The sequence below is a fragment of the Pseudomonas sp. SDO5591_S426 genome (genome assembly GCF_054070755.1).
This window is the reverse complement of sequence record NZ_JBSVXD010000027.1, coordinates 1-45,705: the sequence shown is the minus strand read 5'-3', so window position 1 is coordinate 45,705 and position 45,705 is coordinate 1. Positions and strand designations below refer to the sequence as shown.

Here is a 45,705-nt window from a genome sequence, read left to right as displayed (position 1 = left end):
CCCTGCGAAAGCGTAGCCCTCGCAGGGTGTGGGGGTGACCATCTCATTAGCCCACGCCGCGAAAAGTCGCGGCGCGGTAGTTGTCTCTCCAAGCCATGGGGAGCTCCGGTTATGGGGCCATCATTGAATACCCGATATCGGTGTCGAAGGTCGCGCCCTGGCTGCCCTCGGTCTTCACCTTGGAGCCAGCCGGCACGTTGTTCAGGTCGACCTGAACCCTGACCGCTTGCGGCGGTTGGGCCATTTGCTGAACAGCGTTTTGACCGATCTGCGCGGCCCGGCGACCCAGATCTGTATCGGCCGCACCAGTGGCAGCCGCGGGCGCGCCACCCTCAACGCCACCGCCGACACTTGCACCATCAATACCCAGAAGGTTCTTGGCCCAGTCAGGCAAGCCATTCTTGATGGCGGCAACTGCTTCGGAGATTTTTGCACCCAGGATTGCGCCAAGGTCCCAGCCCGTCAGGTATTTGATCAGGCCATTGAAGCTCTCCATCATGAGCGTGACGGGGTTGAATTCCTTCCACAGCTTCCAGATGCCGTTGATGATGCCGTCACTGAAAGCGGCTTTCACGCCAGCCCATTTCTCTTCGAAGAACGCGACGATGGTGTCCCAGTTCTTGTAGATGATGAATGCCGCCGCGCCAATGGCAGCGATCGCAGCCAGGAACCATCCGACCGGCGTCGTAAGAATGGCGACACCGACGCCCTTCAGTGCGACGGCGAGACTGTACAGACTCACCACAAGCCCTCCCCCGATGTAAGTGCCAACGGCGGCAAGCACCACGTTGGCGCCACCAAAGGTGTCCGACAGCATCCCGAAAACACGAATGACCGGCTGCACGCCGTCGTAGAGATCACCCAGGAAGCCGGTCACCCGCTCAATGTTGCCAGGCAGGTTCGCCGCAAACGCAGTGGCGAACGCCTCGATCTGCGGCCGGTACTTCACGATGGTCTCGATCAGTTGGGTACCAAGCTTGTTCAACTGCGGAACCAGCGCACTGCCGATGGTGTTGCCCACGCCACTCAGTGCAGCATGCAAGGTGTCCAGGGTATCGCCGAAGGTCTCGCCCTCACGAACCGCGCTATCGGAGATCACCAAACCCAGGCGACGAGCCTCGTCTGCCATTTCCTTGATGCCCGCACCGCCGCCACGGATCAGCGGCAGCAGCTCGGTTGCACTTTTGCCGAAGATCTTCACGGCGGCTTGGGCCTGGAGCGATGGGTCTTTGATCTTCGAGATGCGATCGACGAAGGTATCGAACAGTGCATCCGAACTCTTCAGCTTGCCGGATGCATCCTTGATGTTGATCCCCAGGCCTTTGAACATCTCCTTGAGTTCTTTCGAGCCTGCCGTCGCGGCGCCGACGTTGATTTGCATTTTCTGCAAAGCGCCGCCGAGAGTTTCTGCGGATGACCCTGTCAACTTCGCCGCAAAACTCAGCTCCTGGAACCGCTCGCGGCTGATGCCGGTCCGCTCGGCTGTATCGCCAATCGCGCCAGTAGCATCGGCAAAACCTTGAAAGAACAGGTTCAGTGCTGCGCCGGTAATGCCGAGTGTCGCCCCGAGTCCAAGCAATCTCTTGGTGCTTGACGCGACCGCGTTGCCGACCCCGCCGATGGCACCTCCAACATTTTTCAGGCTGTTGGTGAAGACCGGCAGACCAACCCGATCGAGCGCCCCGGTAATTCCGGCGCTGGCCGCCTTGACCTTGCCGAAGATCCCGCGCAATGGAGCGGTGACTCGGTCGACGGCCTTGATGATTAAGCTTAGGGAGTAGCCTTTGTCTGCCATTCAACCCATTCCTCGGTGCGCTCAAGCCACCAGTTCAGCTCGTCGAAATCCATCTCCATGACTTCCGACGGCTGAACACTCATGACCTTGACGACGACAGTCACTCCTGACTGCCACCCCCGAGGTGCTTCAGCAAAAAATCGCGTGCCTCCTGAATCACGGCGGCCTGGTCGTCCTCGCTCAGCTCCTCGATCAGCGCAGGCGGATGACCGACCATCTTGGCGCCGAGGTCGATCAGCGTGGCGAAGTCGATATCGACACCGCCGCTGCCCTTGCCGTCGGAGGTGACGCGCAGCGCGTGGCCACGCAGGTACTTCAGCTTGCGGGTGACGGTCAGTTCGCTAAATGTTTCTTTGCCGAAGGTGACCTGCTCGACCAATTGAATCGTTTTTTCCTTTGCCATTACGAGACTTCCTCGGCAGACATGCCTTCAAAACGGCAAGCAATGTTGCCTTCTTCGGTGTTGCCGGTGCCCTCGCCCGCGTACCAGGCTTCACTCAGGGTGATGACCTTGCCGTTGGCGAGTTCCAGCGTGATGGTGGCGTCGTCGAGCGTGACCAGCTCTTCTAGGCTGAGCTCGTTGCGATCGGTGATTTCACCCTCAATGAACGGCATCTGCGGCGTTTCTTTGTAGCCGTGGACGACGTCAGAACCAACAATGCCTTCTTTCTTCGGCTTGCCGATGTTGTAGGTGAAGTTGCCCTTGGCGAAGTAGATATCGCCATTAATTTTCAACGCGATAGTCCCGCCGACGCGGTTTTTGCCTGCCATGGTTTATCTCCTGGCGATTCGCCGTTACAGGCGGAACTGAATTTTGTTGGCGACGATGCGCAACTGATTGACCAGGTCCGGCGGCAACAGCACGTCCATACGGTTCGGGTCGCTTTCGTTCCGCTCGACGATCAGGTTTGCTTTGAAGTCCGCCATGTTCTCGACGAGCCCCAGGCGTTCCCACTCGCGGAACTTCGAGATGGCCTCAGCCTTCATTACCACCGGCGTGACAACAGGCTGGCCAACGCCGTAGCGGGTGCCGTCGTTGGCCAGCTTGGGCCGCGGGTACTTGCGCAGGATGTAGTCGCGCCAGTCGTGGCGGATGTACATCAGGGTGAACAGGGTTTCGCTGTCCAGGTAACTGATGTCAGCGCCGCCGGCGGTGTTGGTTTTGTAGGTAGTGATCAGCCGCTCAACGACCATCGTGCCGTCGTTGTTGACCTTGCTGGTGGCGATACCATCGAACAGCAGCAGGTTGCGTTCTTGATTGGTGAACTTGTCGGCAGCCGCCGGCGCCAGGCACCACGCGTATTGCAGGTTCTGAATCGGGCGTGCCGGGTCAATCGCAGCATAGAGAGCGGCAATGGCCATGGTTTCGGCCGCCTTCTCATACGCAGGCATGGGCTCATCGTTGGCCATCATGATGACCAGATGCTGATTGTTGTGGCTGTCGCCCAGCGTGCCGAGCGAACCTTGCGTACCGCGCGCGGCAGTGAAGGCATGCGCCTCGATCTCGCGATCCCAGGCGAAGCGGCTGTTGAGCTCGGTCTTCACCGTGGCCAGCGTTGCTGCGTCGGAATATGGCAGTCCCCAGACCTGGAACCATTCATCACCCAAGGCGGCTAGCGCGGCGCCCAGATCCGGATTACCGGCACCGCTAGCGAAGGCACTGATGGTAACCGCCACACCTGCTGGCAAAGCTTGACCGGTGTAGTAGTTCACCCGGGCGTTGAGAGTATTTCCCGCCTCGCCTTTGTGGCGACTGGTCAGCGTGACGGTACCAGTTGTGGCAGTTGCGGTGACGGGCATGTCATCAGCGGCAGTGGCCGCCGCGACCACGGCAGCGCCAATGGCCGTCGCAGTATCCCCACTGATCACGCCCACGGACACACGGCGGCCAGCAACCATCAGTTCGATGGTGCCCGAGGCAGTCGCGGTACCAGTGAATGCGAGGGTGGCTGTAGCGGCCACACCCGCAGCATTGTCGATCACCGGCAGCACTTGCAGCTCGGTATAGGTGTCGATGGCCATCGCGGCGCGGACCATGCCGGCCAGCATTGATCCCTTACCGAATTGAGTGTCGGCTTGGGCTGGGCTGGTGATGCGAATCAGGGTGTTGGCAGCGGCCGGCGCGGCGGCGAGCTTTTGACCAATCAGCAATCGACGATAGCTGACAGGTTGAGGCCCGCGCACCGCCTTGCTGTTGTCGATTTCGCTGTACACGCCAGGCTTGCGGAGTGTGCCTGCGCCAGGAATCGTATCCATTCCAATGGTCATTGTTTTTCACCCTTGGTTTCGGCCTGTACTACAGCCTTTTCGATAACGACGTCACCGGCCTTTTCCTTGCGGATCCAGTAACTGTTCAGTTCCACAGGCAAACCTTCCGGCTTGATCTGTTCATAGGTGTCGGGATGTCGCACCAGGCGGCCCTCGGCCGGCTTCACGAGCACACGCGTGGTCATGGGTTCAGGTCCTCGATGATGGTTTTGGCGCGGTCAGCCGGATCCGGCTGCGCGTTGTCCAGGCTGTACTCGGTCGTAACCGTGTTCAGGCCCGGCAGGCTTTCGTTGAATAGGTCGTCGGGGTGGCGGTCGAAGTACTCAGCCTCGAAGATGAGGCGACAGGCACCGGTCAACTGCTCCGACTGATCGAGCAGCACCATGCGCGAACGCACGTATTGCAGGTCATTGACGGTGTCGCCAAGGGTGTCATCCATGAGCAGCAGGCGTTCGACTTGTCGAGCCAGCGTATCGAGGGTGTCGTCCAGCGCTACGTTGCCTTCAGCATGGATCTCCACCACCAACTCAACTCGGCGCCGGTACTCCCGGGGAGCTTGGTTAAAGATTTCGGCCGACTCGTCCATCGTGTAAACGATGATGGCAGGGAGTTCGTTCTGCCAGCCGTTTGAAATCAGAGGCGCTACGCGGCTGGCATATACACTGGCCCCGGCATTGGTGGCGCCCAGCAAGACCGCAACGGCCTGCTTGCGGATCAGTTCTCGTGGGTGAGCCATGTTTAAACCTTACGGAGGAAGAGCGTCACACCTGCTACACCATCGGCCTGTACGTCGTTGATGGTGTACAAAACGCCGCGAGCCTGGACGCGGTCACGGCTCGTTGGTTTGTTGGGAAGATCTACCAGGCGAACGCCGAGGATAGGGTTGCTGCTCGATACCGGCGCCCCTGTCTCTGGATCAACTGAGACGTGAGCGGTATCGAAAACGGCTTGGGCCAGAGGCACACCGGGCTCTACCCCATCGGTCAGCCAGTACACAGCGCCCTCAGGATCGAGGGTCGCTGATGGCTCGCTGAAGGTGCGGATCGAAACGCCAAGCATGCGCTGGGCCATTGAGGCCCAGCCCATTACACCGGTGCCGGAGCGGAGACGCCGTTGAGACGGCAGGCACCGGTCGCGCTCGGGTTGGCCGCGATCTCGGTGGCCACGCCGACCAGAACCAAGCCGGTAGCAGAAACGTTGGTGAGCGCCCGGCTGGTGGTGTTCATGTAGATGAGATCGCCCTGGGCCCAGGCCTGCGCACTGATTTTGGTCAGGCCGAACACACCGCAGAGCTTCAATACCACCGGCGCGCCAGCTGCTTCAGTGGTAGCCGCAACGCCGATGAACGCGCCGACTTTGTAGAGCTCGCCCGATACGGTGCCGCCGGCAGGAGCGATGACAGTGATGCAGTCACCGTGCTGGATGAAAGTCTTCATGCAAGGTCCCCTTCAGAGACTGGAACTGGATAACAAAAAGGGCGCCACGCGGCGCCCTTTGGGGTTCAGGTCGAACAGGCGAGTTACGCGCCTGGGTTTTTGTACGCCCCGCGGTAATCGATCCAGCCGGCGCCGAACACCAGACGGGCTTTGATTTCCATCCCGTCGACTTCGAAACCTTCGCGGGTCTCCGTGAATACGCCCTGCTCGCCTTCGAGGTATGCGTATTCGAAGGTGTCGACAGCACCAGGAGCTGCGTACAGGTACCACTGGTTACCGGTGATGCGAGCATCCACGATCACGGTCAGCGAGGCGTTACGGACATCGTTGATGTCGGCGTTCTTCGCTGGCACGTAGTTGGAGCTGGTGAACTGGTACGCCTCGAGCTCTTTGTCAGGGCCGACAACCAAGAACTCTGGGGCCAGGTTGAGGAACTCGCCCGCCTTGCTCTTCTGCTTGCGCATCGCTGCGCGAGCTGCAGCCAGGGTGGTGGTATTGATGGCACCGCCGCTCCCTGCAACGTTGCCGTGGGCCGCGTCGAAGAACGGAGTACCGTCAGTGAAGTTTGGGTTACCGAGCAGAAGTGCCCAGACCACATTGGACTCGGTTGCAGCAGCGGCATTGCCCAGGGCTGCCGGGATACGAGTGAGCGCGCCCAGGTCATCGTTCACGATGGTTTCCCAGGTGATGGCGATGATCTTACCGAACTTGGCGACCTTGATCGGGGCCCCGTCCTCGGACAGCGTGCCGTACTTGTACTCGCCGTGTTCCTTGACCTGCTCCAGCGCAGCAATGTCGCCCAGCGCAGCGCGAGTCACGGCACGGAAGTCCGGCACAGTGGTCTGACGGCCGAGCGGACGCCAGGTCTGCGGTGCATTGGTGTAGGCATCGCGCAAGGTGCGATTGACGGTGCTGCCCAGCAGCAGTGGGAAATCGCTGGTGGAGTGCATGCCGGCCGCGCGCACGGCCTGACGGTCACAGCCAAGGGCGGCGCGAGCCAGTTCTTGCGGAGTCATGCCGCGCGCATTTCCGCCGGCCATCTCGACGAACTCGCGAGCCATGTCGACCAGGCGCATTCCGCGGAACTCTCGGCCGGTTTCTTCCAGCTTGACGCTGGAGTCGCAACGATGCAGCAGGGCGTTCTGCATGGCAGAGCGCTTGGCGTTGAGTACCGACACGTCCAAACCGCCGGTGACCACAGTTGGCTGACTGTTGCGGGTTTCCGGCTGATCCTTGTTTTGACGCTCGGCCAGCTTGTCGATCAGAGCTGAACTCGCCTCCGCTACCGGAACACCGCGAGCAATCAGGTCTTCGACGAAAACATCGTCATCGATCTGCGTTTTGCGCGCCATGGTGCGGATGGTGAGGCTGCGCAGGCGCTCGGCCTCAGCGGCTTCACGGCGAAGCTTGTCCTCGGCCGCGCGCTTCTCTTCTTCGGTCATTGCATCTTCCTCTTGGATAGTAGGCACGGCGGCCGGTTCTACGGTCGGCTCAACAGCTGACCGAACTTCAAAAATGGTGTTGAATCGCTGGCCTTCGTACTCGGCCGGGGTTTTGGCGCTGCGAACCTTTGCCCCATCGTCGAAGCCGATCGGGACCAAGGAGAGTTCCAGTGGCTCCCAATCGACAGCGCGGTACGTGGGTAGCTTGTCGTCTTCCGCCTCGACAACTTCGTAACGGTGAACGGCGTAGCCGACACTGATGTTCCGAAGGATGCCGTCGACAACGTCCTTGAAGACCACGTCTGCATCTTCACGCTTGCTGAACCGGACAAGAGCGTGACCCTCGCCACCCTCCAGCCAGGCCCGCTCTACAACAGCCAGAACTGCACTCAGCTGGTACTGGTTATGGGTATCGAGCAGCGGCGCCCCGTTGTTGAGCCGATCAAGACGGACTGCGCCGTCGCTAACGTCCAGCTCTTCCATGTAACTGCCGACGTCCCAAGACCAGCGCCGACCTTTAGCGCCGGTCGTCCAAGTCAGTTCGACAGTTCGCGCGTCGATATCGACTGAGCCAGGCCGTACGGCCGCACGAAGGCTGAACGCCGGCGTCTCATGTGTCTTTCGCGTCATCACCTGATTCGGAGTCGGCATCGTCTGGTTTCTCTTCTGTGGTTTGTGGCTGGCTCGGGGAACCGGCGGCCGCAACTCGGCGCGGGTCGCAATCCAGCACCAACCCGAACTCGTCGATCATTTCGTTTGCTTTTTTGATTTGCTCGGCGTGGCGTTTTGGGTCCGTGATACCGAGCTCGCGCAAGGCATCTGGCCAAGTGGTGAGGCCATTGCGAACGCGGGTGATGACGTTTTCTGTTTCTGCTTTCGGGTCGACCATGTCGCGCCGAGGCGGAACCCAATAGGCCTTGACGTCATCGGTCACGCCGCCAGGCAGCAGGATCTGTGCTTCCATGAACCACCGCCAAACCTGATCGCATAGCTGGGGGATCAGCATCCGCCATTGCCACACGTCCACACGCCGGGCGAAGTTCAGCCAGCCCATTCGCCCGCTGGAAAAGTTGACGCCCTTTAGGTCACCCGTGAGCAGTTCATAAGGAACGCCCAGGCCAACAGCCATGGCATGCAGTTGCTGCCATGAATACGCGGTGTAGCCATTGAAAGTAGGAGGTGTGCCGAAGGTGACGCTTTCACCAAATCCAAGCTCCTGCACCATCGCGGGCTCGACGCGGTCAATCAGCGGCGGTTTTTTGCCGGCACCCGACCCGCTGTTTTCATCCTTCGTGACGAACGCGGCGAAGCAGGAGGCAATCTTCGCCTGTTCCATCACGGCGTCTTCCATCTCGTCGAAGTTACGCATGCGCTGAATGACCGGGGCCAGCCAGCTGTAACCGCGCGCCTGGCCCGGGCGTTTGCGCAAGAAGACGTGAATCACATCCTCGGCCGGCACCCGGCGCGATTGCAGGGAGCCCCAAACTGCGTTGGCACCAGGGTGCTCATCGAACAACCAGTACGCGACACGACGGCCAAGAGCATCAAACTCGACACCCTGGATGATGCGGTTCAAGCCGATGATGTCCGCCTTCGACTCGTCGAGGAAGTCGGCCTCCAAGACTTGAAGCTGTACGGGGACAGGGAGTCCGTCAGAGCTGAAGCGGCGGCGCCGGCGAACCAAGCACTCTCCACTCTCAGCGACAGCCTCCATGAGCATGTGCTGCAGGCCATAGAAATTATCCAAGCCGTCAGCATCACAATCGGTTGTCTCAGCCCAAGCCTTCCAAAGGTCCATCAACCGCAAGCCGTCACGATCGCGCTTCGCCAATGGCAGCGGAACAATCCCAGCCCCGACAGCGTTGTCGGCAATACCGGTAATTCCGCGTTCACCGAAAGGATTGTTGCGGCGCTGGTCCCGTGCCCGGTTTCGAAGCTTGGCCAGAGCCGGAGCATTCTCAACGTTGGCATCGGCACCCGTTGCGCGCCACCCGTCATTACGGCGACCACCAGCAGCGCCCTCAAACCGGCGCTCAATCATCTTGAGCGCCATGTCCGTCCGAGCTTTCTTCAACCGGCTTTCCGAACGTTTGGCCGCGAACCCGGGGAACAGATCATCAATCATCCCCATGTCAGTACCCCTTCGAGAACGAAGCGTACCGGCGGCCGCCATCGTTGCAGGCGTTCAGTCCAAGCTCGGTGGCCATCAGCTTGAGGATCCGCATCATCTCGTCGAGTGATCGGTAGGTGACGCTCTTGTCGGCATAGCGGACCGACAACGCCCCTTCGGCGATGGCCGCCTGCAGGGCGCTGTATTGCTCGATCGTGTAGGCCATCAGTTTTTATTCCAGTGAGAGGATTTCTTCCGCGGCCGTTCTTCAGCGTCCGGTTCGTTGCCACCAGGTACAGCAGCGACCAACAGATCGAGATCGAGCCCGAACCGCTGCTGGCAGATGCGCAGCGCGGCGAGCGCGTACACGAAGCAGTCGAGAGCCTCATTTCGACGGCCGCCGCTGTCCCAGCGCATCACACGCTTGCCTTTGGATATGGCTGCTTTTTTCTTTTCTGAGGTGAGTTGCTTCACCTCCGATTCGTCGCAGATCGCGTCGTTGGCAGGAAGGTGAACCACCCCTGGCTGAGACACGCCGGCCTGGGATGCAGCCGTATCGACGGGGAGCCCCATCCGGCTGTAGAGCAACTCTTTGGCGTTGTCGGTACCGACCTCAGTGAGGAAGACCTTGTGCACCTTGTTCTTGGTGCGCGGAAAGTTCGCGATCGGCTTGCCGTAGATGGTCGCGCCGCGGATTGGAACAACCCAGTGCACGCCGTGCTTGCGGCTCTCGGCATAAACCTCGTCCGCGTAGTGGCCGCCGGCGTCCCACGTCCAGCGCTCCACCTTCATGAGGGTGCCGTCCACTCGGGTGAACTGCCGGTGCAGCTCGAGGCCAACCTTGCGACGCAGCTCTTCGCTGGCCGGATCGCCCATCAGGATGAAGCGGTGAACAAGCCAGGCTTCCTCACCTGGACCGAAGGCCCAGACACGACCCTCGAAACGGTCGTCCTGTGTATCGATCCCGCCGACCAGGACCAGGCCAAGGGCCGGGACCTGCGGAAAAACTTCGCGGCGACCGTACAGGACTTCCGAGTCGAGTTTCTCTCCCTGGTCGTCGTCCCAAGTTTCGCCGCGCGTGGTGTTGATGAAAGTGATCAGCTTCGAGACGTCGCCTTTTACCTTCAGCCATTCTTCAGCCAGGCTGAGCCACGTACTCCAGGTGCTGTAGATCGCCCAGATACTGAAGCTGACCGAGCGCGGGGTACGGATGATTTCGTCATCGACACCAAACCAGTCCATGCCGTCGCGGGTCCAGATACCGGTGTGTTCGCAGATCCAGCGGCCGGACTTTGAGGCCTCAACCATTTCGTTGTGCCAGATGATGCAGGCGGCGTGCTCGCACACGTACCAAGCTTTCTCGGCTTCACCGAGTGCGTTCTTTTCCCACTTCAGGCCGAACTCACAATCCTTGCCGCCCCACTTCAGCGTCTGCTCCTGCCGGCAGTGCGGGCAGTTGATGTGAAACTTGAGCAGGTACGGCGACTCTTCAACGGCCTTGGTGATCTGGCAGGAGCCGACTCGTTTCGGCGTAGAGCCGCGAATTGACTTCGGGTAGATCGCGCCATTGAGTCGCTTGTCGCCCAGGGTGATCGGCGCGCCCTCGCCTTCAACGCTTTCGTCAAAGTTTGAGAGCTCGTCGTAGATCACCTCGTCGGCAGATTTCTCACGGTAGTTGCGCGAGGCCTTACCGCCTCGGATCCAGAGCGTGCGCCGGTTGGCGAATATCTTCTGGTCGAGGGTGTTGTCGCTGTGCTTGCGCCCGAACCACGGAGCCAAGTCGCCCAGCACCGGCACGTCACGGATCATGCCGTTGACGTGGCTCTTGCTGATGTCCTCGGCGTCCGGGTCAGTCGGGCTCCACATCATGACGTTGCGGCGCTTGTGCTGGATCTTGTAGCCGATATTGGCCATCAACAGCTTGGTGTAACCGATCCGCGCCGACTTGATGAAGTTGACGACGTTGATCAGGTCGTTGCCCATGCTGTTCAGGATCGCAACCTGAAACGGCTCTGTCGTCCATTTGCCCTCGTTGTAGGAGGACTCGGCGGACATGTAGAAATTTGCATCCGCCCATTCGACGGCGGTTTGCGGTGGTTCTTTGTAGAGCGCCTGGAGTCCTAGCTTGATCGACTTGCGCAGATCATTCAGCCATGGACTCAACGTACTCATCTAATAATTCCGGAAGTTGCTCACCAAAGCTGGCGGCAATGTTTCGAGCAAGCGCGATCTCCCGCTCCACCGACTCGATGATTCGAGGGTCAACCTCTGGGTGACGACGGGTGACGGTCTTGCCGACGGTGTCCAGTTTCGAGCCGATCTGTGCGGCGATTTTGGCAAGGGCAAATGTGGCGAACGGGACCGGGACCAGCTGCTTGTCCAGGACCAGGTTCTTCTTCTCCTGGGCGATGCGTTGAGCGGCGGTGAGACCGCGACGTTCTTCGAGCAGCTTGTACTCGATCATCGGATCGACACCTTCGGCTCCCTCACCCGCCGGTTGTTGTTTCCGCTGCGAGTGTTCAACGCGGTTATCGACCACGTTCTGCACGGTGTAGAACGCCTCGCGACCGATGCGTGCGACAGGCGCAACTCCCCATTTGTCAAAGGCTTGCGGGGAAATCCCGAGGCTCGACGCCATCTCGGATTTGTTCAACCACCCGCGCTGTTTGGTTGTTTCGTTTTTGGCCATGATTAAACAACAACCAACCTCTGAAAAAAGGTCATACATGTTTGATGGGCGGGGCCCGAATTACCCGCATGGGGCTGGGGGCCTGGGAAGGACCCAAAAGGGGGGGGGTGGCCCCTGCCCTGCACGTCAGCCCCGGGCTGACGACAGCGCCTGATCCATCGCGCTGGCGAACTCTCGCTCTCGGTTCGCCTTCACGATGTTGTCTGCGATCTTGTAGAACGGAAGGATCACTCGGTACCCAGGCTCGCTGTCACTGAAGACAAAGACAGGTCGAACGGCATCACCGAACGCGGTCTTCCTCTTCTCCCAGATACCCTGTGTGCCATCGACATCGCCGGCGAAATACTTGTCGGCGTTGCCCTTGCGCTTGCTGCGCTTGCTGCCTGTGGCATTGGCCTGCACACCACTGACCGTCTCGGCAGCACCAAGGCCTGACAGGATCTTCATGATCGTGCCGCGTGGTACGTTGCCGAATTGGTTAAGTGCTGACGGTGCAGGGATTGCGTACTGCCCGGGCTTCATGAGGCCTTTAGCGATCAGCGCTTTCTCGAAGCGCTTATGTGGGCGGCGACCGCCCTTTACTGCCTGCTGAAGGTAGGTGTCAGCGGGAACGCCAGAAGTCCACGCATCCTTGAAGAAAGTTCGCGCTTCAGGCTTTTCCTTTTTGGCGACCTGCACATATAGGCTGTTCATGGTGGTGTTGGTCGGCTGGTCCAGGCGCTGCCGCATGACGGATAGCTCGCCTTTCTTCACCAACACGGCCAACCGGGTGGTCATTAGCGCAAATGCGAAGGGCAACTGCTTGGCACCCAATGTACGCAAGGCTTTCGACAACTCTTCCACATTGGTGGTGGCATCGATCTTGACCATGCCTGACCTCGTCGATTTAGTGCTTTCTGCGATCTATCTTGTCCGGGCCGTACTGCCTGTCACAGCCAATGCAGTGCTCGCAATTGAGTGTTCGACACAGCCAGGCCTTTACCTTCTGCCACCAGGTAACCATGAACACGTGCCGAACTCCTGCCAATGCCAGAGCCACATGCAGCGTCACGCCAGCAGTGGTCGGACCGATGAAAACGTTCTGAGTGCGGGTCATCACCACGAAGCCGCTGATGGCAACCGTTGAGTAAATCAGCTTCCCAAGGATGCCGTCCCGTACCTTGCCACTCAACACGCACCAAGTTGCCCACAGCGCTATCAGCCCGCAGGCGATGGAGCTGATCAGTTCGTAGTTCATGGCGGGTTGCCTCCCCCAAACCGCTGGCGGATGAACGCCCAGAGGTCAGCGGCTTTAATTGCGCGGGTGATTGCAGCGATTAATGATCCGCCAAACGTACCGAGTAGAAACCCGACACCCGCGACACTGCGAGGCTCGACCACACCGAAGTAGGAGCTGATCAAGCCGGTTAGGTAATGCGCACAGACTGCGCCAGAGAAAATGAAAATTGCCCAAGCCTTGCGGTCGACCAGGTCATCCCGGTGCCAGAAGCTGGCAGCGATGGCACCCAACAGTCCGGCAAATGCCCAGTCGAGCTTTTCGAACAGGCGCTGTAGAAACTCCATGCGCTCGACTCCGTGGGGCATGTCTTGAAAAAATCGGCTCCAACAGCACTCCCAGCTTGGAGCAATGGGTGTGGTGGAGCCGAAAATGAAAAAGCCCCGGCAAATGCCGAGGCTCAGAGAACTGTAGAAAGCAAAAAGCCCAACTCGATGGTTGGGCTTTGCTCGCGGAAAAACCGCAAAGTAACGTGAAAACTATAGATTCAAATCGATGCTGTCAAGCATCCTTCGAAGTAGTTACTTCGACATCTCGCAGTCTTCAAACATAGGCGTTTTGACAACATCCCCCTTACCGGTGCAGATCACCTTCACTGTTGCGCCCTTTTTCAGGGTCGCCATGACAGACATGTCTGATTTATCAAATTTAAACTGAGGCCCCATGAACTGATTTGTACCGGCCAATACGAGATAAGGCTTACCCATGAAATCAGTGTTGATATCAGTGATCCGGCCAGACACCTGCACTCTCTTTCCTTTGAACTGCATATCGGCTGCGACAGTATTCTCTTCATAGCTCGATGCTACTTGGGAGGCGGTGTAAGCCTTAATAGGCTCAGCGGGAGCGGCGGCAGCTGGGGAAGAGACGGCCGCCTGGGAAGCTACCGAATTACTGTTATGGCTCGAGGTTGAAGATGGCGTTCCAGCCATAGCAAGCACACCGAGAATAAGCCAACCAAAACCGAGAATCCGGGCCAGCAGAGAGTGTCCGTTTCTTAGAAGAAACCAGGCGAATACAAACGGGAGAAACAAAATGCCAATCCCGAGAAGAAAGCTGACATTGCGTTTTGTTGGGGCGGTCACAGTATTCATATCGCTCTCCGTGGCGATCGGTGGGGATCGCATTTTGAACGTGGAAGAGGCAAATTGCTACTAGACCGCCAACTCTGAAATTAAGCCGCCTGACGGCGTAGGTCGAGAGCCCCATCGATCCAGGCAACTCCCGCCTTCCAAAGGCCTTGGGTTTTTCCATAGCCAAACCCTAATCTCTTACCGACGGTCATCAAGTCGATATCACGGGACGTGTAGTACTTGATGATCACGTTCCCTGCTTCCGGGTAGCGATTGCGCAGCCGACCAATAAGTCCATCCATCATGAGCGCATCGTCATCAGTGATCATCGGGGTATGTAGGGTGTTCTCACGGGATGCGCAGCAGGATACTCCAGACCCCAACACCACCCAGCGGCCCCAATGCTCCAGCAGGTCTTCCGATGTGCGCTCGGTGAAGTTCTTCGTTCTGGCCATTGGTCAATCCCCCTTGTAAGACGAGCGGCCGGCGCCGCGACTGTTCTGTTGCTGGTACTGCTCGACGGTGTCGTTCGCCGCCGGAGCCAGGGTTGCGAGGTGACGCTCCCGACGCAGCAACATACCCAACTGCACCACCAGATCTTCAACCAGCAACGGCTCCAGGGTGACGGCGTGCACCAGGCCGGAAGCGTGGCAACCAATGCAGTCGAGCTGATGAAACACACCCTGAATGATCCCCTTCCCAGCGCAGGATGGGCAGTCGGTGAGCGGTATCAGGCAACGCACAAAGGCAGGGCCGTGGGTCTTTTTATCCATTTTTAAACCTCGCCTATGGTTGATTCTTGAAAGGCCTCGCAGGCCTTGTGTTCCGTGGCTTCCAGAGCAATACCAGAATCTCCCGTTCTAAAGCCGGTCAATCCGTGAATCAGGGCAAAGCCACGCTGGTCTAGATGCGCATGCCACTTCTCCAGAGCATCGCGCTTGCGACTCATCACGTCGGACTGGATGTACACCTTCACGTTGTGGCCCATGGCGTGGTTAATCAGCAGCTCACCGATCAGGTGGTCGATGCCGATATCTGCCCAGCCGGTACGGGCCACCTTGCGCAGGTCGTGACTGGTCCACTCGCCCTGCCCCAATCGGGTGAACACGGCACTGGCCTGGCCTTCGCTCAGCGCCTTGCCGTTGCGTGCCGGGAACAGGTACTGCCCGTCGTAGCCGTTCGCCCACTGGTGGTCGCGGTAATTGATCAGCAGTTGGCGTGCCTGGTCGGTCAGTGGCAGGTGATGCTCGACGCCGGTCTTGGTGTTCGCGGCCGGGATGAACCACTCGCGCTCGGCCAAGCTGATGTGTGACCACTGTGCCTGCCGGGATTCACCGATCCGGGTGCCGTGGCAGAGCATCATCAAGGCGAGCATGGCATCCGCCGGCGCGCTGGCCTTGGCCGCCAGCAACAGGGCGATCAGGTCCTGCAACTGGGTGACGCGCAGCCGGGACGGCTTCACACCGACCTTGGCCTTTGAGAAGTCACTGAATTTGACGTCCTTCATCGGATTGACCGCGATCAATCGCAGCTTGAAGGCCTGGCGGAAGGCCAGGGCCAGCAACTGGAACGCCGAGCGCACGTAATCGATGCCGATGGATTCCTGCGCCGGCCACATGAATTTGTCGTCGAGCGTGGCCTTGTTGATGGATGCCAGCGGCACGTCGCCCAACAGCGGCTTCAGGTGGCACTTGATCAGCGAGGCGCCAGTCTTCTTGCGCTTGCTCGACAGGCTGCGGTCCCGGGCCATCCGGTCGGCGTACCAGTCGAGCAGCTCAACGGTCAGCACCCACTTCGACAGGTTGGAGCCCTCACCCGCGTCCAGGCGCAGGCGAATACCCGGCAAGGCCGCGACCACCTGCTTGGTGTTGAGGTCAGGGAAGTTGCCCACGAGGTTCCACTTCCCCTTCAGCACCAGGTACCACGACGCCCGAGCGCGGTCGCGGGTGAATCGCAGGTAAAGCCCGCGGTTCTCGACGTCGCGCAGGTCCCGCACATCGCCGGTGGCCTGCCGCTTGATTTCGGTATCGGTGATCTTCACGGCAGCGGTGGTCATATCCACACCGCCTTGGACTTTTGCTCCGTAGGAGCGAAGTCACCGCGGAGTGGCATCAGGTGCTCAGGACGAAAGAATCCCGAGCCATCCACGTCATCGCGATAAACCACCCAGCCATCGAATTTTGGAGTGAACAAGCGACCATCTGGTTCTTGAGCGGTCTGCCCCTTGCGCAGGAAAACATCGAGCTTCACCGTGGTCATCGCGGCGAATCCAAAGCCCGAGGTGAGTGTCAGAGCCAGATCGCCCGAATTGAATTGATGGCTCATGCAGCCACCACGGTCGGCGCGAGACGCAGGTAGGCGCGGATCTGCTCCATCGTGTCGAAGTGTCCTCGGCACACTACCGCCAGATAGCCATGGGCATTGAGCTTGCGAATGCGCTCGTGCTGACTGTCAGAGATCGCGGCGTCGTTCGGCGGCGTGGCCTTGAATTCGATGTACAGGCCGAAGAACCCGCCGCGAGCCATTGGCAGGACCAGATCGGGAATTCCGGCCTTCACGCCCTGGGCCTTCAACTTCGCAGCAACCGCCTTCACCCGATGCCCGCCATTCGGGACGTGAAAGATCAGGTCGGCGACTTCAGGCATGCGGATGCGCAACTCGGTCAGCAGCGCGGCCTGCTCCTGGCCTTCGCGGTCGATGATCTTCTTGCGCACCGGCTTCAGCGCGAAAGGTTTTATGGTCAAGGCCTTCAATTGCGCTCCCCCCGTGTGATGCGCTCCCGGCGACACAGGCGGCGAATGCCCTCGACGCAACCACCGAAAGTGATCAGCAGGAAGGAAAACCACAGGTGGATCAGAATGTCGTTCATGCAGCCCCCTTTACGGTCAGGATTCCGGCCCCGATCAGGGCCTCATGTGTTTCAGCGATCGCGCGCGGCATGTCCGACCAATCCACGTCGCCGGCGGCGCGGCCATCGATGACGTCATGGCAGGCACTGCATGCGTAAACCGCCACGGTGTCGAAGCCCTTCATGCCCATGCCCTTCTGCCCACACGGCAGATGCGCAAGCACGGTGGTGGCCGGATTGAAGTTGCAGATGCTTGGCAGGCGGACGGTGCAGTCCTGGCCGTTGGCCGAGGCGCGGAGTTTCTTCGAGGTCACGCGCATACCCGTTCCCCCGTGGTGCGATCGATTACTTCGTAGGTGGACGGCCACATCACCTGGCCGAACTTCAAGGCCGCCGACGAATGCTCGAACAACGCCACGGCACGGTCTGGCTTGTCGGTGAGCTCCCACTTGTAGCTGCAGCAGTGCACGGCGAAACGGTAATCAGCCGGATCCGTGGTCACGAGATGAGGATTAGGCACGGGCGCCACCTCGCGAACGCATGGCCCTCAACTCGGCCAGCGCCTGATTGCCAACTTCTGGCGTGCGCGTCGAGGGCGCGGCGAGCTCGGCAACGGGTACCGGGCCCAAGTTCTCACCCATCCAGACTTTGCGGACCTGTTCCAGGTAACGTTTCTCGAAGCTGATCAGGCCCAGCTCACGACTGAGCAGCGGCAGGCTGTTGAACCCAGCAGCGGCCGTGGCGTGGTAAACGGCCGGGTGATACCACTTTGCAACGCCGTGCATAGTCGGGTGGCAGTTGCGCAGTGCTTGTTTGTAGGCTGCTTCCACACGCGGCAGGGGCGGATTGAGCATCTCTGGCGCAGGCACGCAGCCTTGGATGAACTTGCCCACACTTGGGATGAAGTCGGAAGGTTCGGCACGGCACCGGATCAGGCCAATATCGATTTGCTCCTGGGTGCATATCCCGTTTTCGATGAACGCCTTCAACCACGTGGCTTTCGACTCCATGTAGGACTTCTTGTCCGGCCATGCTTGGCGCCATGCGGTGCGGATAGACCGCAACTGGCGAAACAGTTGGTTGATAACTTTGCCCGTTTCACGCTCTTGGTCCTGCTGGACCTTGACCGCAACTTCACTTTTCGCCTCGACGAACTCGCCGTGGTGTACCTGTGTCATCGCCCGGGCAGCAACGCTGGAGACCGATCTCATTTCGAAGCTCCTTTCATCCACTGGGTGTCGTCGTCATCGAACTCGTCCGAGTCGACGGTTGATGCAGATCCAGCAGCCTTCACGCGGTCGCGTTTGATCCAGTTGGCCAATCGGAAACACCAGCCAGCAGCGGTATCTACCATCGAAGACTTGGCTACGAAGAAGCCCTTGAAGCCAGCGAGCAGTTCGTCAGTGATCGAGTCAGTCGGGAGTCCGGCGATCTTGAGCTGGGTGGTCATGTACACCTCAGGAAGTTCCCACTCGGCGAACATGGCGAAGCGTTGACGGTGATCCAGTTCCTCGATGGCGGCCTGATCCTGCTCGACAACCACATCGGCAATCACGCGCTGCTGCTGCTCTTCGGTTCCTTGATGGTTAATTGATGTATTGGGTGCAGCCGCTGCACCCCGTTCTGTTCCAGGCTGCACCCCGTTCTGTTGTGAGTTGCACCCCGTTGCGTCATCTGCACCTCGTTTTGTACGGGGTGCAGGATTTGCACCCCGCGATAGTTGAAGGTCGTAAACCACTGGACGGCGGTCATGGCGGTCAATGTGCACAGCGGCGATGGCTTGATTGCCCTTTTGGATCAGCCCTACCTTCTCCAGATCATCCAGCTTGTAACGCACGGTGCGCTCGGAAAGGCCGGTGTCCTGAGCAAGGGTCGAGGCAGACGGAAAGGCGCCAGCTCCATTCGAGCCGGCATAGTTGGCCAGGCACAACAGCACGTGACGCGCGCTGGAGTCCTTCAGAGATTCGGTGGGCAGAGAGAGCGCCCAGGACATTGCTTGGACACTCACAGCGAGGCTCCGATATTGATTTCAGCCAAACGGGCAAGGCCTTTCGGCGTGACCAATGGATCGAAGGCTGCGCGCTCGGCGCCGGTTTCAGGATCAGCCTTCAGGGAAGTGACTTTGTGGATCATGTGGCCGGCGGTAATGCGCGGCTGGTATGCGGTCCAACGGCCAGAACCTTGGCGACGGAAAATCCAGCGATGCTGCTCCATCCATGCGAAGAGTTTCGAAGGCTGGACCTGCAGATGCTTGGCCGCGTCGGTGATACAGATCGCGCCACCAGCCGCAGCTAGGCGCTTGATTGCAGCAACTTTCGGCGCCTGGTCGAGGATGACTAGACGTAGAGATTGATTGTCCTTGGCTTGATCGGCGGCGGCCTGCAATGCCTCGGCGTAAGTTGCCGGGATTTGGAACTGACCGACCTGCGCTTCCAGCTCCTGCCAGCGATCAATGATCCGTGCACGCAACTCGACGCTGTACCCAGAGACGACCACCAGAGTGTCACGCTGAGACAGCAGAAATTCCTGATAGACCTGCCCGTTCTGCGGATGCACATAGGGGGTGTCGTTTGAAGAAACGACACCCCTCGCAACGTAGGCGCGGATGGTTTTCAGAACGTTGTCATGCGTACTGCCGGTGAGTTCGGCGATTTCGCGCGACGACATGGTGTGACACGACACGCTATGCGAACTACCCAAAAGTGTCGCGACATGGTGGGTATTGCCGGGGGTGATCTGGTTATGCATAATCATCTCCACAAAGTTTTGCCGCTGTTGAAAAAGCCGACCTCGTACGTCGGTTTTTTTGTGCCTGCAATTCAGGCGGTGTAGGTGTCCGGCGCATCCGTGGTAGCTTTTTGCTTCCCAACGAAAAGGCCTAGGAGGCCGGACATGACAAACAAGCGAATTCCAGTTGTTACACGCGAATTTTTGCTGGCTAAGTTGCAAGCGCTCCCCGAAGGCACGGAAGTAAGCTTCTCGGGTCTTGAGTTCATTGATTTTGATGTGACGTGTCGGGAGCCCTTTCGAGTCCAGGCGGTGTTTGATCCACACGTGTACCGAACGGCGGAAGGCGACGTGGTGGTTCAAAACCCTGAATGACGTGGTAGGTGAGCTGGCAGGCAGCCTCAGCATCTTTCGGCGCATATATCGAGTGAATCTGCCCACCGACTCTCACCGTGGCGGACACCTGATCATCGGAATCAACCTCAAGCAGAACCGAGATTTTGTGAATCCCTCGAAGCTGTTCAGCTCGGTCCCATAGAGACCGAGCTTCTTTGCTCAGCCTCTCGGCCATCGCCTCATTTGTTGCCTTTTCCCCCAAAGAAACCGGCGTCAAAAGCAACACGCAGGTGTCTTGCACATCGATACCACCGACCACTACCTTCCCTTCGCTCTGCTGGCCCATCGCTCACCTCTCAAGTACTGGTTAAATTCACAGCTAATCCGGTGTTCTGCTTTTATGGTTGATGGCCCTGGATAATCCATCTCGCAGACAGCACTCATTACGCGGCGGTGTTCTGCGAGGGGAAGGGCCGTATTTCTTCAGCGGTATAAGTGCCATCGTCGTGCTCAATGACTTGGATATCTCGTTCATTGCGAAGCGCTTTCGAGATCGCTGGCGAGCTGACCCCAAGCGCCTTTGCGACGGCGGTCTGGCCAATCCTCTCTACCAATTCAGGCAATGGCGTCTTCTTCATTTCTTGGCCTAAGAACCATGATGTGTGGTCGAGATATTAACCGGCGGTTAGCTTCCAAGCAATACCGCCGGTTGACGCAATTAAGTTAACCAACGGTTAAATTCTGCGAATGACGAAAAAGAAAGAGCTGTCTCCGGAGCTAAAGGCTGAGTGCGATGCCGCTAAAGCTCTGTACGTATCGAAGAAAAATGCTCTTGGGATAACCCAGGCAAGCCTTGCTGCGGCTGCTGACATTTCATCGGCCGCGGTCGCGATGTATCTGAATGGCACGAATCCACTAAATGCGAAATTCGCCTCGGTGCTATCTCAGCAACTGGGTGTGCCGGTCGAAAAATTCAGCAAGCGACTGGCCAAGGAAATTAATCGTATGACCAGCGCCCCAGAGATGGCTGTAGGTTTTGGAAGTTCGGCAGCTGACATCGTCCGAAACATGCTTGCCCATCAGGGTAAAGGACTGAATGAGGATGCCCGCAGGCGGCTACTGGCAGTTGCTGAGGCGGAGGAAGGCGGCGCCATTGAGATCGACTACTACCGGCCCGGTGTAATGGGTGATGAGGTGTGGATCGCGCATTACGACGTCCGCGCCGCGATGGGTGGCGGGCAGATTCCTCACGACTATCCCGAGATGTTTCAGGACGTGCGAGTCAGCCCCCAGCATTTGCGCGAGATGGGCGTCGAGTTCAAAGAGCACTTTCACCTGAAGATGGTGACGGGCTGGGGCCAGTCGATGGCTCCGACGATTAAGCACCGTGATCCCCTCTTGGTTGACGTGAGCGTTCGTGAATTTACGGGCGATGGGATCTACATGTTTTCTTGGGAGGGGCACCTGTACATCAAGCGCCTCCAGTGGCTGGGCGATGATCAGATCAAGATGATTTCCGATAACGACAGGCATCAGCCGCAGACGATCAGGGCCGATGAGACTTTCATTCAGGCACGGGTGCTGCTGGTCTGGAATGCTCATTTGGTCTAGTTCTTGAATTTTATGAGAACGTCAAATGTCCAACTTAGGGATTGAAATGTAATTTACGATCTCCATTATGTGATCAATGTTGATAGTCACCGTCTACAGTAGTTACGAATTCTGCGGAACCTGCTTCGCGGCAGCTTCGCACTACATTAATGGCTAAGGAGATTTTATGACCGTCTACCTGGTGGTCCCTACCAAACGGAAAGATGCGCTAGTCAAAGCTGCCCATGAGGCAGAGCTACCTGTATTTTCTGATCTTTTCACCGAGGGGGGATTTCTCGTAAGCTTTGCCGGCACAGCGTCTGAGTTAGGTAAAAAGCTTGGAATGGATAAAGACGCGAACCAGGGCACCGGTATCGTCCAGCCCTTGACGGGCTATTACGGTTACGCCAACCAAGCGATCTGGGACTGGGTCAACATTCACAAGGATGCATGAGAATGCCGCCGGTGCAATTATCGGTCGTCAAAGACGACTATGTACCAAAGATTACCCCTGGTGAAACTGAATCCCCACCGGGCGAAGACGAACCAGCCACATCAGATCTTTCTTCATCACTTCGTGAAATTCGTGACTCGAGCAACGACCTGCGATCGGCTTTGCTGGAAGTGATCTCTCTAGCTAAAGCTCCTAAATCCAACGATACTCTTAGCATGACCAATATCACTGAAGACCAGCTGAGTGATGTTCTCGAGAAGCTAGAGAAGCGCTTTGAGAAGCATGTCAAACAGGCCGGCAAAAAAAACAGAAAGGAATTGAACTCCTACCGAACTGAGCTCGCATTGCGTGACGAACAAATTCGGAGAGAGCTAGACCTTCGGCATGAATCGTTCCGCCACGAGCAGGTGACCCGGGATAAATCCTTGGATGATCGATTCGATGGGTTTCTGAATGCCCAGAAAGAACGGGATGGAGCCCTTTCTGAAAAGTTTCAGGCTATCAACGACAAGCTTGCGAACGTTTCCAGCGAAATGGCCGAACTGAGGTCTTCCTCTAAAAGCTGGGGAATGTGGGTGATTGGCACCGTTTTAGCGACAGCACTAGCTGTGTGGCTGGGCGTAACGCAATTCAACTCATCCATCGCTTCCAACGTTCTGTCGGGATTCACAATAGGCAGCGATTCAGCAAAAAAACAGGCGGAGATGAGCACCGAAATTGATGCGCTCAAGCGTACTCAAGCCGAGAGCAAGAAAAAGTAAGCACGATTTGCCTAGATTCACTGCTCACTGTCCACCCTCAAAAGCCCGCATTGCGGGCTTTTTTGCGCCTATCAGAAAGGTGCAGACTCTTCGACTGGCTCGTAACCCTCAACCAGCCGATCCTCAACCGTGCTCGTTTCCCACCTCAGCGTCACCGACTCATCGTCGTTGAACGTCATGTCTATGCCGTCTGTCTCGGATAGCAAACCCATCACCTCTTCCCATTCCCGATCGCCATCGGTGTCAAGGCGGTGAATCGTTACCCAGCGCTGAATCTGTGCCACTGGATGGTTGATCATTTCAGAGACACGCAACCCCAAGCGCTCTATTCCGCTGACAACATTCTTCGTGGACTGATTATTTTTGTTCGGTTTACTCATCGCGGCCTCCTAGTTGCTGTACATGCATACAGTATTTTACTCGAGCATAACCTACAGTCACAAAAAATAAATTAACCGCCGGTATTGACGATATATAAACCGCCGGTTAATTTAACTCCATCGCCGGATAACAACCGGCCAGATGGAAGGCAGCGATGAACCGGCCTCAACGGTTCAGAGGGTTGGCAACTGACCCGGGTGTGCAGCGTAAAGCACCGCAAACAGTTATCCGGCGGACTGAGTCGCGGTCGGAGCAACAACTTGAGCAAGAGCCAGTGACCGACGCCAGTAGCGGGTCACTGCGGAAAGTTTCACTGATGCACCTGGTTACCCGGGTGCATTGGGAAAACAACCGGGAGTCAACGCGATGGAATCAGAAATCGTAAATGGCGCATGGAAGGGTCACCTGGGTCGCGGTCTTGCACCGCGAGAACTTCAGTTCCTTCTGTGGGTAGCTCTTGGCCTGACCGCCAAGGAGATCGCCCGGGAAGCAGGCATATCCCCTGCCACCGTGGCGAAGCGCCTCACCAACGCAATGTTCAAGCTCGGCGTCACCCGCCGCGCAGCTCTGGTAGCCGAAGCCATGCGCCGCCAGATCATCTCCCCGATGTGCTTCGTCCTGGCCACGCTGATGACCATGAACGCCGTCAGCAACATCCAGTCAGTTGAGCCCGCCCGCCGCGACCGCCGGCCGCCGTCAGTTCGGATCGCCCAGATACGTATCACTCGCCGCGCCGAAACGCTGGAGCGCGCCGCCTAACTCACCTAAAGGAAAAATCATGATCGAGCTCGGACAGAAAGCGGAGGACACGATTACCGGCTTTTACGGCGTCATCACCGCGCGTGCCCAGCAGCTTAATGGGCCAGATCAATACCGCCTGCAGCCACCTTGCGCGCAGAAAAACAACGTGCTGCTTCAACCCGAGTGGTTCGACGAAGACCGCGTTCGCATCCTGAAAGACCGCACTCGCGGGTAACGGACAGCATCACTTCTGCACCTTGGCGACAGGGTGCAGCGGGATGACAACCGAGGATCAACCATGAACGTAGAACCCGCTCAAGAAGCACTATCCATCGGCATTGAAGGCGATCATCTGGTGATCCGAATCGGTGTCGACTACCTCTGCAACATCACGGAGATGGCAGACACTTGGCCAGCCAAGAACGAAGACGGCGAACCCTGCAAGATTCTCGACCGGGCGCAGTTCCTCAAGGAACTCGTGGGAGAACTTGAACGGGACGACGAGCAAGGCGCCACATCGATCCATCTCGCATTTGACCAGGCTGCGCTCGGCGTAATGGAGAGCGGTAGCGAAGCCGTTGAATTGCCTTACGACTGAACAACCAGCGCCACGTCAGCCTGACGAAAACTGCCCTAGCACCTGGTACTCCCCAGCACCAGGCCGCATCGGAGAGTGATCGAAGCGTGCCCAAGCGGGCTGCAGCGCTAGGATCGCAAAGCCCCGTAAATCTCCTGAGCCGGATCTGCCGGCCAATACCAGAAACGCGGCGGGAAACAAGCATGGGTAGCGCCATGGTGTTTCGATCACTCTCCGATGCGGATGATTCTGCACCGCGCAATGCGGCCCCCCGCAGGCAACACCAGAGATCGGCGAGCGCCCGCCAAGATGCCAACGGCGCACATCAGAGGATGACCATCATGAAATAGACCATAGCCAAATGATCACTGCATCTGTGAAAGGCCCGAACGTCCAACGGGCCTTTCTTTTGCCCCGCCTTTATCCGTCAGCACTCTCGCCTGCGCCCAACGGCAACCAGCAGGCGGACCGAGTGCTGACGAATACACGCAACCCACACCGAGGGATCAGCCATGCACCCATCAATGCAACAACGCAATGCCGGACTTGCCGCCCTCCGTGTGCGCGCAAGCATCGCCACCACTGAGCTCTACGCCATGATCGGCAAGGATCAGCCCGTGCCCGAGATTCGCTATCAGGTTCAATCGAAGGGCAACGCCTTCCACATCGTCGAGCGCTCCACCGGCAAGGTGAAGGGCTTCCGTTGGACGTGGAAAGACGCCATCAACTTCGCCCAGGTACTGGAAGCGCGCGCCGACGGCATCAAGCTCTCACTGTCAGGTGAACTGAAATGATCGGCGTACCAATGCCCAACCCACGCGACTCGCTCATCAATGACTTGAACCGGAAGCTGGACAAGTTCTTCGGCGCTGGCCGGGCGGTCCAGCAAATCCCCTCCGGCGTCACCGGCGAGAAGGAAGCCATGTTCGGCACCTCCCACAGCAACAAGCTACGCATCGAGCGGAACAAGCAGGCGCCGCGCCTCAAGGAACTGGCCGACGCCGGGCACACCGTCATCGAAGCGGCCAAAGTCATGGGCATGGAAACCAAGCGCGCCAGGCTCATCGCCCGCGAGAACAACATCAAGTTCCCGGGGCCACCGTGAAACGCATCAACAACCAGGTGCGCCAGCGCAGACGACAGACATGGCTGGATATACCGGCCCACGGAATTGAAGAGGTTGATCATGGCCAAATCGCCTGCGCAACGCCAACAGGAGAAGCGGGATCGGGACAAGCAGTCCGAAACCGAGCGCCTCGCTCACCTCCTATCCCGCCGCATATCGCTGGATCTGTACCACAACGATGACACCCGACTGAAGAGCCTCATGTCACGGTTATCAATCACTGAAGAGCAGGACGTCGTGTCTCGGCTCATCTGGGCTGCGGATCGAATGTCTGACGAAACGCTGAAAGAGCATATTTGTACTCCGTGACGGTTTGGCGTGACGCCACGGAGGGAGAACTACCTTTTGCGACTCACTCTACCTTAGACTCATCATCCCATTGAAAGCCAATTCTGTAGGGCTTGACGCCGATCTTCTTAAGCGAGATCAGCAAAAAGCTGAGCTGAGAAATGTGTTGGATAAGTTGAACTTTATCGCCTACTTCAGTAGTACCGCTGAATGTAATCAAGGATGGGGCGGTGTAACCGATGCGCTGTACGCGTATCTGAATGGCGCTGCCGAAATTTACTAGCCTGGCACCAATTTCGTGCTCTTCATCCATGTCAGCCTCAAAGGCTTTCACGTATTCGCCGAGAGATTCGTACACGGCAACGACCGGATTATCCCGAGAAAACTCTTTGTTAGCCTTCAACTGAGCGACCTCAATGATGCTGTTGAATGCATCCTGCGAATCGTTAAGCATGTAGTACACCTTCCCTATTTGAGTGCTGGCGATCTGCCGACCTCAACACAAATACCCCACTTCAACGAATCACGCCAGCCGGTAAGGACCGCGCCCACCCACTGAGCCTAAAGCGAGTTTCCGAAGAGCACGTCCAGCGCACTCTTGATGGCTTCGGCGATTTCCTCATCGTTAAGCACTACGCCGCACGCGGCACATTTGCATCCCGCAAGTTGGCGATCACGCTCTAGCGCCTCCGGCCGTTCAATAACCAGAGGTTTTTCGCACTTCGGACAGTTCAAAATCATCGCGAGTCTCCCCGATCCCTCCTCATATCGGGCCGAAAAATACCCCACCTTAATAAATCACGCCAGCCGGCGAGGCGGGCGTCTGCCTGGAGATCACCATGGGAATCCCCGCGAACGCATTAAAGGAAGATGAGCTTTTCCATTACGCCTCTCTGGAACCTGGTGCCGCCGACGAGCTGGCGCGCCGAATTGCCGCGGGCGACATAGACCCGAACGCCGGCCTGGAAGATCTTCGAGAAGACATTCGCATGCTCGAAAGCCAAGCGGATGACGCCGAGGACGAGGCGAACCTGCTTCGCACCTACATGTCCGACGCCTGCGAATTCATACGGCGTGCGATGAACCCAGAAGAAAAACAATTTTCAGTAACCGAGCTTCTTCAAAAAGCTCTCGATCGCCTGGAGTGAGCCATGAGCACCTTTGCCGTATTCGGAATGAGTGAAAACTGGGCTCGCGAAGAGGCCAAGGAAACTACCAGCACCCACAAAATGGAAGGTGGCAAGCTGGTGGAGCGAACCATCGCTGAATGGGAAGAGGCGGTTGCGGCCGAGGTCGCAAGGATCATGGCCAGCAAGAAATGCGTGCGCCTCTCGCCAATGTTTGATGCTCCCCAGTACGCCCAGCAGTTCATGGAGATGGCCAGGGCAAGCATTGTTTGCCGCGACCTGAAGATCCGAACGAAGGCAATGCTGGTCGACGCCAAGAGCAAGCCGATCATAAATACCAAAACAGGCGCGCCAAAGGTCGGTTTCGCCGACTGGCACCCGTCTCCAGCTCACGCAGCCTGATCATCATCCAGCGGCCGGTAATCGCCGGCGAGTATCCATTATGACAACAGCAATTGATTTGTTCGCCGGACTCGGCGGATGGAGTACCGGTGCGCGCGACGCGGGTGTAGATGTGCTTTGGGCGGCCAACCACTGGCCGGCCGCGGTTGAGTGGCACAGCGCCAATCATCCGAGCACCCAGCATATCTGCCAAGACCTGCACCAAGCTGATTGGGCCAGCGTACCGAGCCACGACATCCTGCTTGCCTCACCATGCTGCCAAGGCCACTCGAAGGCCCGCGGCAAATCTTCGGGCAACCCGCAGCACGACTCCAGCAGGTCCACGGCTTGGGCTGTCGTATCGGCTCTGGAGTTTCATCGGCCGGAAGCCGCAATTGTCGAGAACGTACCCGAGTTCATGGATTGGGCGTTATATCCGGCGTGGGAATCGGCGATGCGATCTCTTGGCTATCAGATCGCTCCGCACATCGTCGACTGTGCAGACTTGGGCGTCCCTCAAAACAGGGTTCGGATGTTTCTGGTTTGCACTCGAAGCGCCGCGCCCCTGAAGCTCGACCTAAGAGTCGAGCGACACACACCTGCGAGCTCGTTCATCGATATTGATGCTGGTCGATGGGCCGATATCGAGCGACCCGGCCGTGCTGCCGCAACGCTTGAACGCGTGAAGGCTGGTCGAGCCGCATATGGCGATCAATTTTTGTTCAGTTACTACGGCAACACCCGTAGCGGCCGCGCCCTAACCAGGCCAATCGGCACCATCACAACGCGGGACCGCTGGGCCATTGTCAACGGTAACAAAATGCGGATGCTCACCGCCAACGAAAATCTACTGGCCATGTCATTTCCTGCTAGCACCAAGCGACCTGAAAATCACCGCCTGACGGTGCATATGGCTGGAAACGCAGTACCGCCGCTGGCAGGGCAACGCATTATCGAAGCGCTAATGGAGGCAGCATGATCAACCTCTTCTGGCGCCTGGCCGCCAAGCTGCTCGCCCGCCCGGCGGTTGCCGACTGGCTCATCGCCCGCGCCCAGCGCACCCCCTACCTGCACATCATGTCCGCCGACGGCTCCGAGATGTACATGGGCCGCTGGTGGCTGTTCAACCCCTACTCCCGTACCACGCACAAGCCGGCGCTCTGGTGGTGCCCGTGGTCGTTCCGCATCCACCACATCATGCGGCCGGATGAAGACCGGGATCTGCATGACCACCCGTGGAATGCCCGGACGATCATCCTGCGCGGCTGGTACACGGAGCAGCGTCGCCACTTCTGGTCACTCGGTGGCCACACCGATCTGGAATACAAGCGAACCACCGGCGACACCGCGCGCCTCAACCACGGCGAATACCACCGCATCGACCAGGTATCCCCCGGCGGCGTCATCACCCTCTTCATCACCAGCAAGTGGCGCGGTGACTGGGGCTTTCTGGTCAACGGCGTCAAGGTCCCTTGGCGCACCTACACGGGTACGGACAATTGAGGGGGTTCAAAGTGAGAGAGCCAAAAATTACTTACCTCGGCCCGGCGGGCGAGGCGGATACTGGGGATCACAGAATGAGCGAAGTGATGCGTTGGAAATTAAAGGGCTTCATCCCTGGCGTAGAGGGTGAGAGCAAGGCGGTTTTTCAACCCGTCGTGGTCCTCGCTGAAGACTACGACAAGGCGACCCGCCTTTTTCTGGATGCTGCTGAGAGATGCCTCGCCGCCGAACGCCGTGAGCAAGCATTGCAGCTGCGCCTGAACGCAGCGGATCAGCGGATTGATGAGCTGACCGTACCCGCCGGCTACTGCCTCATGCCCACGAGGCTGACCGCTGAGAACGGCGCCAAGGCTCTGCTTCTTGGTGAGTTTAAGCTGGGAGTCACGACCGAATGCCCTGAATGCCGTGAACTTGAAGAGCCTTTGGAAGGGTGTGAGGTCTGCGACGGCGAGGGAAAATATGGGCAGCAGCACATGATCTCGTGGGATCAAACCAAACTCATCTACAGCGAGGCTGTAGCCGGCCTATCTATCAAGGCGCCTCTCCAGCATCCAGCGCCGACAAGCACCCACCCAACTCTGGCCTAGCATTCCGTGCTTGGTAAAGAGCCAGAGTCAGGCGGGTGATCAGATCCTAGCAAATTGGATCCAAAAGAGCATTTAGACTTTTACTTAATTCGTTACCACCCATTCCCTCCCCCTTCAAAGTCAGCCGCTATAGCGGCAAGGACGAGTGCGCCCATGGAAAAGAAAAAGCTCGGCCCGGACCATTATCGCTACGTCGACGAACTGGACCCAAAAGGCCTGGAAGTCATTTGCAGAAAGTACGTGGTTATCGGTGAAACCGAGCAGTGCTGGTACATCGTGGATGAATTCGACAACAACCTCTTCGGCGGTTCGCAGCGTGAATACCTGCTGAAGAAGTACCGCAAGCGGGTCCTGAAGGATGGAGGCGAGCACGGTCGGCGATTCGCCTACACCGATAAGGCTTTGGCGCTGCGATCGTTCAAACACCGCAAGTCCTGGCAGATGCGCCATGCCCAACTATCGCTCGAGCGCGCCCAGGCTGCCATTGCATATTTCGGCGACGCCAAGACCGAAAGCACGGTGCCAACCGACAGGCTGGTGATTCCATGCGAATACATCCAAGCCATGAACTGGAGCGAGTGCTGATGATCCTGAAAGCAATGGCGGTAAGCGCCTGCATCTGGGGCCCCATCATCCTCTCTGTCGCAGCGGTGGCCGCATGAGCGCAATTACTGATCACGATGTTGAGTTTGCGCAGGCCGTAGTCGCCTTAGCGCGCGAGCACGGCATGACCGGAATAACGATGGAGTTCCGGCAGAACTTCGACCTGCCCCAACGAACAGGATGCTACTGCGGTAAACGGATTACCTGGACCGAGGGCCGCCATGGAGCTGGAGCGGACATCAAGTTCCGCACCGAGGCAGAGGCATCCTTTCCTGAAGCATCGAAGGTGGCGCCATGATCGCAGCCCCGCTCTACATGCTCTGGCTCATCTACAAGGGGCCGTGGCGATAGTGCCCGCCTCACCAATCGCTTCAGGGACGAGCTGATTGAGCAGCAACTGGTGAGGCGAACGATTAAACGTTAGCTGACCTTATCCGCTTTGCATGTCGCCTTTCATCTGATCATCACAACTTACCTACCAGCCTGCCGGTGAACGGCGGGCGAGGAATCCCTATGGCCGAATTAATCGTTGCACGGCTGATGGCCTTTCGCGTTGAAAGCGAGGACTGCATCGCCGACGAAGCTGTTCTGCTCGAGGTCGTGGACTTTTCGAAGACAGGCGAAATTGAAATCGCCCTCACCGCCACGAAGCTGATCGGCAAGCCCCGCATCTATCTGACCGTATCTCTGCCCGACCTTCTCGCCAAAGGCATGGCCATGGTCGGCACGAACAAACCCTAACCACCTTCTGCCGCCACGCGCGGCATGGAGCATCATCATGGCAAAAGTCATTGCCCAGATTACGGTAAAGCTCCCGCGCCTGATGGAGGTGAGCGAGTACAGGAAGTTGCGTTACGCCGGCGGCAAGCCGAGTGTGCAGCAGTTGAAAAAATGGATTGAGGAAGGCGAAGTGATTGGAGAGGTAAAGGGCGGGATGTACTTCGTGGACCTACAGGCGGCCGTGATTGGATCGAACGATCCGTTGCTCGCCAAGATGTTGGAGGTGGGTTGATGGCTCCCCCGCGCGCCAGGACAGTGAAGAACCGGGACCTGCCAGCGAATCTGTACCCGAACGGGAAATACTGGCAGTACAAAAACCCGATCACAGGCAAGAAGACCAGCATCAATAAGCCAATGGCCGAGGCCATCAAACTGGCGAACGCCGCCAACGCCAAGTTGCTCCCGCTGCTGGCCGACGACGGCTCGTTGCTGGCGATGATCACCGGTGACGCCGCGCCGAAGTTCAGCGGCTGCCTGGAGCGCTTCGAAAAAGAATGGCTGACCACCAAGACCTACGCCGCGAGCACTCTGAAGGAAATCAAATTCAAGTTATCCCGGTACCGCGAGGACCTGGGCGATTTGATGATGGGGCAACTGGATGTGCTGACTGTCGCGGAGTATCTGGATGGTTTCGAGAACAACGCCTACACGAAGCACCGTGGGCTGCTGGTCCAGGTGTTCACATTCGCGGTGGCCAAGGGCCTGTGCGAGCGCAACTCCGCCGAGCTGACCCTGGTCAAAAAGGAGGCCGAGAAGAAGCGCCAGCGCCATACCGTTGAGGGGCTGAACACGATTCTGGAATACGTGGGAACGCCGATCTGGCTGAAACGCGCCATTCGGCTGGGGTTGCTGAGTCTTCAGCGGCGGGAGGATATCGTGGTGTGGCCGAAATCGGCCGTTGACCTCGAGCAGAACACCATCAGGGTATCGCCCGGGAAGACGCAGAACTACGGAAAGCCCGTGCACCTTGAGATCGTCATGGGACAGGCGTTGCGGGAGGTGGTGCTGGAGTGCATGAAGTCGCCGGTCGTCTGCCCGTACCTGATCCACTACTCGCCGAAGGCGCGCAAGCGGAGCCAACTCGACGCCAAGCTTCACTGGAATGCGGTGACAGCGGATTACCTGACCAAGTCATTCGCCCAGGCGCGGGACGATTCACACGCCTACGACAACATACCGGCCGGCGAGCGCCCCACCTTTCACGAGATCCGCGCTCTCGGCGCCTGGCTGTACGAGCAGCAGGGCTTCGAGCAGGAATATATCCAAGGCTTGATGGGGCACGCTGACGTGAAGATGACCGAGCACTACCAGGCAGGGCACGGTGAAGACGCGGTGGTTTATATGAAGGTGAAAGCCGACCTGAAGGTGTAACGCGGTGGTCGTTTGCCCAAAATATTCCCAAAGTTTGCCCAAAGGCAGAAAGCAAAAAGGGGTCACCGTTTCCGGTGACCCCTCTAGACCGCCCAGCAGAGCGGATTTTGTTTGGTAGGCGCGATTGGACTCGAACCAACGACCCCCACCATGTCAAGGTGGTGCTCTAACCAACTGAGCTACGTGCCTGCTGTGAGGCGGCATTCTACGGAATTCCGGAGGGGTGTCAACACCTTTTTTCGAGCTAACCCTATGAATATGCAAAATATTTAATTTCGTCGCTGCAAAGAAGATTTTCCCGTGGCTGGCGGTGGTTTTTTAACTCGGGTAGGATCGATGCACTCGTAAAATATATTAAACAGAGGCTGCAGGATGGCGAACACCCCCTACCCAGAGTCCTACTACGCCGCATCGGCCAATGCGGTTCCGCCGCGCCCGGCTTTGCAGGATGACGTGGAGACTGATGTCTGTGTAATCGGCGCCGGTTACACCGGCCTGTCCTCTGCCCTGTTTCTGCTGGAGAACGGTTTTAAGGTCACCGTGCTGGAAGCTGCCAAAGTCGGTTTCGGTGCGTCGGGGCGGAATGGCGGCCAGATCGTCAACAGTTACAGCCGTGATATCGATGTGATCGAACGCAGTGTCGGCCCCAAGCAGGCGCAGTTGCTGGGGCAGATGGCGTTCGAGGGTGGGCGGATCATTCGCGAGCGGGTCGCCAAGTATAATATCCAGTGCGACTTGAAGGACGGTGGCGTGTTCGCCGCCATCACTGCCAAGCAGATGGGCCACCTGGAGTCGCAGAAGCGTCTATGGGAACGCTTCGGTCACACGCAGCTCGAGTTGCTGGATGAGCGGCGCATCCGTGAAGTGGTGGCCTGCGATCAATACGTCGGCGGCATGCTCGACATGAGCGGCGGGCACATTCATCCGCTTAATCTGGCGCTGGGCGAAGCGGCGGCTGTGGAGTCGCTGGGCGGTGTGATCTATGAACAGTCGCCAGCGGTGCGCATCGAACGCGGCGCGAATCCGGTGGTGCACACGCCACAGGGTAAGGTCCGGGCAAAATTCATCATCGTGGCGGGCAACGCGTACCTGGGCAATCTGGTGCCGGAGTTGGCGGCGAAGTCGATGCCTTGCGGCACTCAGGTGATCACCACCGAGCCCTTGGGCGACGAGCTGGCGAAAAGCCTGCTGCCTCAGGATTACTGCGTCGAAGACTGCAACTACCTGCTCGACTACTACCGTCTGACGGGCGACAAACGCCTGATTTTCGGCGGTGGCGTAGTGTATGGCGCGCGGGATCCGGCGAACATAGAGGCGATCATCCGCCCGAAAATGCTCAAGGCTTTCCCGCAACTCAAGGACGTGAGGATCGACTACGCCTGGACCGGCAACTTCCTGCTGACCCTGTCGCGTCTGCCGCAAGTCGGTCGACTGGGCGACAACATCTACTACTCCCAGGGTTGCAGCGGCCACGGCGTGACTTACACGCATCTGGCGGGCAAGGTCCTGGCCGAAGCATTGCGTGGCCAGGCCGAGCGTTTCGACGCGTTTGCCGACTTGCCGCACTATCCGTTTCCCGGCGGGCAATTGCTGCGTACACCGTTTGCGGCGCTGGGTGCGTGGTATTACGGGTTGCGGGATAAATTCGGGTACTGACCGTTAAAACAAAAGATCGCAGCCTTCGGCAGCTCCTACAGAAATGCGCAATCAATGTAGGGGCTGCCGAAGGCTGCGATCTTTTGATCTTAAAGTCGATCCCGTGGAATACCGCTTCGAATCCGCAAGATATCAGCCAGCACCGCCAAGGCAATCTCCGCCGGTGTCTTGCTGCCCAGGTTCAAACCGATCGGCGCATGAATCCGCGCCAGTTCGGCATCGCCCAGCCCACCGATACGCCGCAACCGCTCGAAGCGCTTTTGCGAAGTTTGCATCGAGCCCATCACACCGATGTAAAACGCGTCGGTGCGCACGGCTTCCATCATTGCCAGGTCATCAATGCGCGGATCGTGGGTCAGCGCCACCACCGCCGTGTCGCTGTGACAGCCGCCATCGGCGATGAACACCGATGGCAGTTGACGACGGATCTCCACGTTGTCCAGCACCACACCTTCGAGCACTTCGTCCCGTGGATCGCAGAGAATCACTTCGAATCCCAAGCCCACCGCAAACTCCGCACACGCCTGCGCCACACTGGAATACCCGGCCAACAACAGGCGCTGGGCCGCACCGATGCGCAGGCGAACCCGGTCGATTTCGCGCTCGACGCGCACACCCTGCTCGCGATCATCGAACAGGCTGCGCGCACCGCTGACCAGATCGACTTCACGGATCAACCGACGTCGGCCCAACAGCGCCGCCTCCAGTTCCCGCAGATGCGCCTGAACGTCGCAATCTGAATCCAGCTTCTCCACCAACACATCGAGCACGCCGCCACAGGGCAGGCTGACCCGCGAGCGCGGGTCTTCGCCTTCGCCGTAGCGCACGACGTTGACGGCTTCCTCAAACGCGCCTTCGGCGACGCGCTCAAGGAAGTCTTCTTCGACGCAACCTCCCGACAGCGAACCGATCCACTGGCCGGCGGCGTTCACCGCAAGCAACGAACCCGGTGCGCGAGGCGCCGAGCCGTAAGTGGCGAGGACCGTGCACAGCCACACCCGCCGACCGCCCACCGACCACTCCAGTGCCCGGCGCACCACTTGCAGATCGAGATGCTGCATGTCAGTGGGCCTTGTGCTCAAGCGGCGGCGCATCGGCGCGCAACTTCTGCACAGCGTTCACAGCCAGGTCACCCGGCTGACCGCCCCAACCTTGACGCAGGTAGTTCAGCAGATCGGTCAGTTGCTCATCGCTGAGTTTCTCGACGAATCCCGGCATCGGCTGCATGTGCTCAAACCCGGAGAACTTCTGTTCGCCGATACCATCGTCGATCACCCGCACCAGGTTGCGCGGATCTTCCAGGCGCAGCGTGGTGTTGCCACGCATGGCCACGGCAATATGCGGCTTACCTTCGCCGCCTGGCGCATGGCAACCGGCGCAGACGTTCAGGTAATCCTGACGACCGCGCTGGGCGCTGGCGCTGAGTTTGTCCAACGGTACGTCTGTCAGCAGTTTTGCTGCTGGCGGCTGATCGCCGAGCAGGAACGTGGCCATCGCGGCCAGATCCGGGTCAGTGAGGCCCTGAGTGCTGTTGTGGAACACCGGGAACATCTCGTTGAACATCGTGCCCTGGGCGCTCATGCCATGCTTGAGGAACGAGCTCAGGTCCTGATGGTTCCAGCCGCGAGCCGCCAGGTCAGTGGCAAGCAGGCTTGGCGCCAGATAGCCATTGAGGATGCCACCGGTCATGCGCTTGTCCATCTGCATCGCACCGGGCAGGCCGCGTGGCGTGTGGCATTCGCCGCAGTGGCCGAGCACGTCGACCATGTACTGGCCGCGCTTCCAGGCTTCGCTTTTGCCTTCGGCGGATTCCAGCTTCACGTCCTTGCCGTACATCATGTTCCAGCCCATCAGGCCCGGGCGCACGTTGAACGGAAAGGTCAGGCTGGTGACCGGCGCGGCGCGCTCGATGGGCTCGACGGTTTTCAGGTAGGCGTGAATCGCATCGGAGTCCGCTCGCGGCATCAGGTGATACGAGGTGTACGGCATCGCCGGGTACAGGTTCGCCCCATCGCGACGCTTGCCGGCGGTCAACGCAGCGAAGAATTCGTCATCGTTGTACAGGCCGATGCCGTGCTCTTTGCTCGGCGTGATGTTGGTGCCGTAGATCGTGCCGAACGGCGACACGATCGGCAGGCCGCCCGCATACGGCGCGCCACCCGGTGCGGTGTGACACGCCATGCAGTCAGCAGCGCGGGCGAGGTATTCGCCTTGCTTGACCTGCGCGTCGTCAGCGTGGGCCAACAACACAGGCGCAGCCAGGCCGACCGTCAACGCCAGACGGCTAAGTAGTTGCTTCATGCTTAACCCTCCTTGACCAGGCCGAGATCGGTCAACACGTTGCGCGTGGCGCTGTAGTAGCGCACGTAGCCAGTGCAACGGCAGATGTGATGACCGAGGCTGTCCTCGATGACTTTTTCCAGCTGGCTTTTGACGATGGGCTGGCGTTGCAGCTTCTCGACCAACACCGTCGCAGCATTCACAAAACCCGGTGCGCAGTAGCTGCACTGGAAGGCGAACTCGTCGACAAAACGCTGCTGGATCGGGTTCAGCTCGGTGACCTTGCCCTGCTCGTCGCGGGTCGCATGGCCTTCGATGGTCCGAACCTTTTTGCCTTCGAAATAGTGCGCGCCAGTGATGCAGGTGCGCACTTCTTCGCTGGTGCCGTCGGGGTTGTCGACGATCACCACGCAGGCGTGGCAGATGCCCTGGCCGCAACCGAGGCGCGAACCGGTGAGGTTCTTGTATTCGTGCAGGTAGTCGATCATCGGCAGGTCATCAGGGATGTCCACCGGGCCGACGGATTGACCGTTGAGGGTCAGTTGAAGCGGACGGTTAGCCATTGAGGGCCTCCTTGATGCGTGCAGAAGTGATAGGCAGGTCGCGGACACGTTTACCGATGGCATGGGCCACGGCGTTGCCGATGGCGCCGACCACCGGAATCATCACCACTTCGGCGATGCCTTTGGACGGGTCGCTTGGCGACAATGGCGGCAGGATTTCCGCGGTCTGTTTCCACACCGCGACGTGGCGCGCCATCGGCAAGCGGTAGCGGTTGAAGTTCCAGTCACCCTCCCCCGGCCCACCTTCGTACAGCGGCATTTCTTCCATCAGCGCATGGCCGATGCCCATGGCGATACCGCCTTCGAGCTGGCCCTTGACCAACTCCGGCACCAGCACCCGACCGCACTCGACCCACGAGTGGTGGTTGAGCACCGACACTTCGTTCGAACCCTTGTTGACCTTCAGTTCCACCAGCGTCGCGACCGGGCTGTAGTAAGTCACCGCAGCGTTGTTCAGCTGGGTCGCCGGGTAGGCGATGTTCTGCCGATCCAGCAGATGGAAACCGGCGCTGTTCATCTGCGCTTTCTTCGCGTTCGGTGCACCGTCGCCGTACTTCACGGCCAGACCATCGAGTGGCAAGCGTTCACGCACGCCATCGATGCTGTACTCGGCCTCGGCCCAGCTCCAGCGGTTAAAACCGTGGACCGTGGCGCCAGTGACCAGACCGCGCTCGTGGGCACGCTTGGCCAGCACCGCAAACGGCAAAGGCTCCATGCCGTTGGCGGTGAGTTTGCCGTCGACCCAATGGGCATCTTCGCGACGCACCACGTAAGGGTTGGCTTGGCCGCCAAAAGGACCCTGCCGCCAGATCTCCATCGCCGCCGGCCACAAGCCGTGGTTGAACAGCACGCGCGCCGCTTCACGGGTGGCGTGGCTGAAGTAGTACGCCGAGTTGGTCGCGGATGAGGCCGAAGCGACCTTGCCAACCCAACGCGGGTTGCGCAGGAAGTTGTCCTGCTCGGCCTGGCTCATGATGTACGGGTTGCCGCCGCTGATCAGCTGCAACTCTTTCCATTCAGTTTCGCCGGTCTTCACTTCGTGCGCCGGGTTGCCGAGGAAATCGGCCACCACCATCGCTTGGGAAGTGGACATGCCGGTGCCGATTTCGATGCCGATGTGACGCAGGGTGATGCGACCGTCAACGGTGTATTCGATGCTGGCCATCGGCGCTTCGGAACCAGTGCCGAAGTCTTTCTGGCAGATGGCGAAACCGACGCCGTACCAGTTATCCGGGTCGGCAGCTTCGCGTTGTTTCTTGATCGCGGCGCGGTTTTTCCAAGTGTCGTGAACCGCTGCCTTGTCGAGAATCTCGTGCAGTCGCAAAGCACCGGCAGGCACCGCGCCCTGGGTGTTTTTCATGCCCGAACGCAGTGCATTCTTGCGGCGCAGTTCGATGGCATCGACACCGAGGCGATCGGCGATTTCGTCGACCATCATCTCGGTGGACGCCATGCTTTGCAGGGTGCCGTAGCCACGCATCGACCCGGCTTCAACGGCGCGGGAGTGATAAGCCGTCACCTGCAAATCGTTCTGCGGCATGTAATAGATCGACTGCGCCGCCGTGGCGCCAACCGCTGCCACGGACGGGCTGTAGTTGACCCGGCCGCCACCGTCGACGCTCATCTCGGCGCGGAAAATCTTGAAGCTGTAATCGGTCTTGTCCACCGCCAGTTGATAGCGGATGTCGAACGGGTGACGCTTGATGCCGCTCTGGAACTGTTCATAGCGATCGTTCGCCAGACGCACCGGCACACCGGCGCCGTACAACGCGGCGAGGGCGGCGTAGTAGACGAAAATGTTGTGGTCTTTCGAGCCGTAACCGACGGTGTAACCTGGGTGCATGTTCAGGTTGGCCAAGCCGAAACGCGACGGCGCGATCATCTTCGCAGTCTCGGTCGCGGTTTCCAGTGGGCACTGTGTCGCGACCACGAAATGCAGGGTCTTGGTCGCCGGGTCGTACCAGCCGTTGCCGTTGTCCGGCTCCATCGCGGCCGGTTCGATCGATGGCGTCTTGTAGCGTTCGTCGAACACCAGCCAGTTGTCCGGCGGCGTGTCGATCTGCTGCTTCATGCGCTCGGCATAGAACAAGCCGCGCTCGGTCAGGTTGCCGTGCAGGTTCGGCTGCGAGTTCCACACCGGACGACGGTTTTTCAGCATCGGGAACAGGATCGAATCCTTGAGGCTGGCGAATTCGTCTTCATCGGCCGAGGTCGCACCGCCAACGCGCACGTAGCGGAAGCTGCCGTAAGGATCGCCTTCGTAGAACGGCACTTTCTCGCCGTAGCGGATTGCCTTGTCATTGAATTTGAGTTGGGCCTTGGCCTGGCGGAAACGCTCGAAGTCGTTCCAGATCAGGATCGCCACCGGGTGGCCGATGAACATCGGCACTTTGCCGGTCGGCAGCAGCGGATCAGGCGCGTGTTCTTCCGGGAACGCGATACCGTCCTTGATCAGGTCGTCGGCGGTGACGATGCGGTCCGGCTGCAATTCGGCACCGAGCCACGACAGGTCGTAGCCGTCATAAATTCGGTCAGCCTTGATGGTTTTCAGCAGCATGGCGTGGCCTTGCTGCTGTGGCCAGCCCGGCATGTCCTTGGCGCGGATGTCGCGGGCAAACACCTTGCTGCCGCAGACCTTGGACAAGGCGTCATTACGGGCGCGCGCCTTGCCATTGTTGCCGAGCCATTGCTCGGACGGCACGGTCACGCTGTTTTCCATCAAGGCTGCCAGCGCCTGGCTGCTCAATGGCGTGAGCGTCACGCTCACACCCGCTACCAGCCCGCCCTGAAGGAACGAGCGCCGGGATATATCACGGTTGGACATGGATCATCCTCTGGGCGGTTATGGGGTCCGCCCTTCTGGTTATGTACTGGGAATCTCGAGTCTTGCAGAAGCCCCTTTTGACGATGCAAAGGGCTGTGTTGACAGTGCAAAGCTGACCGAAAGGTTAACTTTAAAGGTTTATGCGTTCGCGGAAAACAAAAAACTGACCAGGAAATCAAAAAACCGCGGCTTTTCGACGCAGCAGATCGATGAACAGTCCCAGCTCGCGACTTATGTGCTCACCTTTGCGCAACAGCAGCCCAAATGGCGCCAGTTGCACATCCAGCTCCACCGGAAGCGCCACCACCAGCCCCATTTTAAGGTAGTCGCGCAATGCGGTTTCCGACAGGACCATGATCGCGTCGGTCAGTTGAATCAGCTGCTGCATCGAATACACCGAGCTGCATTCGATGATGTCCGCCGGCAGCGGCAAGGCCAGGCGCTGCAAGGCTTGATCCAGACCAATGCGCGCCGGGCTGGTTTCCGGTTGCAGGATCCACGGCCAGCCGTTGACCAGTTCTGCCATCTCCAGCTTCTTGCGCCGGGCCAGCGGATGACCGGCGTGCACCACCACCAGCAATCGCTCGTTGCCCAGTTGTTCGAAGACGTAATGCTCACTGTCGGTGGCGGCATTGCGCCGGGCGATGGCGAGGTCGATGCGACCCTGCTCCAGCAACTGGATCACTTGGTCGCTGGTATCGCCCATGATGCGAATTCGCAGCTGCGGATTGAGTGACTTGATCTCGGCAATCGAATCCATCACCAGATCCGGCGCCGCGCCCATGATGGTGCCGATCGACAGGTAACCGTAGCCGCCCTGCTGGCGCGCCATCAGGTCCTCGGCGCAACGGTCGAGACCGCTGAGGGCTGACTCGGCAAAGCGAATCAGCTCCTGACCCAGCGCCGTCGGTCGCATCCCGCGCGGCAAACGTTCGAACAGGTCGCAGCCAAACATGTCTTCAATTTCATGGAGCATGCGGGTGGCAGCCGGTTGCGACATGTTCAGGCTTTGCGAAGCACGGTGCAGGTTCTGGCTGGTGCTGAGCGTCACCAGCATGTGCAGATGCTTGTAGCGCAGGCGGTTGAGCAGGCTGCGGGAGATGGTCGGCGTGGTCATCACGGGCCTTCTTTATCGATACCCTGAAGGTATCAGTTGTGAGCTAGATTCGATTTGTAACGCATCGATCAGCGGCCGTACAGTCTTCCCCATAAGAACAAATGCCCTACCAAAGGAAAACTGCGATGAAGACTCTACCCGCGCCTCTGCTCGCCAAAATTTCCTGGCGGCTGCTCCCGTTTCTCCTGCTGATGTACATCATGGCCTTCCTCGACCGCGCCAACGTCGGGTTCGCCAAGCAAGCCTTCCAGGCCGACACCAATATCAGCGATGCCGCCTTCGCCTTTGGCGCCGGGGTGTTCTTCGTCGGCTACGCGCTGCTCGAAGTGCCGAGTAACCTGATTCTGCACCGCGTCGGCGCTCGCTTGTGGATGTGCCGGATCATGGTCACCTGGGGCCTGGTCTCCGCCGCCATGGTCTTCGCCCACAGCGAAACCAGCTTCTACGTCCTGCGTTTTTTGCTGGGCGTGGCCGAGGCCGGATTCTTCCCCGGCGTGATCCTTTACCTCACCTACTGGTTCCCCAGCGCCGTGCGCGGCAAAGCCATGGGCTTCTTCTACTTCGGTGCGCCCCTGGCGTTCATCTTCGGCAGCCCGCTGTCTGGCCTGCTACTGGAGATGGACGGTTTTGCGGGGTTCCACGGCTGGCAGTGGCTGTTCGCCGTTGAAGGCTTGATGGCGACGGCGGTGGGCATCTGGGCTTATTGGTACCTCGACAATCGCCCGGCCGATGCCAAGTGGCTGACCGTCGAAGAGCGCCAGCAAGTGCAGAGCCTGCTCGATCAGGAAGACAGCCACAAACAGAACCACGGCCGCAGCCTGCTCAACGTGATTTGCCAGCCCTCGGTGCTGTACCTGTGCCTGATTTATCTGTTGATCCAGGCGAGTGTCTACGGCGTGGTGTTTTACCTGCCGACCCAGGTTGGCGGACTGCTCGGCACCAAGGTCGGGTTGATGGTCGGCCTGGTCACAGCGATTCCATGGATTTGCGCATTGATCGCCGCCTACCTGATTCCCGGCTACAGCGATCGCACCGGCGAACGCCGCCGCACCGCTAGCCTGACCTTGTTGATGGCCGCTGCCGGGATCGCCTGCTCGGTGACCTTCAGCAATCCGCTGCTGGGGATCATTGCCCTGTGCTTTGCCGCTTCCGGCTTCATCGCCGTGCAACCGGTGTTCTGGACCTTCCCCTCCAGCTACCTCGCCGGCAGCGCCGCCGCAGCCGGCATCGCCCTGATCAACTCGTTCGGCGCCCTCGGCGGCTTCATCGCTCCGGTGCTGAAGAACTGGGCCGAAGGCGCCTTCCATTCACCGGCAGCCGGCTTGTACGTGCTGTCCGCTACCACCGTCATCGCCGCGTTGCTGGTGCTGGGCGTACGTTCGCCCGGCCATAAAGCCTCGAACAAACCGGCCACCGTTTAAACATGACCGCCGTTTAAAAAAAGGAATCACACCATGGGCATTCCAACCATCAAACACGTCCGCGCCTTCACCTTGCGTGGCGGCGGCGCGGATTATCACGACCAAGCCGACGGCCACTGGATCGACGATCACATTGCTACACCAATGAGCAAATACCCCGAGTACCGCCAGAGCCGCCGCACCTTCGGCATCAACGTGCTCGGTACGCTGGTGGTAGAGATTGAAGCCAGCGACGGCACCGTCGGTTTTGCCGTGACCACGGGCGGCGAGCCTGCCGCCTACATCGTCGAGAAACACCTGGCGCGCTTCCTTGAAGGTGCCCGCGTCACCGACATCGAAAAGATCTGGGACCAGATGTACCAGTCGACCCTGTATTACGGGCGCAAAGGCATCGTCATCAACACGATCTCCGGCGTCGACCTGGCGCTGTGGGACTTACTCGGCAAGATCCGCCAGGAGCCGGTGCATCAATTGCTCGGCGGCGCAGTGCGCGACGAATTGCAGTTTTACGCCACCGGCGCCCGTCCGGACCTGGCGCAGAAAATGGGCTTCATCGGCGGCAAGATGCCGCTGCACCACGGCCCCGCCGAAGGCGAAGAAGGCCTGCGCAAGAACCTCGAAGAACTGGCGACCATGCGCGAACGCGTCGGCCCGGACTTCTGGCTGATGCTTGATTGCTGGATGAGCCTGGACCTCAACTACGCCACCAAACTGGCGGTCGGCGCCCACGAACACGGTTTGAAGTGGATTGAAGAAGCCCTGCCGCCGGACGATTACTGGGGCTACGCCGCCCTGCGCAACAACGTACCGAAAGGCATGCTGGTGACCACCGGCGAGCACGAAGCCACGCGCTGGGGATTCCGCATGCTGCTGGAAATGGGTTGCTGCGACATCATCCAGCCGGATGTCGGTTGGTGTGGCGGCCTTACCGAACTGGTGAAAATCTCAGCCCTGGCCGATGCCCACAATGCGTTGGTCATCCCCCATGGCTCGTCGGTGTACAGCTATCACTTCGTCGCGACCCGGCATAACAGCCCTTTTGCCGAATTCCTGATGATGGCGCCGAAGGCCGACGAAGTGGTGCCGATGTTCCATCCGCAACTGCTTGGCGAACCGGTGCCGGTCAATGGCCGCATGCGCCTGTCGGCGCTCGACCAGCCAGGTTTCGGCGTGACGCTCAACCCGGAATGCCAACTGCATCGGCCGTACAGCCGCTGAGAAAGGAGCCCGACATGAACATGCCGCACAACGCTTTCAAAGCCGCGCTGAAAAAACCGGCGACTCAATATGGCATCTGGGCCGGATTCGCCACCGGCTACGCCGCCGAAATCGTCGCCACCACCGGTTACGACTGGATGCTGATCGACGGCGAGCACGCACCGAACACCGTGCCCGGCGTACTCGCGCAATTGCAGGCCGTGGCGCCCTACTCCACTGCGCCGATCGTGCGCGCGGTGAATGGCGACGCCAACCTGATCAAGCAACTGCTGGATATCGGCGCGCAGACGCTGATGATCCCGATGGTCGAAACCGCTGAACAGGCCAAGGCATTGGTCCGCGCGATGCGCTACCCGCCCCACGGCATTCGCGGTGTCGGCGGCGGTCTGACCCGCGCCACACGCTGGGATGGCGTGCCCGATTACCTCAATACCGCTCATGAACAGCTGTGCCTGATCGTGCAGGTGGAATCGCGCATCGGCGTGGAAAACGTCGAAGCGATTGCCGCCGTCGAAGGCGTCGATGCGGTGTTTATCGGCCCGGCGGATTTGTCGATTGGCCTTGGCCATGCCGGCAATCCCGGTCATCCGGAGGTTCAGGAACGGATTCAACACGCCGTGAACGCTACGCTCGCAGCGGGCAAGGCCTGCGGAATTCTCGCCCCCAACGAAGAAGATGCCCGTCGCTACCAAGGCTGGGGTTGCCAGTTCATCGCAGTAGCCATCGACATCAGCCTGCTGCGCCAAAGCGCCATGGCCACCCTCGCTCGCTACCGCGAACCCGCCAGCACACAAGCGCCGTCACGCACTTACTGATCTGCCAAGGAGTCGTCCCATGCCGTCCGTGCCTGTTTACGAAAACTTCATCAACGGCCAGTTCGTGGCCAGCGCTGCCCACCTCGATGTGATCAACCCGGCCACCGGTGCCGTGTTGTCGAAAGTCCCGGCCTCGACCGCCGAAGACGTCGACCGCGCCCTCGCCGCCGCCCGTGCCGCGCAAAAGGACTGGTCGCGCAAACCAGCGAATGACCGCGCCGGCTACCTGCGCCGCATCGCCGCCAAGCTACGGGAAAACGTACCGCACCTGGCGCGCACCATTACGCTGGAGCAAGGCAAGATCAGCGGTCTGGCCGAAGTCGAAGTCAACTTCACCGCTGACTACCTCGACTACATGGCCGAATGGGCGCGGCGCATCGAAGGCGAAATCATCACCAGCGACCGCCAGAACGAAAACATCTTTCTGTTCCGCAAACCGTTGGGCGTGGTGGCCGGGATTCTGCCGTGGAATTTCCCGTTCTTCCTGATCGCCCGCAAGATGGCCCCGGCGCTGCTGACCGGCAACACCATCGTCATCAAGCCCAGCGAAGAAACGCCGAACAACTGCTTCGAATTTGCCCGTTTGGTGGCCGAAACCGATTTGCCGCCCGGCGTGTTCAACGTAGTTTGCGGTGACGGCCAGGTTGGCGCCGCACTGAGTGCGCACAAAGGCGTGGACATGATCAGCTTCACCGGCAGCGTCGACACCGGCTCGCGGATCATGGCCGCCGCTGCGCCGAACATCACCAAGCTCAATCTGGAACTGGGCGGCAAGGCGCCGGCCATTGTGCTGGCGGACGCAGATCTCGACCTCGCTGTGAAGGCCATCCGAGATTCGCGCATCATCAACAGCGGTCAGGTTTGCAACTGCGCCGAGCGGGTGTACGTCGAGCGCAAAGTGGCGGATCAGTTCATCGAGCGCATCGCGGCGGCCATGAGCGCGACCCGTTATGGCGACCCGATTGCGCAGCCCGATGTGGAAATGGGTCCGCTGATCAACCGCCAAGGGTTGGACAGCGTCAATCGTAAAGTCCGCACGGCGTTGAGCCAGGGCGCGAGCCTGATCAGTGGCGGGCAAATTGCCGATCTGCCAAATGGCTTCCACTTCCAACCCACGGTGCTTGCCGGGTGCCGCGCCGACATGGAGATCATGCGCGAAGAGATTTTCGGCCCGGTGCTGCCGATCCAGATCATCGACGACCTCGACGAAGCCATCGCCCTGGCCAACGACTGCGACTATGGCCTGACCTCGTCGATCTACACCCGCGACCTGAGCAAAACCCTGCACGCCATGCGCGAGCTGGATTTTGGCGAAACCTACGTCAACCGCGAGAATTTCGAGGCCATGCAAGGCTTTCATGCCGGCGTGCGTAAATCGGGGATTGGCGGCGCGGATGGCAAGCATGGGTTGTATGAGTACACCCATACGCATGCGGTTTATTTGCAAGGCTGAGTATTTGGCGGTGCTGCTGATGCCGCCATCGCGGGCAAGCCCGCTCCCACAGGTTTTTGTGGTGTATCCGCATTTTTCGGCATCACTC

At 59.2% G+C, this 45,705-nt stretch carries 60 protein-coding genes and 1 tRNA gene; 23 read left to right on the top strand and 38 right to left on the bottom strand.

The annotated features are described in order from the left end of the window. Positions 1–109: 109 nt before the first annotated feature. From ACW9JC_RS08740 to ACW9JC_RS08595, 30 genes are all read right to left on the bottom strand, one after another. Positions 110–1,795 (bottom strand): phage tail tape measure protein, encoded by a 1,686-nt coding sequence (locus tag ACW9JC_RS08740; protein WP_457454692.1) that lies wholly within the window; start codon positions 1,793–1,795, stop codon positions 110–112. Next, positions 1,771–1,899, bottom strand: coding sequence for a hypothetical protein (locus ACW9JC_RS08735; RefSeq protein ID WP_457454690.1), 129 nt, complete (start codon positions 1,897–1,899; stop codon positions 1,771–1,773). The genes ACW9JC_RS08740 and ACW9JC_RS08735 overlap by 25 nt, the downstream gene beginning before the upstream one ends. Next, the gene (locus ACW9JC_RS08730; protein ID WP_457454689.1) at positions 1,896–2,198 is read right to left on the bottom strand and encodes a hypothetical protein; all 303 of its coding nucleotides are present in this window, start codon (positions 2,196–2,198) and stop codon (positions 1,896–1,898) included. The genes ACW9JC_RS08735 and ACW9JC_RS08730 overlap by 4 nt, the downstream gene beginning before the upstream one ends. Next, the gene (locus ACW9JC_RS08725) at positions 2,198–2,566 is read right to left on the bottom strand and encodes a phage tail tube protein (RefSeq protein WP_457454688.1); all 369 of its coding nucleotides are present in this window, start codon (positions 2,564–2,566) and stop codon (positions 2,198–2,200) included. The genes ACW9JC_RS08730 and ACW9JC_RS08725 overlap by 1 nt, the downstream gene beginning before the upstream one ends. Positions 2,567–2,590: 24 nt before the next feature. Then, on the bottom strand, positions 2,591–4,051 hold the full coding sequence (locus ACW9JC_RS08720) for a phage tail sheath subtilisin-like domain-containing protein (protein WP_457454687.1): 1,461 nt from the start codon (positions 4,049–4,051) through the stop codon (positions 2,591–2,593). An 8-nt stretch (positions 4,052–4,059) separates the two neighbouring features. Beyond that, on the bottom strand, positions 4,060–4,248 hold the full coding sequence (locus ACW9JC_RS08715) for a DUF2635 domain-containing protein (protein WP_338585871.1): 189 nt from the start codon (positions 4,246–4,248) through the stop codon (positions 4,060–4,062). After that, positions 4,245–4,799: a hypothetical protein gene (locus ACW9JC_RS08710; protein WP_338585869.1), complete on the bottom strand. Its 555-nt coding sequence runs from the start codon at positions 4,797–4,799 to the stop codon at positions 4,245–4,247. The genes ACW9JC_RS08715 and ACW9JC_RS08710 overlap by 4 nt, the downstream gene beginning before the upstream one ends. A 2-nt stretch (positions 4,800–4,801) precedes the next feature. Further along, on the bottom strand, positions 4,802–5,149 hold the full coding sequence (locus ACW9JC_RS08705; protein ID WP_457454685.1) for a head-tail joining protein: 348 nt from the start codon (positions 5,147–5,149) through the stop codon (positions 4,802–4,804). Further along, a complete protein-coding gene (locus ACW9JC_RS08700) occupies positions 5,149–5,499 on the bottom strand; it encodes a DUF2190 family protein (RefSeq protein ID WP_150733446.1) in 351 nt (116 codons plus the stop codon). The genes ACW9JC_RS08705 and ACW9JC_RS08700 overlap by 1 nt, the downstream gene beginning before the upstream one ends. 83 nt (positions 5,500–5,582) lie before the next feature. Next, positions 5,583–7,571, bottom strand: a complete 1,989-nt coding sequence (locus ACW9JC_RS08695; protein ID WP_457454684.1) for a prohead protease/major capsid protein fusion protein — start codon at positions 7,569–7,571, stop codon at positions 5,583–5,585. After that, on the bottom strand, positions 7,552–9,072 hold the full coding sequence (locus ACW9JC_RS08690; protein WP_457454683.1) for a phage portal protein: 1,521 nt from the start codon (positions 9,070–9,072) through the stop codon (positions 7,552–7,554). Before ACW9JC_RS08690 ends, ACW9JC_RS08695 begins: the two co-directional genes overlap by 20 nt. Position 9,073: 1 nt before the next feature. Next, positions 9,074–9,277 carry a phage head-tail joining protein gene (locus tag ACW9JC_RS08685; RefSeq protein WP_457454682.1) on the bottom strand — a complete coding sequence of 68 codons (204 nt, stop codon included), beginning with the start codon at positions 9,275–9,277 and terminating at the stop codon, positions 9,074–9,076. Then, positions 9,277–11,223 carry a phage terminase large subunit family protein gene (locus ACW9JC_RS08680; RefSeq protein WP_457454680.1) on the bottom strand — a complete coding sequence of 649 codons (1,947 nt, stop codon included), beginning with the start codon at positions 11,221–11,223 and terminating at the stop codon, positions 9,277–9,279. Before ACW9JC_RS08680 ends, ACW9JC_RS08685 begins: the two co-directional genes overlap by 1 nt. Then, positions 11,195–11,740 carry a terminase small subunit gene (locus tag ACW9JC_RS08675; RefSeq protein WP_457454679.1) on the bottom strand — a complete coding sequence of 182 codons (546 nt, stop codon included), beginning with the start codon at positions 11,738–11,740 and terminating at the stop codon, positions 11,195–11,197. The genes ACW9JC_RS08680 and ACW9JC_RS08675 overlap by 29 nt, the downstream gene beginning before the upstream one ends. 126 nt (positions 11,741–11,866) lie before the next feature. Further along, positions 11,867–12,610 carry a hypothetical protein gene (locus ACW9JC_RS08670; protein ID WP_457454678.1) on the bottom strand — a complete coding sequence of 248 codons (744 nt, stop codon included), beginning with the start codon at positions 12,608–12,610 and terminating at the stop codon, positions 11,867–11,869. Between the two features lie 16 nt (positions 12,611–12,626). Beyond that, entirely contained in the window at positions 12,627–12,977 is a 351-nt protein-coding gene (locus ACW9JC_RS08665) for a hypothetical protein (protein WP_457454676.1), read from the bottom strand. After that, complete coding sequence (locus ACW9JC_RS08660; protein ID WP_186639173.1) at positions 12,974–13,303, bottom strand: MFS transporter; 330 nt, start codon at positions 13,301–13,303, stop codon at positions 12,974–12,976. Before ACW9JC_RS08660 ends, ACW9JC_RS08665 begins: the two co-directional genes overlap by 4 nt. Positions 13,304–13,537: 234 nt before the next feature. Then, the gene (locus ACW9JC_RS08655) at positions 13,538–14,110 is read right to left on the bottom strand and encodes an OB-fold protein (RefSeq protein WP_457454675.1); all 573 of its coding nucleotides are present in this window, start codon (positions 14,108–14,110) and stop codon (positions 13,538–13,540) included. A gap of 80 nt (positions 14,111–14,190) precedes the next feature. Next, entirely contained in the window at positions 14,191–14,544 is a 354-nt protein-coding gene (locus tag ACW9JC_RS08650; RefSeq protein ID WP_457454673.1) for an antiterminator Q family protein, read from the bottom strand. Between the two features lie 3 nt (positions 14,545–14,547). After that, complete coding sequence (locus ACW9JC_RS08645; RefSeq protein WP_457454671.1) at positions 14,548–14,862, bottom strand: hypothetical protein; 315 nt, start codon at positions 14,860–14,862, stop codon at positions 14,548–14,550. 2 nt (positions 14,863–14,864) lie between these two features. Next, positions 14,865–16,145 (bottom strand): tyrosine-type recombinase/integrase, encoded by a 1,281-nt coding sequence (locus ACW9JC_RS08640; RefSeq protein WP_457454670.1) that lies wholly within the window; start codon positions 16,143–16,145, stop codon positions 14,865–14,867. Further along, a complete protein-coding gene (locus ACW9JC_RS08635) occupies positions 16,142–16,414 on the bottom strand; it encodes a hypothetical protein (protein ID WP_457454669.1) in 273 nt (90 codons plus the stop codon). Before ACW9JC_RS08635 ends, ACW9JC_RS08640 begins: the two co-directional genes overlap by 4 nt. Beyond that, positions 16,411–16,842 (bottom strand): VRR-NUC domain-containing protein, encoded by a 432-nt coding sequence (locus tag ACW9JC_RS08630; RefSeq protein ID WP_457454668.1) that lies wholly within the window; start codon positions 16,840–16,842, stop codon positions 16,411–16,413. The genes ACW9JC_RS08635 and ACW9JC_RS08630 overlap by 4 nt, the downstream gene beginning before the upstream one ends. A 112-nt stretch (positions 16,843–16,954) precedes the next feature. Beyond that, positions 16,955–17,257: a nuclease domain-containing protein gene (locus ACW9JC_RS08625; RefSeq protein ID WP_457454667.1), complete on the bottom strand. Its 303-nt coding sequence runs from the start codon at positions 17,255–17,257 to the stop codon at positions 16,955–16,957. Beyond that, the gene (locus tag ACW9JC_RS08620) at positions 17,248–17,457 is read right to left on the bottom strand and encodes a hypothetical protein (RefSeq protein WP_408596612.1); all 210 of its coding nucleotides are present in this window, start codon (positions 17,455–17,457) and stop codon (positions 17,248–17,250) included. Before ACW9JC_RS08620 ends, ACW9JC_RS08625 begins: the two co-directional genes overlap by 10 nt. Next, on the bottom strand, positions 17,450–18,148 hold the full coding sequence (locus ACW9JC_RS08615) for a replication protein P (RefSeq protein WP_457454666.1): 699 nt from the start codon (positions 18,146–18,148) through the stop codon (positions 17,450–17,452). Before ACW9JC_RS08615 ends, ACW9JC_RS08620 begins: the two co-directional genes overlap by 8 nt. Then, positions 18,145–18,930 (bottom strand): helix-turn-helix domain-containing protein, encoded by a 786-nt coding sequence (locus ACW9JC_RS08610; RefSeq protein ID WP_457454696.1) that lies wholly within the window; start codon positions 18,928–18,930, stop codon positions 18,145–18,147. The genes ACW9JC_RS08615 and ACW9JC_RS08610 overlap by 4 nt, the downstream gene beginning before the upstream one ends. An 11-nt stretch (positions 18,931–18,941) precedes the next feature. Beyond that, complete coding sequence (locus ACW9JC_RS08605) at positions 18,942–19,604, bottom strand: Rha family transcriptional regulator (RefSeq protein ID WP_457454694.1); 663 nt, start codon at positions 19,602–19,604, stop codon at positions 18,942–18,944. Positions 19,605–19,929: 325 nt separating this feature from the next. Beyond that, the gene (locus ACW9JC_RS08600; protein ID WP_457454665.1) at positions 19,930–20,346 is read right to left on the bottom strand and encodes a hypothetical protein; all 417 of its coding nucleotides are present in this window, start codon (positions 20,344–20,346) and stop codon (positions 19,930–19,932) included. 97 nt (positions 20,347–20,443) lie between these two features. Further along, on the bottom strand, positions 20,444–20,638 hold the full coding sequence (locus ACW9JC_RS08595; RefSeq protein ID WP_221108436.1) for a Cro/Cl family transcriptional regulator: 195 nt from the start codon (positions 20,636–20,638) through the stop codon (positions 20,444–20,446). A 109-nt stretch (positions 20,639–20,747) separates the two neighbouring features. Between ACW9JC_RS08595 and ACW9JC_RS08590 the strand changes: the two genes are divergently transcribed. From ACW9JC_RS08590 to ACW9JC_RS08580, 3 genes are all read left to right on the top strand, one after another. Then, positions 20,748–21,611 carry a S24 family peptidase gene (locus ACW9JC_RS08590; RefSeq protein WP_457454663.1) on the top strand — a complete coding sequence of 288 codons (864 nt, stop codon included), beginning with the start codon at positions 20,748–20,750 and terminating at the stop codon, positions 21,609–21,611. A gap of 166 nt (positions 21,612–21,777) precedes the next feature. After that, on the top strand, positions 21,778–22,044 hold the full coding sequence (locus ACW9JC_RS08585) for a hypothetical protein (RefSeq protein WP_457454661.1): 267 nt from the start codon (positions 21,778–21,780) through the stop codon (positions 22,042–22,044). Between the two features lie 2 nt (positions 22,045–22,046). After that, positions 22,047–22,805, top strand: coding sequence for a hypothetical protein (locus tag ACW9JC_RS08580; protein ID WP_457454659.1), 759 nt, complete (start codon positions 22,047–22,049; stop codon positions 22,803–22,805). Between the two features lie 71 nt (positions 22,806–22,876). On the opposite strand, the gene ACW9JC_RS08575 is transcribed toward ACW9JC_RS08580, so the two are convergent. Further along, entirely contained in the window at positions 22,877–23,185 is a 309-nt protein-coding gene (locus tag ACW9JC_RS08575) for a DUF1654 domain-containing protein (RefSeq protein WP_457454657.1), read from the bottom strand. Positions 23,186–23,552: 367 nt separating this feature from the next. Between ACW9JC_RS08575 and ACW9JC_RS08570 the strand changes: the two genes are divergently transcribed. From ACW9JC_RS08570 to ACW9JC_RS08550, 5 genes are all read left to right on the top strand, one after another. After that, the gene (locus tag ACW9JC_RS08570; protein ID WP_150705376.1) at positions 23,553–23,945 is read left to right on the top strand and encodes a response regulator transcription factor; all 393 of its coding nucleotides are present in this window, start codon (positions 23,553–23,555) and stop codon (positions 23,943–23,945) included. A 19-nt stretch (positions 23,946–23,964) separates the two neighbouring features. Further along, positions 23,965–24,162, top strand: a complete 198-nt coding sequence (locus ACW9JC_RS08565; RefSeq protein ID WP_457454654.1) for a hypothetical protein — start codon at positions 23,965–23,967, stop codon at positions 24,160–24,162. A gap of 63 nt (positions 24,163–24,225) precedes the next feature. Next, positions 24,226–24,525 (top strand): hypothetical protein, encoded by a 300-nt coding sequence (locus ACW9JC_RS08560; protein ID WP_457454653.1) that lies wholly within the window; start codon positions 24,226–24,228, stop codon positions 24,523–24,525. Positions 24,526–25,016: 491 nt separating this feature from the next. After that, positions 25,017–25,298, top strand: a complete 282-nt coding sequence (locus ACW9JC_RS08555; protein ID WP_457454651.1) for a hypothetical protein — start codon at positions 25,017–25,019, stop codon at positions 25,296–25,298. Further along, complete coding sequence (locus ACW9JC_RS08550; RefSeq protein WP_457454649.1) at positions 25,295–25,609, top strand: hypothetical protein; 315 nt, start codon at positions 25,295–25,297, stop codon at positions 25,607–25,609. Before ACW9JC_RS08555 ends, ACW9JC_RS08550 begins: the two co-directional genes overlap by 4 nt. 373 nt (positions 25,610–25,982) lie before the next feature. Here ACW9JC_RS08550 and ACW9JC_RS08545 read toward each other — a convergent pair whose 3' ends face one another. Continuing rightward, positions 25,983–26,372, bottom strand: a complete 390-nt coding sequence (locus ACW9JC_RS08545) for a DUF6173 family protein (RefSeq protein ID WP_457454647.1) — start codon at positions 26,370–26,372, stop codon at positions 25,983–25,985. Positions 26,373–26,757: 385 nt separating this feature from the next. On the opposite strand from ACW9JC_RS08545, the gene ACW9JC_RS08540 reads away from it, so the two are divergent. From ACW9JC_RS08540 to ACW9JC_RS08495, 10 genes are all read left to right on the top strand, one after another. Then, a complete protein-coding gene (locus ACW9JC_RS08540; protein WP_457454645.1) occupies positions 26,758–27,066 on the top strand; it encodes a hypothetical protein in 309 nt (102 codons plus the stop codon). 3 nt (positions 27,067–27,069) lie between these two features. Further along, entirely contained in the window at positions 27,070–27,447 is a 378-nt protein-coding gene (locus ACW9JC_RS08535; protein ID WP_457454644.1) for a hypothetical protein, read from the top strand. Between the two features lie 40 nt (positions 27,448–27,487). Next, positions 27,488–28,405, top strand: coding sequence for a DNA cytosine methyltransferase (locus ACW9JC_RS08530; RefSeq protein ID WP_457454643.1), 918 nt, complete (start codon positions 27,488–27,490; stop codon positions 28,403–28,405). Then, a complete protein-coding gene (locus ACW9JC_RS08525) occupies positions 28,402–28,929 on the top strand; it encodes a hypothetical protein (RefSeq protein WP_457454642.1) in 528 nt (175 codons plus the stop codon). The genes ACW9JC_RS08530 and ACW9JC_RS08525 overlap by 4 nt, the downstream gene beginning before the upstream one ends. Before the next feature lie 74 nt (positions 28,930–29,003). After that, complete coding sequence (locus ACW9JC_RS08520; RefSeq protein WP_457454641.1) at positions 29,004–29,516, top strand: hypothetical protein; 513 nt, start codon at positions 29,004–29,006, stop codon at positions 29,514–29,516. 153 nt (positions 29,517–29,669) lie between these two features. Further along, positions 29,670–30,101 carry a hypothetical protein gene (locus ACW9JC_RS08515; protein ID WP_150733419.1) on the top strand — a complete coding sequence of 144 codons (432 nt, stop codon included), beginning with the start codon at positions 29,670–29,672 and terminating at the stop codon, positions 30,099–30,101. 73 nt (positions 30,102–30,174) lie between these two features. Beyond that, the gene (locus ACW9JC_RS08510; RefSeq protein ID WP_457454640.1) at positions 30,175–30,417 is read left to right on the top strand and encodes a hypothetical protein; all 243 of its coding nucleotides are present in this window, start codon (positions 30,175–30,177) and stop codon (positions 30,415–30,417) included. Positions 30,418–30,632: 215 nt separating this feature from the next. Next, positions 30,633–30,860 carry a hypothetical protein gene (locus tag ACW9JC_RS08505; RefSeq protein WP_457454639.1) on the top strand — a complete coding sequence of 76 codons (228 nt, stop codon included), beginning with the start codon at positions 30,633–30,635 and terminating at the stop codon, positions 30,858–30,860. Between the two features lie 37 nt (positions 30,861–30,897). Further along, the gene (locus ACW9JC_RS08500; RefSeq protein ID WP_457454638.1) at positions 30,898–31,131 is read left to right on the top strand and encodes a hypothetical protein; all 234 of its coding nucleotides are present in this window, start codon (positions 30,898–30,900) and stop codon (positions 31,129–31,131) included. Further along, positions 31,131–32,270, top strand: coding sequence for a tyrosine-type recombinase/integrase (locus ACW9JC_RS08495; protein ID WP_457454637.1), 1,140 nt, complete (start codon positions 31,131–31,133; stop codon positions 32,268–32,270). Before ACW9JC_RS08500 ends, ACW9JC_RS08495 begins: the two co-directional genes overlap by 1 nt. A gap of 112 nt (positions 32,271–32,382) precedes the next feature. Here the strand turns inward: ACW9JC_RS08495 and ACW9JC_RS08490 are convergent. After that, a tRNA-Val gene (locus ACW9JC_RS08490) sits at positions 32,383–32,459 on the bottom strand. 183 nt (positions 32,460–32,642) lie between these two features. Between ACW9JC_RS08490 and ACW9JC_RS08485 the strand changes: the two genes are divergently transcribed. Beyond that, complete coding sequence (locus ACW9JC_RS08485; protein WP_457454636.1) at positions 32,643–33,926, top strand: NAD(P)/FAD-dependent oxidoreductase; 1,284 nt, start codon at positions 32,643–32,645, stop codon at positions 33,924–33,926. 89 nt (positions 33,927–34,015) lie between these two features. On the opposite strand, the gene ACW9JC_RS08480 is transcribed toward ACW9JC_RS08485, so the two are convergent. From ACW9JC_RS08480 to ACW9JC_RS08460, 5 genes are all read right to left on the bottom strand, one after another. After that, the gene (locus ACW9JC_RS08480; RefSeq protein ID WP_457454635.1) at positions 34,016–34,987 is read right to left on the bottom strand and encodes an XdhC family protein; all 972 of its coding nucleotides are present in this window, start codon (positions 34,985–34,987) and stop codon (positions 34,016–34,018) included. A 1-nt stretch (position 34,988) separates the two neighbouring features. After that, the gene (locus tag ACW9JC_RS08475) at positions 34,989–36,227 is read right to left on the bottom strand and encodes a c-type cytochrome (protein ID WP_457454634.1); all 1,239 of its coding nucleotides are present in this window, start codon (positions 36,225–36,227) and stop codon (positions 34,989–34,991) included. A 2-nt stretch (positions 36,228–36,229) separates the two neighbouring features. Next, positions 36,230–36,769, bottom strand: coding sequence for a (2Fe-2S)-binding protein (locus tag ACW9JC_RS08470; RefSeq protein ID WP_007982256.1), 540 nt, complete (start codon positions 36,767–36,769; stop codon positions 36,230–36,232). Next, on the bottom strand, positions 36,762–39,593 hold the full coding sequence (locus ACW9JC_RS08465; protein ID WP_457454633.1) for a xanthine dehydrogenase family protein molybdopterin-binding subunit: 2,832 nt from the start codon (positions 39,591–39,593) through the stop codon (positions 36,762–36,764). The genes ACW9JC_RS08470 and ACW9JC_RS08465 overlap by 8 nt, the downstream gene beginning before the upstream one ends. 175 nt (positions 39,594–39,768) lie before the next feature. Then, complete coding sequence (locus tag ACW9JC_RS08460) at positions 39,769–40,710, bottom strand: LysR family transcriptional regulator (RefSeq protein WP_150705501.1); 942 nt, start codon at positions 40,708–40,710, stop codon at positions 39,769–39,771. A 125-nt stretch (positions 40,711–40,835) separates the two neighbouring features. Between ACW9JC_RS08460 and ACW9JC_RS08455 the strand changes: the two genes are divergently transcribed. Genes ACW9JC_RS08455 through aldA form a run of 4 tightly spaced genes read left to right on the top strand, consistent with a single transcriptional unit; the run spans position 40,836 to position 45,617 of the window. Beyond that, positions 40,836–42,131, top strand: coding sequence for an MFS transporter (locus tag ACW9JC_RS08455; RefSeq protein WP_457454630.1), 1,296 nt, complete (start codon positions 40,836–40,838; stop codon positions 42,129–42,131). A gap of 33 nt (positions 42,132–42,164) precedes the next feature. Further along, positions 42,165–43,349 carry an L-rhamnonate dehydratase gene (gene rhmD / locus ACW9JC_RS08450; RefSeq protein WP_416128308.1) on the top strand — a complete coding sequence of 395 codons (1,185 nt, stop codon included), beginning with the start codon at positions 42,165–42,167 and terminating at the stop codon, positions 43,347–43,349. Between the two features lie 14 nt (positions 43,350–43,363). Further along, positions 43,364–44,164 (top strand): aldolase/citrate lyase family protein, encoded by an 801-nt coding sequence (locus tag ACW9JC_RS08445; protein ID WP_457454628.1) that lies wholly within the window; start codon positions 43,364–43,366, stop codon positions 44,162–44,164. Positions 44,165–44,183: 19 nt separating this feature from the next. Continuing rightward, positions 44,184–45,617 carry an aldehyde dehydrogenase gene (gene aldA / locus ACW9JC_RS08440; protein WP_457454626.1) on the top strand — a complete coding sequence of 478 codons (1,434 nt, stop codon included), beginning with the start codon at positions 44,184–44,186 and terminating at the stop codon, positions 45,615–45,617. Positions 45,618–45,705 lie beyond the last annotated feature (88 nt).

Excerpts from the sequence above, each read along its gene's own strand:
- ACW9JC_RS08740 (WP_457454692.1), bottom strand. The coding sequence starts at position 1,795 with ATGGCAGACAAAGGCTACTCCCTAAGCTTAATCATCAAGGCCGTCGAC.
- ACW9JC_RS08730 (WP_457454689.1), bottom strand. The coding sequence starts at position 2,198 with ATGGCAAAGGAAAAAACGATTCAATTGGTCGAGCAGGTCACCTTCGGC.
- ACW9JC_RS08725 (WP_457454688.1), bottom strand. The coding sequence starts at position 2,566 with ATGGCAGGCAAAAACCGCGTCGGCGGGACTATCGCGTTGAAAATTAAT.
- ACW9JC_RS08720 (WP_457454687.1), bottom strand. The coding sequence starts at position 4,051 with ATGGATACGATTCCTGGCGCAGGCACACTCCGCAAGCCTGGCGTGTAC.
- ACW9JC_RS08715 (WP_338585871.1), bottom strand. The coding sequence starts at position 4,248 with ATGACCACGCGTGTGCTCGTGAAGCCGGCCGAGGGCCGCCTGGTGCGA.
- ACW9JC_RS08710 (WP_338585869.1), bottom strand. The coding sequence starts at position 4,799 with ATGGCTCACCCACGAGAACTGATCCGCAAGCAGGCCGTTGCGGTCTTG.
- ACW9JC_RS08705 (WP_457454685.1), bottom strand. The coding sequence starts at position 5,149 with ATGGGCTGGGCCTCAATGGCCCAGCGCATGCTTGGCGTTTCGATCCGC.
- ACW9JC_RS08700 (WP_150733446.1), bottom strand. The coding sequence starts at position 5,499 with ATGAAGACTTTCATCCAGCACGGTGACTGCATCACTGTCATCGCTCCT.
- ACW9JC_RS08695 (WP_457454684.1), bottom strand. The coding sequence starts at position 7,571 with ATGACGCGAAAGACACATGAGACGCCGGCGTTCAGCCTTCGTGCGGCC.
- ACW9JC_RS08690 (WP_457454683.1), bottom strand. The coding sequence starts at position 9,072 with ATGGGGATGATTGATGATCTGTTCCCCGGGTTCGCGGCCAAACGTTCG.
- ACW9JC_RS08685 (WP_457454682.1), bottom strand. The coding sequence starts at position 9,277 with ATGGCCTACACGATCGAGCAATACAGCGCCCTGCAGGCGGCCATCGCC.
- ACW9JC_RS08680 (WP_457454680.1), bottom strand. The coding sequence starts at position 11,223 with ATGAGTACGTTGAGTCCATGGCTGAATGATCTGCGCAAGTCGATCAAG.
- ACW9JC_RS08675 (WP_457454679.1), bottom strand. The coding sequence starts at position 11,740 with ATGGCCAAAAACGAAACAACCAAACAGCGCGGGTGGTTGAACAAATCC.
- ACW9JC_RS08670 (WP_457454678.1), bottom strand. The coding sequence starts at position 12,610 with ATGGTCAAGATCGATGCCACCACCAATGTGGAAGAGTTGTCGAAAGCC.
- ACW9JC_RS08665 (WP_457454676.1), bottom strand. The coding sequence starts at position 12,977 with ATGAACTACGAACTGATCAGCTCCATCGCCTGCGGGCTGATAGCGCTG.
- ACW9JC_RS08660 (WP_186639173.1), bottom strand. The coding sequence starts at position 13,303 with ATGGAGTTTCTACAGCGCCTGTTCGAAAAGCTCGACTGGGCATTTGCC.
- ACW9JC_RS08655 (WP_457454675.1), bottom strand. The coding sequence starts at position 14,110 with ATGAATACTGTGACCGCCCCAACAAAACGCAATGTCAGCTTTCTTCTC.
- ACW9JC_RS08650 (WP_457454673.1), bottom strand. The coding sequence starts at position 14,544 with ATGGCCAGAACGAAGAACTTCACCGAGCGCACATCGGAAGACCTGCTG.
- ACW9JC_RS08645 (WP_457454671.1), bottom strand. The coding sequence starts at position 14,862 with ATGGATAAAAAGACCCACGGCCCTGCCTTTGTGCGTTGCCTGATACCG.
- ACW9JC_RS08640 (WP_457454670.1), bottom strand. The coding sequence starts at position 16,145 with ATGACCACCGCTGCCGTGAAGATCACCGATACCGAAATCAAGCGGCAG.
- ACW9JC_RS08635 (WP_457454669.1), bottom strand. The coding sequence starts at position 16,414 with ATGAGCCATCAATTCAATTCGGGCGATCTGGCTCTGACACTCACCTCG.
- ACW9JC_RS08625 (WP_457454667.1), bottom strand. The coding sequence starts at position 17,257 with ATGCGCGTGACCTCGAAGAAACTCCGCGCCTCGGCCAACGGCCAGGAC.
- ACW9JC_RS08615 (WP_457454666.1), bottom strand. The coding sequence starts at position 18,148 with ATGAGATCGGTCTCCAGCGTTGCTGCCCGGGCGATGACACAGGTACAC.
- ACW9JC_RS08610 (WP_457454696.1), bottom strand. The coding sequence starts at position 18,930 with ATGTCCTGGGCGCTCTCTCTGCCCACCGAATCTCTGAAGGACTCCAGC.
- ACW9JC_RS08605 (WP_457454694.1), bottom strand. The coding sequence starts at position 19,604 with ATGTCGTCGCGCGAAATCGCCGAACTCACCGGCAGTACGCATGACAAC.
- ACW9JC_RS08600 (WP_457454665.1), bottom strand. The coding sequence starts at position 20,346 with ATGGGCCAGCAGAGCGAAGGGAAGGTAGTGGTCGGTGGTATCGATGTG.
- ACW9JC_RS08595 (WP_221108436.1), bottom strand. The coding sequence starts at position 20,638 with ATGAAGAAGACGCCATTGCCTGAATTGGTAGAGAGGATTGGCCAGACC.
- ACW9JC_RS08590 (WP_457454663.1), top strand. The coding sequence starts at position 20,748 with ATGACGAAAAAGAAAGAGCTGTCTCCGGAGCTAAAGGCTGAGTGCGAT.
- ACW9JC_RS08585 (WP_457454661.1), top strand. The coding sequence starts at position 21,778 with ATGACCGTCTACCTGGTGGTCCCTACCAAACGGAAAGATGCGCTAGTC.
- ACW9JC_RS08580 (WP_457454659.1), top strand. The coding sequence starts at position 22,047 with ATGCCGCCGGTGCAATTATCGGTCGTCAAAGACGACTATGTACCAAAG.
- ACW9JC_RS08575 (WP_457454657.1), bottom strand. The coding sequence starts at position 23,185 with ATGAGTAAACCGAACAAAAATAATCAGTCCACGAAGAATGTTGTCAGC.
- ACW9JC_RS08570 (WP_150705376.1), top strand. The coding sequence starts at position 23,553 with ATGGAATCAGAAATCGTAAATGGCGCATGGAAGGGTCACCTGGGTCGC.
- ACW9JC_RS08565 (WP_457454654.1), top strand. The coding sequence starts at position 23,965 with ATGATCGAGCTCGGACAGAAAGCGGAGGACACGATTACCGGCTTTTAC.
- ACW9JC_RS08560 (WP_457454653.1), top strand. The coding sequence starts at position 24,226 with ATGAACGTAGAACCCGCTCAAGAAGCACTATCCATCGGCATTGAAGGC.
- ACW9JC_RS08555 (WP_457454651.1), top strand. The coding sequence starts at position 25,017 with ATGCACCCATCAATGCAACAACGCAATGCCGGACTTGCCGCCCTCCGT.
- ACW9JC_RS08550 (WP_457454649.1), top strand. The coding sequence starts at position 25,295 with ATGATCGGCGTACCAATGCCCAACCCACGCGACTCGCTCATCAATGAC.
- ACW9JC_RS08545 (WP_457454647.1), bottom strand. The coding sequence starts at position 26,372 with ATGCTTAACGATTCGCAGGATGCATTCAACAGCATCATTGAGGTCGCT.
- ACW9JC_RS08540 (WP_457454645.1), top strand. The coding sequence starts at position 26,758 with ATGGGAATCCCCGCGAACGCATTAAAGGAAGATGAGCTTTTCCATTAC.
- ACW9JC_RS08535 (WP_457454644.1), top strand. The coding sequence starts at position 27,070 with ATGAGCACCTTTGCCGTATTCGGAATGAGTGAAAACTGGGCTCGCGAA.
- ACW9JC_RS08530 (WP_457454643.1), top strand. The coding sequence starts at position 27,488 with ATGACAACAGCAATTGATTTGTTCGCCGGACTCGGCGGATGGAGTACC.
- ACW9JC_RS08525 (WP_457454642.1), top strand. The coding sequence starts at position 28,402 with ATGATCAACCTCTTCTGGCGCCTGGCCGCCAAGCTGCTCGCCCGCCCG.
- ACW9JC_RS08520 (WP_457454641.1), top strand. The coding sequence starts at position 29,004 with ATGAGCGAAGTGATGCGTTGGAAATTAAAGGGCTTCATCCCTGGCGTA.
- ACW9JC_RS08515 (WP_150733419.1), top strand. The coding sequence starts at position 29,670 with ATGGAAAAGAAAAAGCTCGGCCCGGACCATTATCGCTACGTCGACGAA.
- ACW9JC_RS08510 (WP_457454640.1), top strand. The coding sequence starts at position 30,175 with ATGAGCGCAATTACTGATCACGATGTTGAGTTTGCGCAGGCCGTAGTC.
- ACW9JC_RS08505 (WP_457454639.1), top strand. The coding sequence starts at position 30,633 with ATGGCCGAATTAATCGTTGCACGGCTGATGGCCTTTCGCGTTGAAAGC.
- ACW9JC_RS08500 (WP_457454638.1), top strand. The coding sequence starts at position 30,898 with ATGGCAAAAGTCATTGCCCAGATTACGGTAAAGCTCCCGCGCCTGATG.
- ACW9JC_RS08495 (WP_457454637.1), top strand. The coding sequence starts at position 31,131 with ATGGCTCCCCCGCGCGCCAGGACAGTGAAGAACCGGGACCTGCCAGCG.
- ACW9JC_RS08485 (WP_457454636.1), top strand. The coding sequence starts at position 32,643 with ATGGCGAACACCCCCTACCCAGAGTCCTACTACGCCGCATCGGCCAAT.
- ACW9JC_RS08480 (WP_457454635.1), bottom strand. The coding sequence starts at position 34,987 with ATGCAGCATCTCGATCTGCAAGTGGTGCGCCGGGCACTGGAGTGGTCG.
- ACW9JC_RS08475 (WP_457454634.1), bottom strand. The coding sequence starts at position 36,227 with ATGAAGCAACTACTTAGCCGTCTGGCGTTGACGGTCGGCCTGGCTGCG.
- ACW9JC_RS08470 (WP_007982256.1), bottom strand. The coding sequence starts at position 36,769 with ATGGCTAACCGTCCGCTTCAACTGACCCTCAACGGTCAATCCGTCGGC.
- ACW9JC_RS08465 (WP_457454633.1), bottom strand. The coding sequence starts at position 39,593 with ATGTCCAACCGTGATATATCCCGGCGCTCGTTCCTTCAGGGCGGGCTG.
- ACW9JC_RS08460 (WP_150705501.1), bottom strand. The coding sequence starts at position 40,710 with ATGACCACGCCGACCATCTCCCGCAGCCTGCTCAACCGCCTGCGCTAC.
- ACW9JC_RS08455 (WP_457454630.1), top strand. The coding sequence starts at position 40,836 with ATGAAGACTCTACCCGCGCCTCTGCTCGCCAAAATTTCCTGGCGGCTG.
- rhmD (WP_416128308.1), top strand. The coding sequence starts at position 42,165 with ATGGGCATTCCAACCATCAAACACGTCCGCGCCTTCACCTTGCGTGGC.
- ACW9JC_RS08445 (WP_457454628.1), top strand. The coding sequence starts at position 43,364 with ATGAACATGCCGCACAACGCTTTCAAAGCCGCGCTGAAAAAACCGGCG.
- aldA (WP_457454626.1), top strand. The coding sequence starts at position 44,184 with ATGCCGTCCGTGCCTGTTTACGAAAACTTCATCAACGGCCAGTTCGTG.